This is a genomic window from Caloramator sp. (assembly GCF_020054765.1).
Taxonomy (GTDB): Bacteria; Bacillota; Clostridia; order Clostridiales; family Caloramatoraceae; genus Thermobrachium; species Thermobrachium proteoclasticum.
Map to the genome: position 1 here is coordinate 1 of NZ_JAIHAO010000013.1, position 57,671 is coordinate 57,671.

General features: G+C 30.7%; 54 protein-coding genes and 1 other annotated feature (1 of these 55 running past the window's edge). Of the genes, 38 read left to right on the top strand and 16 right to left on the bottom strand.

All coding sequences use genetic code 11. The features are described from left to right. Positions 1 to 279: 279 nt before the first annotated feature. Positions 280 to 1,008, bottom strand: coding sequence for a polysaccharide deacetylase family protein (locus JG776_RS06325; protein WP_291965751.1), 729 nt, complete (start codon positions 1,006 to 1,008; stop codon positions 280 to 282). Between the two features lie 231 nt (positions 1,009 to 1,239). On the opposite strand from JG776_RS06325, the gene JG776_RS06330 reads away from it, so the two are divergent. The 4 genes from JG776_RS06330 to JG776_RS06345 all read left to right on the top strand — a co-directional run bounded on the left by JG776_RS06330 (position 1,240) and on the right by JG776_RS06345 (position 4,441). Then, complete coding sequence (locus JG776_RS06330) at positions 1,240 to 2,244, top strand: permease (RefSeq protein ID WP_291965753.1); 1,005 nt, start codon at positions 1,240 to 1,242, stop codon at positions 2,242 to 2,244. 4 nt (positions 2,245 to 2,248) lie between these two features. Continuing rightward, positions 2,249 to 2,950, top strand: coding sequence for a TIGR03943 family protein (locus JG776_RS06335; RefSeq protein ID WP_291965755.1), 702 nt, complete (start codon positions 2,249 to 2,251; stop codon positions 2,948 to 2,950). Positions 2,951 to 3,068: 118 nt separating this feature from the next. Then, complete coding sequence (locus JG776_RS06340) at positions 3,069 to 3,629, top strand: LemA family protein (RefSeq protein WP_027308346.1); 561 nt, start codon at positions 3,069 to 3,071, stop codon at positions 3,627 to 3,629. Between the two features lie 11 nt (positions 3,630 to 3,640). After that, positions 3,641 to 4,441, top strand: a complete 801-nt coding sequence (locus JG776_RS06345; RefSeq protein WP_291965758.1) for a YgcG family protein — start codon at positions 3,641 to 3,643, stop codon at positions 4,439 to 4,441. Between the two features lie 285 nt (positions 4,442 to 4,726). On the opposite strand, the gene JG776_RS06350 is transcribed toward JG776_RS06345, so the two are convergent. From JG776_RS06350 to trpS, 6 genes are all read right to left on the bottom strand, one after another. Then, positions 4,727 to 5,773 (bottom strand): ABC transporter substrate-binding protein, encoded by a 1,047-nt coding sequence (locus JG776_RS06350; protein ID WP_291965760.1) that lies wholly within the window; start codon positions 5,771 to 5,773, stop codon positions 4,727 to 4,729. Further along, the gene (locus JG776_RS06355) at positions 5,757 to 6,557 is read right to left on the bottom strand and encodes an ABC transporter permease (RefSeq protein WP_291965762.1); all 801 of its coding nucleotides are present in this window, start codon (positions 6,555 to 6,557) and stop codon (positions 5,757 to 5,759) included. The genes JG776_RS06350 and JG776_RS06355 overlap by 17 nt, the downstream gene beginning before the upstream one ends. After that, a complete protein-coding gene (locus tag JG776_RS06360) occupies positions 6,551 to 7,375 on the bottom strand; it encodes an ABC transporter permease (RefSeq protein WP_291965764.1) in 825 nt (274 codons plus the stop codon). The genes JG776_RS06355 and JG776_RS06360 overlap by 7 nt, the downstream gene beginning before the upstream one ends. A 1-nt stretch (position 7,376) precedes the next feature. After that, positions 7,377 to 8,417, bottom strand: a complete 1,041-nt coding sequence (gene potA / locus JG776_RS06365) for a spermidine/putrescine ABC transporter ATP-binding protein (protein ID WP_291965766.1) — start codon at positions 8,415 to 8,417, stop codon at positions 7,377 to 7,379. Positions 8,418 to 8,434: 17 nt separating this feature from the next. Continuing rightward, a complete protein-coding gene (locus tag JG776_RS06370; protein ID WP_291965768.1) occupies positions 8,435 to 8,974 on the bottom strand; it encodes a cupin domain-containing protein in 540 nt (179 codons plus the stop codon). A 529-nt stretch (positions 8,975 to 9,503) separates the two neighbouring features. Next, positions 9,504 to 10,502, bottom strand: coding sequence for a tryptophan--tRNA ligase (gene trpS / locus JG776_RS06375; RefSeq protein ID WP_291965769.1), 999 nt, complete (start codon positions 10,500 to 10,502; stop codon positions 9,504 to 9,506). A 45-nt stretch (positions 10,503 to 10,547) separates the two neighbouring features. Then, positions 10,548 to 10,779, bottom strand: a binding site (T-box leader). Between the two features lie 170 nt (positions 10,780 to 10,949). On the opposite strand from trpS, the gene JG776_RS06380 reads away from it, so the two are divergent. Beyond that, positions 10,950 to 11,537 (top strand): metallophosphoesterase, encoded by a 588-nt coding sequence (locus JG776_RS06380; RefSeq protein ID WP_291965771.1) that lies wholly within the window; start codon positions 10,950 to 10,952, stop codon positions 11,535 to 11,537. A gap of 205 nt (positions 11,538 to 11,742) precedes the next feature. On the opposite strand, the gene JG776_RS06385 is transcribed toward JG776_RS06380, so the two are convergent. Then, a complete protein-coding gene (locus JG776_RS06385; protein WP_291965773.1) occupies positions 11,743 to 13,668 on the bottom strand; it encodes a BMP family ABC transporter substrate-binding protein in 1,926 nt (641 codons plus the stop codon). 133 nt (positions 13,669 to 13,801) lie between these two features. Between JG776_RS06385 and JG776_RS06390 the strand changes: the two genes are divergently transcribed. Next, a complete protein-coding gene (locus JG776_RS06390; protein WP_291965775.1) occupies positions 13,802 to 14,098 on the top strand; it encodes a hypothetical protein in 297 nt (98 codons plus the stop codon). A gap of 24 nt (positions 14,099 to 14,122) precedes the next feature. On the opposite strand, the gene JG776_RS06395 is transcribed toward JG776_RS06390, so the two are convergent. Continuing rightward, positions 14,123 to 14,245 (bottom strand): hypothetical protein, encoded by a 123-nt coding sequence (locus JG776_RS06395; RefSeq protein ID WP_291965777.1) that lies wholly within the window; start codon positions 14,243 to 14,245, stop codon positions 14,123 to 14,125. A 213-nt stretch (positions 14,246 to 14,458) separates the two neighbouring features. Between JG776_RS06395 and brnQ the strand changes: the two genes are divergently transcribed. The 4 genes from brnQ to JG776_RS06415 all read left to right on the top strand — a co-directional run bounded on the left by brnQ (position 14,459) and on the right by JG776_RS06415 (position 19,963). Continuing rightward, complete coding sequence (brnQ, locus tag JG776_RS06400) at positions 14,459 to 15,745, top strand: branched-chain amino acid transport system II carrier protein (protein ID WP_291965779.1); 1,287 nt, start codon at positions 14,459 to 14,461, stop codon at positions 15,743 to 15,745. Positions 15,746 to 15,768: 23 nt separating this feature from the next. Continuing rightward, positions 15,769 to 16,008 (top strand): hypothetical protein, encoded by a 240-nt coding sequence (locus tag JG776_RS06405; protein WP_291965781.1) that lies wholly within the window; start codon positions 15,769 to 15,771, stop codon positions 16,006 to 16,008. Positions 16,009 to 16,362: 354 nt separating this feature from the next. After that, positions 16,363 to 18,705, top strand: coding sequence for a hypothetical protein (locus JG776_RS06410; RefSeq protein WP_291965783.1), 2,343 nt, complete (start codon positions 16,363 to 16,365; stop codon positions 18,703 to 18,705). A gap of 13 nt (positions 18,706 to 18,718) precedes the next feature. Next, positions 18,719 to 19,963, top strand: coding sequence for a competence/damage-inducible protein A (locus tag JG776_RS06415; RefSeq protein WP_291965784.1), 1,245 nt, complete (start codon positions 18,719 to 18,721; stop codon positions 19,961 to 19,963). A gap of 5 nt (positions 19,964 to 19,968) precedes the next feature. On the opposite strand, the gene JG776_RS06420 is transcribed toward JG776_RS06415, so the two are convergent. After that, positions 19,969 to 20,412, bottom strand: coding sequence for a YaiI/YqxD family protein (locus tag JG776_RS06420; protein ID WP_291965787.1), 444 nt, complete (start codon positions 20,410 to 20,412; stop codon positions 19,969 to 19,971). A gap of 99 nt (positions 20,413 to 20,511) precedes the next feature. On the opposite strand from JG776_RS06420, the gene JG776_RS06425 reads away from it, so the two are divergent. The 3 genes from JG776_RS06425 to JG776_RS06435 all read left to right on the top strand — a co-directional run bounded on the left by JG776_RS06425 (position 20,512) and on the right by JG776_RS06435 (position 24,643). Then, the gene (locus JG776_RS06425) at positions 20,512 to 22,374 is read left to right on the top strand and encodes a sigma-54-dependent Fis family transcriptional regulator (RefSeq protein ID WP_291965789.1); all 1,863 of its coding nucleotides are present in this window, start codon (positions 20,512 to 20,514) and stop codon (positions 22,372 to 22,374) included. A gap of 235 nt (positions 22,375 to 22,609) precedes the next feature. Next, positions 22,610 to 24,406 (top strand): aldehyde ferredoxin oxidoreductase family protein, encoded by a 1,797-nt coding sequence (locus JG776_RS06430; RefSeq protein ID WP_291965791.1) that lies wholly within the window; start codon positions 22,610 to 22,612, stop codon positions 24,404 to 24,406. Between the two features lie 12 nt (positions 24,407 to 24,418). Then, entirely contained in the window at positions 24,419 to 24,643 is a 225-nt protein-coding gene (locus JG776_RS06435; RefSeq protein ID WP_291965793.1) for a MoaD/ThiS family protein, read from the top strand. A 17-nt stretch (positions 24,644 to 24,660) separates the two neighbouring features. On the opposite strand, the gene JG776_RS06440 is transcribed toward JG776_RS06435, so the two are convergent. Next, complete coding sequence (locus JG776_RS06440) at positions 24,661 to 25,830, bottom strand: dicarboxylate/amino acid:cation symporter (RefSeq protein ID WP_291965794.1); 1,170 nt, start codon at positions 25,828 to 25,830, stop codon at positions 24,661 to 24,663. A gap of 464 nt (positions 25,831 to 26,294) precedes the next feature. On the opposite strand from JG776_RS06440, the gene JG776_RS06445 reads away from it, so the two are divergent. The 4 genes from JG776_RS06445 to JG776_RS06460 all read left to right on the top strand — a co-directional run bounded on the left by JG776_RS06445 (position 26,295) and on the right by JG776_RS06460 (position 28,886). After that, positions 26,295 to 27,563 carry a flagellin gene (locus tag JG776_RS06445; RefSeq protein WP_291965797.1) on the top strand — a complete coding sequence of 423 codons (1,269 nt, stop codon included), beginning with the start codon at positions 26,295 to 26,297 and terminating at the stop codon, positions 27,561 to 27,563. A 67-nt stretch (positions 27,564 to 27,630) separates the two neighbouring features. Then, positions 27,631 to 27,807 carry a YjfB family protein gene (locus JG776_RS06450; protein WP_291965799.1) on the top strand — a complete coding sequence of 59 codons (177 nt, stop codon included), beginning with the start codon at positions 27,631 to 27,633 and terminating at the stop codon, positions 27,805 to 27,807. Positions 27,808 to 27,811: 4 nt separating this feature from the next. Continuing rightward, positions 27,812 to 28,033 (top strand): hypothetical protein, encoded by a 222-nt coding sequence (locus JG776_RS06455; protein WP_291965801.1) that lies wholly within the window; start codon positions 27,812 to 27,814, stop codon positions 28,031 to 28,033. 469 nt (positions 28,034 to 28,502) lie between these two features. Next, complete coding sequence (locus JG776_RS06460; protein WP_291965872.1) at positions 28,503 to 28,886, top strand: Rpn family recombination-promoting nuclease/putative transposase; 384 nt, start codon at positions 28,503 to 28,505, stop codon at positions 28,884 to 28,886. A 155-nt stretch (positions 28,887 to 29,041) separates the two neighbouring features. On the opposite strand, the gene JG776_RS06465 is transcribed toward JG776_RS06460, so the two are convergent. Further along, on the bottom strand, positions 29,042 to 30,823 hold the full coding sequence (locus JG776_RS06465; protein WP_291965803.1) for a M3 family oligoendopeptidase: 1,782 nt from the start codon (positions 30,821 to 30,823) through the stop codon (positions 29,042 to 29,044). 421 nt (positions 30,824 to 31,244) lie between these two features. Between JG776_RS06465 and JG776_RS06470 the strand changes: the two genes are divergently transcribed. The 19 genes from JG776_RS06470 (at position 31,245) to JG776_RS06560 (ending at position 50,992) form a co-directional block, all read left to right on the top strand. Then, positions 31,245 to 31,946: a coenzyme F420-0:L-glutamate ligase gene (locus tag JG776_RS06470; protein WP_291965805.1), complete on the top strand. Its 702-nt coding sequence runs from the start codon at positions 31,245 to 31,247 to the stop codon at positions 31,944 to 31,946. 497 nt (positions 31,947 to 32,443) lie between these two features. Continuing rightward, positions 32,444 to 33,103 (top strand): PAS domain-containing protein, encoded by a 660-nt coding sequence (locus JG776_RS06475; protein ID WP_291965808.1) that lies wholly within the window; start codon positions 32,444 to 32,446, stop codon positions 33,101 to 33,103. Between the two features lie 170 nt (positions 33,104 to 33,273). Beyond that, entirely contained in the window at positions 33,274 to 34,659 is a 1,386-nt protein-coding gene (locus JG776_RS06480; RefSeq protein ID WP_291965810.1) for a tryptophanase, read from the top strand. 293 nt (positions 34,660 to 34,952) lie between these two features. Continuing rightward, entirely contained in the window at positions 34,953 to 35,456 is a 504-nt protein-coding gene (locus JG776_RS06485; RefSeq protein WP_291965811.1) for a hypothetical protein, read from the top strand. 175 nt (positions 35,457 to 35,631) lie between these two features. Further along, positions 35,632 to 36,738 (top strand): metalloregulator ArsR/SmtB family transcription factor, encoded by a 1,107-nt coding sequence (locus tag JG776_RS06490; RefSeq protein ID WP_291965813.1) that lies wholly within the window; start codon positions 35,632 to 35,634, stop codon positions 36,736 to 36,738. Between the two features lie 13 nt (positions 36,739 to 36,751). After that, a complete protein-coding gene (locus JG776_RS06495) occupies positions 36,752 to 37,078 on the top strand; it encodes an MFS transporter (RefSeq protein ID WP_291965815.1) in 327 nt (108 codons plus the stop codon). Between the two features lie 58 nt (positions 37,079 to 37,136). Continuing rightward, on the top strand, positions 37,137 to 38,027 hold the full coding sequence (locus JG776_RS06500; RefSeq protein ID WP_291965874.1) for an MFS transporter: 891 nt from the start codon (positions 37,137 to 37,139) through the stop codon (positions 38,025 to 38,027). A gap of 264 nt (positions 38,028 to 38,291) precedes the next feature. Continuing rightward, on the top strand, positions 38,292 to 38,924 hold the full coding sequence (locus JG776_RS06505) for a flavodoxin family protein (protein WP_291965818.1): 633 nt from the start codon (positions 38,292 to 38,294) through the stop codon (positions 38,922 to 38,924). A gap of 137 nt (positions 38,925 to 39,061) precedes the next feature. Next, positions 39,062 to 40,414, top strand: a complete 1,353-nt coding sequence (rlmD, locus tag JG776_RS06510) for a 23S rRNA (uracil(1939)-C(5))-methyltransferase RlmD (RefSeq protein ID WP_291965820.1) — start codon at positions 39,062 to 39,064, stop codon at positions 40,412 to 40,414. A gap of 330 nt (positions 40,415 to 40,744) precedes the next feature. Next, positions 40,745 to 41,899, top strand: a complete 1,155-nt coding sequence (locus tag JG776_RS06515; RefSeq protein WP_291965822.1) for a hypothetical protein — start codon at positions 40,745 to 40,747, stop codon at positions 41,897 to 41,899. After that, the gene (locus tag JG776_RS06520; RefSeq protein WP_291965824.1) at positions 41,890 to 42,828 is read left to right on the top strand and encodes a hypothetical protein; all 939 of its coding nucleotides are present in this window, start codon (positions 41,890 to 41,892) and stop codon (positions 42,826 to 42,828) included. Before JG776_RS06515 ends, JG776_RS06520 begins: the two co-directional genes overlap by 10 nt. A 434-nt stretch (positions 42,829 to 43,262) precedes the next feature. Next, the gene (locus JG776_RS06525; RefSeq protein WP_291965825.1) at positions 43,263 to 44,201 is read left to right on the top strand and encodes a hypothetical protein; all 939 of its coding nucleotides are present in this window, start codon (positions 43,263 to 43,265) and stop codon (positions 44,199 to 44,201) included. Beyond that, the gene (locus tag JG776_RS06530; RefSeq protein ID WP_291965828.1) at positions 44,194 to 45,516 is read left to right on the top strand and encodes a hypothetical protein; all 1,323 of its coding nucleotides are present in this window, start codon (positions 44,194 to 44,196) and stop codon (positions 45,514 to 45,516) included. The genes JG776_RS06525 and JG776_RS06530 overlap by 8 nt, the downstream gene beginning before the upstream one ends. 530 nt (positions 45,517 to 46,046) lie before the next feature. Continuing rightward, positions 46,047 to 48,215, top strand: coding sequence for a BglG family transcription antiterminator (locus JG776_RS06535; protein ID WP_291965829.1), 2,169 nt, complete (start codon positions 46,047 to 46,049; stop codon positions 48,213 to 48,215). After that, on the top strand, positions 48,216 to 48,503 hold the full coding sequence (locus JG776_RS06540) for a PTS sugar transporter subunit IIB (protein ID WP_291965831.1): 288 nt from the start codon (positions 48,216 to 48,218) through the stop codon (positions 48,501 to 48,503). 31 nt (positions 48,504 to 48,534) lie between these two features. Next, positions 48,535 to 48,801 carry an HPr family phosphocarrier protein gene (locus JG776_RS06545; RefSeq protein WP_291965833.1) on the top strand — a complete coding sequence of 89 codons (267 nt, stop codon included), beginning with the start codon at positions 48,535 to 48,537 and terminating at the stop codon, positions 48,799 to 48,801. 44 nt (positions 48,802 to 48,845) lie between these two features. After that, on the top strand, positions 48,846 to 49,130 hold the full coding sequence (locus JG776_RS06550) for a PTS sugar transporter subunit IIB (protein WP_291965835.1): 285 nt from the start codon (positions 48,846 to 48,848) through the stop codon (positions 49,128 to 49,130). Between the two features lie 11 nt (positions 49,131 to 49,141). Further along, complete coding sequence (locus tag JG776_RS06555; protein WP_291965837.1) at positions 49,142 to 49,597, top strand: PTS sugar transporter subunit IIA; 456 nt, start codon at positions 49,142 to 49,144, stop codon at positions 49,595 to 49,597. A 27-nt stretch (positions 49,598 to 49,624) separates the two neighbouring features. Next, the gene (locus JG776_RS06560) at positions 49,625 to 50,992 is read left to right on the top strand and encodes a PTS transporter subunit IIC (RefSeq protein ID WP_291965839.1); all 1,368 of its coding nucleotides are present in this window, start codon (positions 49,625 to 49,627) and stop codon (positions 50,990 to 50,992) included. A gap of 65 nt (positions 50,993 to 51,057) precedes the next feature. Here the strand turns inward: JG776_RS06560 and JG776_RS06565 are convergent, their stop codons facing one another. The 4 genes from JG776_RS06565 to JG776_RS06580 form a co-directional block, all read right to left on the bottom strand. Further along, positions 51,058 to 51,939: a Cof-type HAD-IIB family hydrolase gene (locus tag JG776_RS06565; protein WP_291965840.1), complete on the bottom strand. Its 882-nt coding sequence runs from the start codon at positions 51,937 to 51,939 to the stop codon at positions 51,058 to 51,060. 13 nt (positions 51,940 to 51,952) lie between these two features. Beyond that, a complete protein-coding gene (locus JG776_RS06570; RefSeq protein WP_291965842.1) occupies positions 51,953 to 52,711 on the bottom strand; it encodes a DeoR/GlpR family DNA-binding transcription regulator in 759 nt (252 codons plus the stop codon). 522 nt (positions 52,712 to 53,233) lie between these two features. Further along, positions 53,234 to 54,145 carry a DDE-type integrase/transposase/recombinase gene (locus tag JG776_RS06575; protein ID WP_291965843.1) on the bottom strand — a complete coding sequence of 304 codons (912 nt, stop codon included), beginning with the start codon at positions 54,143 to 54,145 and terminating at the stop codon, positions 53,234 to 53,236. A 5-nt stretch (positions 54,146 to 54,150) separates the two neighbouring features. Then, positions 54,151 to 54,663 carry a hypothetical protein gene (locus JG776_RS06580; protein WP_291965845.1) on the bottom strand — a complete coding sequence of 171 codons (513 nt, stop codon included), beginning with the start codon at positions 54,661 to 54,663 and terminating at the stop codon, positions 54,151 to 54,153. Positions 54,664 to 55,232: 569 nt separating this feature from the next. On the opposite strand from JG776_RS06580, the gene JG776_RS06585 reads away from it, so the two are divergent. Continuing rightward, entirely contained in the window at positions 55,233 to 56,912 is a 1,680-nt protein-coding gene (locus JG776_RS06585; protein ID WP_291965847.1) for a hypothetical protein, read from the top strand. Between the two features lie 250 nt (positions 56,913 to 57,162). Next, on the top strand, positions 57,163 to 57,671 hold the 5' portion of the coding sequence (locus JG776_RS06590) for a hypothetical protein (protein ID WP_291965849.1). It continues 313 nt past the right edge of the window; 509 of the gene's 822 nt are visible here — the first part of the coding sequence; the start codon lies at positions 57,163 to 57,165; its stop codon lies beyond the right edge, outside the window.

The window sequence follows — 57,671 nt, forward strand, 5'->3', positions numbered from 1 at the left end:
ATATATTGATTAGCCCCATGAAGGATTTCTTGGGCATCGATTCATTTCGCTAAGCAATTCTAAGCTTTTCTTTGTTTGAAAAAGTCCTACCCTCGCGATACCATCGTCCTGATGGCCGCTCGGCTCGGCACGTCCTGTGCCGAATTACGGACTTTTCCAAAGTCGAAAAGCAAGAATTGCTATAGCTCATGAAAGAGCCTAATAAAATCCTTTCATGGGGCTTTTTCAAAATTTAGCTAACAAATAGGTTGGTCAACATAATAAAGTAACCATAAAGTTTTACCTTTTTTTATATCTAAAATAATATTCAGGTGTGTCTTCATTAATTGTTTCAAAAACATACCCCTTCTCTTTAAAATAGTCTATAATTTTTGGCAGTGCCACTACTGTGTTTTTATCTGTCTCACTGCAGTGCATAAGAAGAAAAACAGTATTCCATTTTTGGCTTGTCTTAATGGCCTCTTTATATAAAACATCTGGTGATTTACTTGGTACATATCCATCTGAAATCCTTGCATTCCAATCATATACCTTATATCCCAACTCGTGCAGCTTTTCGTGAAAATCTTCATCAAGATGTCCTGTGCTTCCACCAGGGAACCTTATTATTTTTGGTCTAACTCCAATTACACTATATACGGTATCTTCTGTTTTTTTCATCTCTTCAATAAAGGTATCCTCACTTTTATATATTTGCTTTATTTTATGTGTATAGGAATGAAGTCCTATTGAGTGTTCTTCATTATATATTCGCTTAACTATTTCAGCTCTATCTTCAACCTTATTTCCTATTAAAAAGAAGGTGGCTTTAACCTCCTTTTCCTTTAAAATATCTAATATTTGATTGGTAATTTTATAACTTGGGCCATCGTCAAAGGTAAGATAAATAGTTTTAACTGTAGAGGAATCATCTATAGCTGCTCTATAAGTTATATCTATATTAGACAAGGTATAAAGGATAAATCCTGTAAGAAGAAAGCATAAAATAGATAAAAATTTATTTTTCACATTATCAGCTCCTATTATATCTTAAATTTATTATGGGTGATTTTAATAATAAAAATGCAATGAGAATCTCACTTTTTTAGAGGCTTTAGACATATTATTAAATTTAAATCAGTTTCATTAATTCTTTTGATGTATAATTAAATATCTGCGTCTAATATAATTTAGTATGTGAATAAATGGCAACAGCAGTTATATAGCTTTTTTGCTTTAGAAATTATAAGGGGGAGAAATATGGAACATTTGAATGAATCAAGGCATAGTCTATTAAGGCTTATATTGTTTTTGCTAATTATTTTTGTATTCTTCAATCTTTTAGGAGTTAGGGTATTTACATTAGATGTAGATTATCTAAACACCTTTTCAGCTGTATTTATAAGCATAATACTTGAAGCAATACCCTTTATTCTCTTAGGTTCCTTTATTTCAGCAGTGATTCAGGTTTTTGTGTCAGATACAGTAATCAAGAAGTTGATACCTAAAAACAGAGTGGTTGCAATTTTTACAGCTTCCCTACTTGGACTTTTTATTCCTATCTGTGAATGCGGAATAATACCTGTTGTTAGAAGACTTATAAAAAAGGGAGTTCCAAGCTATGTGGCAATAACATTTATGCTTTCTTGTCCTATTATAAATCCTGTTGTAATCCTATCTACATATAATGCCTTTTATGATATGAAATATATGGTGGCACTTCGTGTAGGTTTTGGTGTTTTAATTTCTGTTTTGATAGGTCTTCTGCTTTGGTATCTTGAAGGGGATAAAAACGTATTAAACAATACCTTCGAACATAACCACTGTTCCTGTGGTCATTCCCACCATCATAGTTCAAGGCTCTATGAAATTTTAGATCACACAAGCCACGAATTTTTAGATATAGGAAAGTTTTTGATATATGGAGCATTTATTTCTTCTATAATGCAGACATCAAATGTACGCCCTGTAATAGCAAACTATTCCTCAGATAGCTTTTTATCTGTTGTTGCTATGGGTATTTTTGCCTATGTAATATCCCTCTGCTCTGAGGCAGATGCTTTTATAGCAAGGACCTTTGTACAGCAGTTTACAGTAGGCTCCCTTGTTACCTTTTTGATTCTTGGCCCTATGATAGACATTAAAAATACCTTAATACTGCTTTCATCCTTTAAAAAGAGGTTTGCCTTCGAGCTTATTCTTTTAATATTTTTACTTTGCATACTATTTGGAACATTTATAAATACATCAATGCTATTGAGGTGAGTATATGAGATTTGAGAATATATTATGGGCGGGAATTTTGTTTTTGCTTTTTTTAATATTGTCTATCTTAAATATTACAGGTAAAATATTTTATTTTCTTCATCCAAGGCTTTTTATATACAGTATCTTTGCATCGGTTATGCTTTTTATTTTATTTTTATTTGAGGTTTACAAGCTATTTAAGGAAAAACAGCATCACCACCAAAAAATAAGGATATTACCATATTTTATGTTTTTAATTTTCATTTTCGTGGCAGCAACCTATGAGTTTGAAAATGCGTCACAAAATATAGCACAAAACAAAGAGGCAAATTTTACATTTCCAATAAAAACAGTAGGGGGGAGGATTGAGGAGGATTTAATAGAGGTTAATAACAAAAACTATTTAGATGTAATGGATGAGCTCCATAAAAATTTAGATAAATATGTAGGAAGAAGTATTTTAATAGATGGCTTTGTATTTAAAGATAAAAGCTTTAACAAAAATCAGTTTGTAGTCGCAAGAATGCTCATAACCTGCTGTGCAGCGGATGCACAGATAATTGGATTAATGGTTGAGGGAGAAAATAATGTTAAGGAAAATGATTGGGTTAGAGTTAAGGGAGTTATAAAAAAGGGAGTATATAATGGAGAAATAATACCTGTTATCAAATGTAAGGGCGTGAAATTGATTGAAAAACTGAAGGAGGAATATATTTATCCATAAATTTTGATATAAAGGGTTTAAAAGGATTATTTAATTAATAAATTAACAAAAATAAAGTTTGAAATAATCAAAAAAATATGTAATACTATAACAAATACTTTTTAAGGGAGGTAATTAAATGGGCAAGATAAATGGTAAGATTATTGCAATAGCACTAGTAGTTTTAGTAGTACTTTGGGGTGTAGGGAGCTATAATGGGCTTGTAGCTTTAGATCAAAAAACAAAGGAATCCTACAGCCAAATACAAAATCAGCTACAAAGAAGAGCAGACTTAATACCAAATTTAGTTGAAACAGTAAAGGGATATGCAAAACAGGAAAGGGAAGTTATTCAGTCTGTAACAGATGCAAGAGCAAAGCTTGCAGGGGCAAGGACTCCACAGGAACAAGCTGCTGCAAATAATGAATTAAATAGTGCACTTTCAAGGCTATTAGTTGTTGTTGAAAACTATCCTAATCTAAAGTCAGATGCAAACTTTAGACAGCTTATGGATGAACTTGCTGGAACTGAAAACAGAATAGCAGTTGCAAGACGTGACTATAATGCTGCTGTTAAGGAGTATAATGTAAAAATAAAAAGGTTCCCTACAGTGATTATGGCAAGATTGTTTGGTTTCAATGAAAAACAATATTTTGAGGCAAATCCAAATGCACAAAATCCACCAGAAGTTAAGTTTTAGGGGGGAACTTTATGAAGAAAAAAATCCTCCCCTTAAGTTTGGTAATTCTATTATTTTTTAGTGTAATAGCCTTTGCTGAACCTATATTTTTAAAACCAACAGATTATAAATATTTCAATGACTTTGCAAATATAATAGACGCAGGTTCAAGGGATAAGATACTTCAAATTGGAAGTGAACTATATTCAAAGACAGGTGCTGAAGTAACAGTTGTAACAATAGATTCAACTGAGGGTTTGGGTATAGAGGAATATGCAAATGTACTTTTTAGAAGCTGGGGCATAGGACAGAAGGGAAAAGATAATGGAGTACTTCTTTTAGTTGCAGTAAAAGATAGAAAGATGAGAATTGAAGTTGGATATGGACTTGAAGGAGCACTTCCTGATGGTAAAACAGGACGAATTAGGGATGAGTATATACTTCCATATTTTAAGCAGGGAGACTACTCAAAGGGGATACTTCTTGGATATCAAGCACTATGTAGTGAAGTTGCAAGGGAATATGGTGTTCAGCTTGAGTCTTTAGATAAAAATATACCTCCTATTCGAAGTGGTAGTACATCTAAAACTGATACAAATATTATTTTTATTATAATATTTATAATAGTTCTATTAGGATTAGATGGTGTATTTTTTAGAGGAACACTTTTAAGAACTATACTTTATATACTATTTAGCTCAAATAACAGAGGAGGGCCAAGAGGTGGTTACGGAGGAGGAGGCTTTTTCGGAGGCGGAGGCTCATCTGGTGGCGGCTTTGGAGGCTTTGGGGGAGGTTCCTCGGGTGGTGGCGGCTCTTCAGGCAGCTGGTAACAAAAAGTGCCACCGACAGGTGAAATGTGACATTTTCCATAAAATATCATCTTGTAATTTAGGTTTAACGTAGTCTTCTACTTTTATAAGTGGTTAACCAATAATGTTTGACCAATAAAAAATTTAAGACAAAATCAGCTTAAAAATAATAGTGTATTCAATTTTGCTGAGAAATGAAAGATATCCTTATAGTTTTAGAGTTTAATCTCCCTAATATTAAAAGAGCATATCAAAAAAGTGACATTACCAAAAATAGGTAATGTCACTTTTCACGTGGGTGGCACTTTAGTGGGCTGCTTTAACTTCTGTCCATATTCTATCGTATTCCTTTAGCATATCCGATAAATCCTTATATACTTCACATCTCTTTAAAACTTCTTCATCAGGATATGCAGTTTTATCATTTTTAGTTTCTTCATCAAGTAGCTTATATGCCTCCTTATGTGGTGTGGAGTAGCCTATATATTCTGTATTTTTCTTTGCGATTTCAGTTTCACACATAAAGTTAATAAACATTTCAGCTTCCTTTTTGTGCTTTGAGGTCTTTGGTATTACCATACAGTCTACAAAAAGGTTGCTTCCTTCCTTTGGAACTGCAAACTCCAAATCAGGGTTTTGTTGTTTCATAAATACAGCATCTCCAGCCCAAGCTACAGCAAGTGCAGCCTCACCAGATATCATCTTATCCTTTATTTCATCCCCAACATATGCAAGTACAAGAGGCTTTTGTTTTATAAGTTCTTGTTTTGCCTGTTCTAATTTGTCCTTATCAGTTGTGTTTAATGAATATCCAAGCTTTTGAAGTGCAACGCCAATTGATTCTCTTTGGCTGTCAAGCATAAGTATTTGTTTTTTGTATTTTTCATTCCAAAGAATATTCCAGCTGTCAACAGGGTCAGATACCATCTTTTTGTTATATACTATTCCAACAACACCCCACATATAAGGAACTGAATATTCGTTGTTTGGGTCAAATTCAAGTCCCTTAAATTTTTCATCTATATACTTATAGTTTGGAACATTTGAAAAATCAATCTTTTGCAGCATATTTTCCTTTATCATTTTTGAAATCATATAGTCAGATGGAATAGCTACATCATAGGCTGTGCCTCCAGATTTTATCTTAACGTACATATCCTCATTTGTAGCGAAGGTTTCATAGTTAACCTTTATTCCATATTTATTTTCAAATTCAGATATAACAGATTCGTCAATATAATCTCCCCAGTTATATACATTAAGTGTTACCTTTTTTTCCTTAGAACAAGATGTAAATGGAAGCATAATAAGTACCATTAGAAAAACAGCTAAAAACTTATTTATTTTTTTCAATTAAACTCATCTCCTTTTCTTCTTTATTTGTTATTTTATTTATAAGAAGCAGCAGTATTAAAACAGTTAAAAAGAGCAGAGTAGATAGAGCATTTATTTCAGGCTTTATACCACGCCTTGCCATAGAATAAATAGTTATAGATAGGTTTGATACACCGCTTCCTGTTGTAAAAAAGCTAATTACAAAATCATCAACTGACAGGGTAAAAGCAAGTAGTGCACCACTTATAATCCCTGGCATAATCTCAGGTATTATTACCTTCCTTAATGCATAGGAAGGTGTTGCACCAAGATCAAGGGCAGCTTCATATATATTTGGGTTTAGCTGTTTTAGTTTAGGAAGCACAGATAAAACAACATAGGGAAGACAAAAGGTTATGTGGGATATAATCATTGTAAAGAGTCCCAATTTTAAATTTAGTGCAATAAATAAAACCATTAAAGAGATTGCAGTAACTATATCAGGATTTAAAACAGGAAGATAGGTTATATTTAAAAGTATCTTCTTTTGTCTTCTATGCATATTGTGTATTCCTATAGCAGCGAGCGTACCTAAAAATGTTGAAATTGCAGATGCAATAACTGCAACAAGCAGAGTATAGTACATAGACCGCATAATTTGTCTATCCTTAAAGAGCATAGAGTACCATTTAAATGTAAATCCTGTAAAGCTTCCTCTTGATTTTGATTCATTAAAGGAAAATACAATAAGTATTACGATGGGGGCATAAAGAAAGATGTATATAAGAGTAGTATATACTCTCTTTATAATTTTATTTACCATAGATTTACCCCCTCCTTATCCTTGTCAAATCGGTTCATAATCGCCATTGATATTAATATAATAACCATCATAACAATAGATATTGCAGAACCAAAGTTCCAGTCACCAACATTTATAAACTGCTGTTCAATTAAGTTACCTATTAAGGTAAATTGACCTCCTCCAAGTAGCCTTGAAATTGCAAAGGTTGTTACAGAAGGCATAAAAACCATTGTTATGCCAGATATTACACCTGGTAGACTAAGAGGAAGTGTAACCTTTATAAAAGTTATGATTTTATTTGCTCCAAGGTCATTTGCAGCCTCAATTAGGCTTCTATCTATTTTAATTAAAACTGTAAAGATTGGAAGAACCATAAAGGGTAAAAAGTTATATACCATACCTAATACTACAGCACTGTTTGTATACATTATATTTAAAGGACTTAAACCAATGGATGTTAAGAATTTATTTAATATACCGTTCTTTTCAAGCAATGTCATCCAAGCATAAGTTCTTAAAAGAAAATTCATCCACATAGGGATTAAAAACAAAAGAATTAGAGTATTTCTACGCTTATTATTTGTTTTTGAGATTATATACGCAATAGGATAGCCTAAAAGTAAGCATATAATAGTGCTTATTAGTGCAAGGTTTATTGAACGAAGTAAAACCTCAAGATAGATTGGCTCGAAAAATCTAACAAAATTTGAAACTGTTATTCCAGACTTTAAGCCATTTTTAAAGGTAAGGCTATATAGTAAAACAAGAAATAGTGGGAGTACAGCAAAAATTGTCATCCAAAAGAGGTAGGGGTAAGCATAATTTTTTCTCTTCATTTTACCTCACCTTTTTCATAATATGTATGTTGTCTGGCTCAACATCAAGGTAAACCTTTGTTCCCTTAGGTTCCATCTTGGTGCTGTGTATCTTAAAGGTATAATTTTCAGTGGTTACTGTCATTTCATAGTGTACTCCCTTAAATATTACGTTTTCTACATAGCCTTCGATTTTACCATTGTTTTCTCGGGAAAGTGTGATATCCTCAGGTCTAATAACTACATCAACAGGTTCGTTATTATCAAATCCTTTGTCAACACATTTAAATTTAACTCCAAATATTTCAACAAGGAAGTCCTCAAGCATAATTCCATCTATTATATTGCTCTCACCAATAAAATCAGCAACAAAGGCATTTTTGGGTTCGTTATAAATATCCTCAGGACGGCCTATCTGCTGGATAACTCCCTCATTCATAACAACGACTGTATCTGACATTGTTAAGGCTTCCTCTTGGTCGTGGGTTACAAATATAAATGTAATTCCAAGGGACTGCTGCATTTTTTTAAGCTCCGTCTGCATTTCTTTTCTAAGCTTTAAATCAAGGGCACCTAAGGGTTCATCTAATAAAAGTACATCAGGCTCATTTACAAGGGCCCTTGCAATTGCAACTCTTTGTTGTTGTCCACCACTTAGGGAGGATATCTCTCTTTTTTCAAATCCATCAAGGTTTACAAGGGAAAGCATATTTTTAACTCTCCTTTGTATTTCACCCTCACTTACCTTTTTTATTTTAAGCCCAAAGGCAATATTTTCAAAAACATTTAGGTGTGGAAAGAGTGCATACTTTTGGAATACTGTATTTACCTTTCTTTGATAGGGTGGAAGATTAGTTATATCCTTTCCCTCAAAGTATATTTTCCCACTGGTTGGGGTTTCAAACCCTCCAATTAATCTTAGGGTTGTTGTTTTACCGCACCCACTTGGCCCTAAAAGAGTGATGAATTCATTTTTTCTTACATAAAGATTCAAATTTTTAATAACAGTATTATCTTCGTAAATTTTAGTTATGTTGTTAAGTTCAAGTATTTTTTCTGACAATTTATATCCTCCCTTCATTAAAAAGTAGGTGGACTTGAAATCCATAATACCTGCGATTTTGTTTTACAATTATTTTTAATATAATGATTTGAATTTGGTTTAAAATAAAAACATTCTCCTTTTTTGAGCTTATATTTTTTGTTTCCTATAAAAAGGGTGATAGAACCGCTTAAAACATATCCAAATTCTTCACCATCGTGGGGTGTATCAACCTCTGATGAACCTCCTTCATCAAGGGTAATAATTATAGGCTCCATAATATTTTTTTGAGCATTTGGAACTATCCAGCTTATAATGTTTTTTAGCTCTTCGTTTTCCTTTTCGAAGGCGTCCTCCTTTTTAAAGACAACCTTTTCATCATTGTCGTCATTAAAAAAATCCTTGATATTTGTTCCAAGGCATTCTAATATGTCCATCAAAGTTGCAATAGAAGGGGATGTTAAATCTCTTTCAAGTTGAGAAATAAAGCCCTTTGACAGTTCGCACCTATCGGCAAGCTCCTCCTGTGTTAGGCCATTTTTAATTCTTAATTCCTTGATTTTTTCACCTATCTTCATTTTTACACCCTTTACCATTATATTAAACTTTTTGTTTACTATTACTAAACATATATAATTATATAACATAGGTAAAAAAAGTCAATATATTAAATTAGTAGAAATGTTTTAACTAATGAGCAACAGAAGTCACCTACTTTTGTAGGTAAGCGATGAATGCCGCTTAATTTGAAAAATTTAAAATGATAACAAAGCTAAACTAAAATACATAATAGTATTATTGAGTAGGTTACAGTCCTTTGAGGGGGGAGATTGCTCTAATTGGAGTATCTATTACGAAGCCTCCACCTCCATTGATATATATAATTAACTGAAAAAGGAGCTAATAAATGACTTATTAGCTCCTTTTGGCATATCATTAGGTAATATATGGATAATGTCACATTTCACCTGGGTGGGAGACTTCCGAAAAAATCAAATTATTTTTAAAAGCATACTATATATAGTATGCACAAATTATCATTTATACGCTATATATAGTGGTGACAATTTTTGAGGTATCATTTTTTCGGAGCTCTTGGTGGCACTTTTATAGTTGTATAAATCCTATTTTTCGTTGCATTTTTCTTAGTGTTTTGTTTGCTACGTAGTTTGCCTTTTCGGCACCTTTTCTATATATTGATTCAAGGTATGCTTTGTCTGAAATAAGTCTGTTTACCTCGTCTTGAATTGGTTTTAGCTCTTCAATTACAATTTCTGCAACATCCTGCTTTAGCTTTGCATAGCCCTGACCTTCATAGTCTGCTACTATATTTTCAGGCCTTCTTCCTGTGATTGCAGATATAATGTTAATTAAGTTCTTTATTCCAGGCTGTTCGTCTGTATAGTTTATAACTCCAACAGTATCTGTTACAGCCCTTGAAATCTTCTTTCTAATTATATCTGGGGAATCGTTTATTAATATATATCCATTTGGATTATCCTCTGATTTTGACATTTTCTTTTCAGGGTTTTGTAGGTCCATTATCTTTGCACCAGCCTCAGGTATATATGCTTCTGGAACCTTAAAGGTTGGGCTATATAGATTATTAAACCTAATTGCTATATCCCTTGCAAGTTCAAGGTGTTGCTTTTGATCCCTTCCAACAGGCACAAGGTCTGTGTTGTATAAAAGTATGTCGGCTGCCATAAGTACAGGGTAGTTGAAAAGTCCTGCACTAATGCTCTCACCAAGCTTTTGAGATTTATCCTTATATTGTGTCATTCTGCTAAGCTCTCCCATATAGGTAAAGCAGTTTAAAAGCCATTGTGCCTCACTGTGGGCAGGAACGTGGGATTGAATAAATAGAGTACACTTATCAGGGTCTATACCTGATGCTATGTAGGTTGCAAGTATTTGAAGTGTACGAGCCCTTAAATCCTTTGGTTCCTGTTTTACTGTGATTGCGTGAAGGTCAACAACACAGAAATATGAATCATATTCCTCCTGAAGTTTTACCCAATTTTTTATAGCACCTAAATAGTTACCTAAGGTTAATTCACCAGAGGGTTTAATTCCACTAAATAATACCTTTTTTTGCTCTTCCATAGTGATCCTCCTTTCAAATGTATAAAAATAAAAGCCCTATGCAAAGCATAGGGCGTAATATTACGCGGTACCACCTATTTCAAGAAGCAAAGGCTTCTCCTCTGAAGGATACAAACATATCCTGCTCCTTTAACGGTGAGCCTCCGTTTTAGGCTACTTAAAGTTCACCCAAATCCTCAAGGACCCATTCGGCCTATGGTAAGTTACTGCATTTCCACCCCCAGCAGCTCTCTTTAAACATCCCATATGCTTACTTGCTTCCCTTCATTGGATTTGTACTTTTTATTTTTATTATTTTATTATATGCAAAAAATAAATAGCTTACAAGTATTTTATAAAATTTTCTATATACAAATTAATAAAATATTACAAAAATTTCACATATATTAACTTTTGCAAATATTGTGGTATAATATTTTAGACTACTGATGAAATGAGGGACAAAAGGTGAAAATACTTGTTGTTTCAGATAAAGAATCAAGCTATATATGGGATCATTTTGATAAAAAAAGGTTTGAAGGGATAGACCTTATAATCTCCTGTGGTGATTTAAAGGCAGAATATCTGTCTTTTTTAGTAACTATGATAAATGCACCTTTATTTTATGTCCACGGAAATCACGATAGAAGTTATAAAACAAATCCTCCTGAGGGATGTACCTGTATAGATGATAAAATAGTTGTATTTAATGGAGTAAGGATATTGGGTATTGGTGGGAGCCCTCTATATAATGGAAAAGAATTTCAATATACAGAAAAGCAGATGGAAAAGAGGGTGCAGAGGCTCACACCAAAAATTTGGTGGTATGGAGGCTTTGATATTTTAGTAACCCATACACCTGCCTTTGGTCTTGGAGATGCACCGGATGTTGTACATACAGGGTTTAGAGTGTTTAGAAAACTGCTCGATAAGTATAAGCCTAAGTATTTTCTTCACGGACACCAGCACCTAAACTATGCAAATGGAACAAGAATAATAAACTACAACGAAACAACTATAATAAATGGATACAGATACCACATATTTGACTACTAAAAAGTGCCACCCAGGTGAAATGTGACATTACCATATTATGGAACATTTCGCCTGGGTGGGAGACCTTCGAAAAAATCAAATCGTTTTTTTAAAACATACCATTTATTGTATCTTGTACTATCTTTATATACTATATGTTGTGGTGGCGATTTTAAGGTATTATTTTTTCGGAGCTCTTGGTGGCAAATCTAAAATTAATTTGTTATTAAGTTTCTAATAGAACAACATTATCCACATACCACTTCATAGAAAGTATCTGCTCGTATGTTGCAGAGTCTCCCTTTTCAATTTGTAGCATTCCTTTGTTGTCGTATATAGGGCCTGTAAAGGGATTGTATAATCCATCTGCAATCATTCGTTTCATAAATTCAACAAGCTTTTGTGTCTCCTCTGGAACATCATTTTTAGAGTAGTAAATATCTAAAACTCCTGCATCAATTCCCCACCAGAAGTTATAGGACTTGTTTGTTCCTGCAAATATATCTGTAATGTTTTTTACCTGTTCATTTAAAACGCTCTTTAATATCCTTTCATAGAATACTCCCCATCTCCAAATAGGAGCAGCATAGTACTTTTCAGGTTTTTGAGTTTCACTATTAATTGACGTTAACATTGAATATACACCAAACATCTTTGTTACAGGATGATTTACATCTATAGTCATATTAGAGATTATATCAACGCCAAGTTCTATTAATTTTTTATCTGCATCTATAGATTTATCTCCCTTATTCCAATCTCCAGTCCAAGAAACATAAACTGAAGCATAAGGATTTACAAGCTTTGCACCAAGTGAAAAGGCATTTATAGAACTTACTACCTCGTGACTTGGGGATGTTGCAACATATCCTATTTTGTTATTTTTAGAAAGTGCACCTGCAATGAGCCCTGTTAAAAATCTTGGCTCATAGGTTCTTCCAAAATAATTATTAACCTGTGTATAGGGAGAAAACTCCGAACAGTTAAAGAACTTTATATCAGGGTATTCCAGAGCACATTTTAATGTTTCCTTATGGTATATAGGACTTGTTGTAAATATTACATCATATCCAACCTCAGCAAGGTCCTTAAATACACTATATGCACCTTCTCCAAAGGGTACATTTTCAACATATTCAGTAGAAACCTGTTCCTTTAGAACCTCTTCTATATGCTGTCTTCCAAGCTCGTGGGCATAGGTCCACCCCGATGATTCAATAGTTCCAGCATAGGCAAATAGAACCTTAAGCTTCTTTTTAGGTATAACAAATGTACTTAATGTTTGAATTAAATTTTCCTTAACCTCAAGGGGAGATGTTTGTATATTTGCATAATCAACATTTGATAAAGATTTAAGCTCTGGAATTAAAAGTCTTATCCTTTGAGTTACCTCCTCCCTTGAGGTATCAATAAAGGGAAGACCATATAGTTTAAAATATTCAAATAGAGCATCTCCTGTTGTAATAGGTATATTTCCCCCGCCTAATGATTTATATATCTCCCTAAAGGGTATATAAATATATCTTTCAAAATACTTATATCTATTTTCCTTAAATTCATCTGAATCTATACTAAGATTGTCTATGGCCTTTAACAGCCTGTTAAATCTATTCTTTTTGCTAAAATAAATTGAATTTAATCCTGTTATTTTATTAAAATTCAAAAACTCATAGTATATCTTTATATCGTGGTTGTTTTCATCGTACTTTGGAATAATTCTTGTTACATCTGCAGGTATTGAATAGGCATCAAAATACTTTAAAACACTAACCCTTTTGTTGCCCTCAACTACATAAAACCAGTTTAGATACTCATAAACCTTAATAGGATCCCTTATTCCCTCCTCAAGATGGGCAGCACATAGGTTTACCCATTTTGTCTGCATCTCTGTGTTTTCGTTTAAAAGGGGCATAAAGTTTCTTGCAAAGGACAAACTCCTAAGGTGAGAATATGTTCCAACAACCTTTTTAAGAGGTATTTCAACAAGTCCAAGATTAACTTCTGAAACAATATCTGTATTTTTAATAACACCTTCAAGGGATGGAAGATATCCAGATTCACCCTTTGAGGCATATTTATTATATTCCTTTATAGCTAAACGTCTTGCCGCAGAATAATGCTCTCTTGCTTCATTTAAAACATTGTTTTTCATCTATATCACCCTTAAAAGTCAAACTATAGTTTATATTATATTCTACAATATTAAAAAAAAATAGCAAAGAAAATATTAATTTACTTTTAAAAAATATCTTATGTGGAAAAATAAAATAAAAAGAGGTGATAGGATGGACGAAAGATGGAGGCAGGGAATGTATGTGTTCCCATTTGCACCCTTTACAAACCTATATGACATAAAACAGGAGCACGATACCTACAGGGTTTATGTAAATGGCGACTATATCGGAAACAAGACAATATTTAGCCAAGGAGAGGATATTAAAGACATTGAGGGATTTTTAAAGAGCAGAGGTTTTAAAAATATATCTTCACAAATCATAGGAAATCAGTATAATATAGAAGTTGCAGATGAATTTTTAGAAGAAGCAAAAAGAAACCTCAATGTTTATCTTAATAATAGATAAGCAGGAGATATCTCCTGCTTAAATTTATCTTCTAAAAAGATTTTTTATGGCTTCCTTTGTTCTTTCCATAAATTGTTCCTTTTTCTCAAGATAATTTTTATAGGTTTCTTCATCATAATATCTTTCATCATCTTTATAGAAGCCCATAACATCACCACCTTATTTTTATTATGTGCAGAGGGGATGTTTTTAATGTGCTATGTTAATAGATTAACAAACAGTAAATTTAATACACCATTGAATAAAAATACTATATTATTTTTCTTGCAATTATGTAATTATCACATTATAATAAAAAATATAAAAATATTATTAAAATATTTATAATATTTTTACAATTTTACCAAGGAGGTTACGAATATGAAAAAGTTTAATGATGTACTTGTAATTGGACTTGCACTGTTTGCAATGTTCTTCGGAGCAGGTAACCTAATATTCCCACCATATATTGGACTTATATCAGGAGATAAGTGGTTTGTATCTCTAATAGGTTTCCTTCTAACAGGAATAGGTCTACCTTTAATAGGAATTATAGTTATGTCAAAAAATAACGGTAAGTTTGAAAATTTTGCAGGAAAAGTTGGGACAAACTTTAGTAAAGGACTTGGAATAATAATAATGCTTGCTATAGGACCTCTTCTTGCAATACCAAGAACGGGTGCTACAACATATGAAATGGCTATAAAGCCAATCTTCCCAGGCGTAAGCCCAATAGTTGTTACAACAATATTTTTTGCAATAAATTTATATCTTGTTATAAATCCATCATCAGTAGTAGATAAGATAGGAAAAATACTAACACCAGTTCTTTTGACAATGCTGGCAATAATAATATTTAAAGGAATAACTACACCAATAGGTACTCCAGTTACAACAGGAATAGAAAATCCATTCTCAAAGTCCTTTGCAGAAGGATACCAAACAATGGATGCTCTTGCCTCAACAGTATTTGCAGGAATAGTAATTGCAAATGTAGTAGCAAAGGGATATAAGGATACAAAGGATCAAGTAAAACTTACACTACTTGCAGGTGTGATTGCAGCAGCAGGACTTCTTCTTGTATATGGAGGACTTATGTATCTTGGTGCAACAGCATCAGGAACCGTAAGTGCTGATATATCAAAGACTCAACTTACAATAATGATTACAGAGAAACTACTTGGAACATTTGGTAAGGTAGCCTTAGGTATTGCGGTTGGATTTGCCTGCCTTACAACTTCAGTTGGACTTACTGCAACAGCAGGAGAGTTCTTCTCAGGTTTAACTAACAACAAATTAAGCTACAAGCTTGTTGTAACAGTTGTTACTATCTTTAGTGCAGTTGTATCAAACTTTGGAGTTGAAAAGATAGTAAAACTTGCAGTGCCATTACTTGTTACTGTGTATCCAGTTGTTATAGTTCTAATAATACTAAATATATTTGATGAATTTATAAAGAACAAAAACTGCTATGCAGGTGCAGTATATTTAACACTAATAGTAAGTATAGTTGACGGACTTGCAGCAATAGGTGTAAACTTAAAGGGTATACAAGCAATGATAGCAAAACTTCCATTTGCAAGTGCAAGCTTTGCTTGGATTGTACCAGCTTTAGTAGGATTTATAATACCACTTTTATTTTCAAAAAAGAAACAAACAAATAACTAAAATAAATTGAGGGGTGGGGGGTCTTGCAGATACCATTACCACCTGTAATGCCTAAGTTTATGGTATTTAGGTTTATTGCAGGAATAATAATAAGGCTTATAGGACTATGGGGATACTATATTTTATTAATAGGTTTAGCTTTAATAATTTGTTTAAGGTTTTCATATAGGGCATATAAGAATGGAAGTTATGAGACAGTGTTTTTGATAGTGTGTTTTTTTCTAATAATAGTGGGAGGAATAATTGCACTGGTGAATTCATAAGGGTGTTAGAAAAAGATATATCATTATAAGCCATATGAAGGCTTTTAAGGCATTCGTTTATTTCGCTAATCAAATCTAAGCTTTTCTTTGTTTGAAAAAGTCTTACCCTCGCGATGCCGTCGTCCTGATGGCCGCTCGGCTCGGCACGTCCTGTGCCGAATTACGGACTTTTTTCAAAGTCGAAAAGCTAAGATTTGCTAAAGCTCATAAAAGAGCCCAAATACCTTCATATGGCTTTTTTCAAAATGGAACTATTTTATAGTATGTAGACACATAAGGGTGTTAGAAATATCTTTTCTAACACCCTATATTTATAGTATATTATAATTAACAGTAAATTTGGGGGTAATATATATGTTAAGACACGCCGTATATGTTGAGGAAAAAGGATTTATATATAAAGATGAAATAAATAAAGATGATTTAAATAGAATTGTAGAAATGTTTAATTTAGAAGAAAAAAATGTAGGCAATACCTACACATATTTTAAATTGGAATCTGGGGATTTTGTATTGGTTAAGTCCTTTTTAATAGATGATAAAAATGCACTTCACATAGTTTTATTTGATGAAATTAATCCACTCAATTTGATTAAAGAGAACATTTTTATAAATTTCCTTGAGGATGTAGAAAATCTTAAAAGAGAAGTGGAAGAAAACTTTAATTTTGATGATGCAGAGGAATTTTTAAAATCAAGGCAGGATAGAAGTATTAAAGACATTGTATATCTTCTACTAAAGGGAGGAAAAATCACAATAATAGATGAAGTGGAGAACCATAAAAAATGGATAGAGGCGATATATTATTGCTTCAATGAAGCCTCCTCAAAAAATATAACCTTCACAACAAACTCCTACTTTAAAGGAGATGTAAGGTTATATTTGCTTAATGAGAATATACAAAAATCATCCTATACATTTGACTTTAAAAGAGGAATAGGCCCAAAGCTTATGATAAATACACCCTATGTTAAATTTATAGACTCAGGTGTATATGCCTCAAAGAAAATATACCGAACCTATATGAACTTTATTGAGTATTTCAACTACACTTTACTTGATGAAGAGCTAAATAATAGTTATAATTTATTTCTTCTTTTAAACGTTCCTAATATAGTAAATGATGATGGTGCTATAAAGGAGGCCCTTAAATTTCTTTTAAAATACATAAAATCTGAAGAGAGACAAGCCTTTATAGAAAACTACATAAACTCCCTTGATTTGCTTTGGGATAAAGTAAATAGTGATATTGCAGAGGAATTCTATCTTTTTATGTTTAAGGATATTGAGCACAAAAAGGGAGTATATGATAGAATAGTCTCTATATTTTATAGGAGCTATTTTAATATTATAAAGGAAATTGTAGGTTTTGATAGTGCAGTTGAACTGTTTGACAGGATGTTAGAGTTAAACAAGGAAAAACCTTATTTTAAAACCTATGTACTTGATAAAACCTTCTTTAAATTTGTTGAGGATTTTGTTGACCTTGATGTAGCAAATGAAATTGCCCTTTATATTGCAGTATCCTGTGCAGTAAGTTCAGGACTTTCCTATATTCAGCTTAAAAATATAGAGGGCTTTAATAAAACCTTAACACAAGGTATAAGTGATAGGATAATAAAATATATATTAGATAAAATAGAGGGAGATATAGATTTTGCTATAGGTTTTATAATAGATGTTGAAGGATTATTAGAAGCCTCTTTAATAAGAAATAAACTATATGAAATATATAAAAGGGAAAAAAGCGAAGTTAAAAGAGGTATATATAAAAGGCTAATTGAAGCAGACAAAAAGGAACTATCCTTTGAAATTTTCAAAAGAGGTCTTGAAGAGAGTGAGGATGTAGTAAAATATTTTGAAGAATATAGAAGAGAAATTTTAGACTATTTTATGGAATATTCAAAGGAATATTTAGGAAAAATAATAAACGAGTACTTTAAAAGTTTAAACAGGCAGGATAGATTTCAGGAGGCAAAGAAGCTCCTATTTGAATATATAATAAACACATCCTACACAATAAACAAAGAGGCAGAATGCAGTATAGTACAAAATTTTGAGCTTGGAATTACCCTTGAAAACTACCTTGAAAATAAGGAACTTATTGAACAGGTAAGAGGTATAAAGGCAAGGAGAGATATTAAAACAAGAATTGATATGTCTTTTTTAGATGTAATATACCTAATAGATGATTTTAGTGGTGGAGACTTTGGTGAACTTATTGATGAAATAAAATATGTAATAAAAGAATATGATATAGAAACCAGCATAAGGCACAGAAACATAATACTATATAAAGTAGGCAAATACATAACAAACTTTGAATACCATAAAACTCTATTTGATCTTTTTTATGATGAAGAGGATATACTTGCCTACTTTGAATTTATAAAAATAAATAGAAGGGAAGAGAGCTATAAAGACATACTCTCAAGCTTTATTGTCTACTACCTATACTACATAGAACCAAAGTATAGGCTCTTAAATAGAGAGGATAAAAATACTGAAATAGAAGAGGCAATGATAAATGAACTTACAACCTTTAAAAGCAAGGATTTAGGCTATTTTGATGAAAAAATTAAAGAAACCTTTGAAAATTTACATTTAAGTATTCCTATAAAATGGAGTATAATATTAAATAATACAAAGCAAAGGATGACTTTAAAATATAAAATTTTGAACCTTTTTAAAGGGTAAATGAGGTGAGGTTATGAAGGCAGAACTTATATGTGTTGGTACAGAACTATTACTTGGAGACATTATAAACACCAATGCAGCCTTTATCGCAAGAAACTTAGCAGCACTTGGGATTGACCATATATATGAGGTGGTTGTTGGTGATAATAGGGAGAGGTTACTATCTCAACTTGAAATTACAAAACAAAGGGCAGATATTATTATCCTCTGCGGAGGACTTGGCCCAACACAGGATGATTTAACAAGAGAAACGGTTGCAGAACATTTAAATAAAAAGCTCATATATAACGAAAATGTATATAAGCATATAGAAGAGTATTTCAAAAAAATAAAAAGGCAATTAACAGAGAATAGCAAAAAACAGGCCTATGTAATAGAGGGTGCAAAGGTTTTAATGAATGAGTGGGGAACAGCACCAGGGCTTATATGTGAAGCTGAAAACAAAACCTATATACTTCTCCCAGGTCCTCCAATGGAGCTTGAACCTATGTTTGAAAAGTATGTACTTCCATATCTTAAGGAAAAGAGTAGAAATGTAATCCTTTCAAAAACAATTAAGATTATGGGAATAGGAGAGGCCCAAGCAGAGGAGATGATTATAGATTTAATAAAAAGCCAAAATCCAACTGTTGCACCCTATGCAAAAAATGGAGAGGTACACTTTAGAATAACTGCAAAGGCAAAGACAGAAGAGGAGGCAAGAGGTTTAATAGAGCCTGTATATAATAAATTAAAGGAGATTTTTGGAATAAACATATATGCAGAGGATGATGAGACTTTAGAGGAGGTTGTGGCAAAGCTTCTATTTGAAAAAAAACTTACAATTGCCGTTGCTGAATCCTGTACAGGAGGACTTGTTACAGCACAGCTTGTAAACTACCCAGGAATATCAAAGGTTCTTTTAGAGGGTGTTGTAACTTACAGTAACGATGCAAAAAAGAGCAGGTTAAATGTTAGCGAAGAAACTCTAAAACTACACGGGGCTGTTAGCTATCAGACTGCAATAGAGATGGCAGAGGGAGTTGCAAAGACAGCAAAGGCAGATGTTGGAATATCCACAACAGGAATTGCAGGCCCATCTGGAGGAACAAGTAAAAAGCCTGTTGGACTTGTTTATCTTGGGGTATATATAAAGGGATATAAAACCTTTAAGGAGCTAAGACTTACAGGAGATAGACAAAAGATAAGAGAGAGGGCAGCAAAGGAACTACTAAACTTTTTAAGAATGGAGCTAAATACAGAGATGATTGGGAAGTAGCCCAATCATCTTACAAAATTCTGTTCAATTATTCTTCTTAAACTCTTTTCAAAATTAAGGTTATGTGTATGGGTCCTTTTTTTAGGATTTGATGTTTTTCCACCACTTTCCCTAACCTTGTAATTTACATATCTTTGCATAAGAAGAGAATCTATGTTTTGATTTGTAAATATAAGGCCATTTTGATTTATGGCAAAGGTTCCCTTAGACAGAACCATTGCAGCAACACCATAATCCTGTGTTACAACAATATCGCCCTGTTTTGCTTCGTTTACAAGGGCAAAGTCGACAGAATCTCGTCCCTTTCCTACGATAATTGTTTTAGAATATCCATCATCTATTATATGGGATGTATCCATAAACATTAAAACATCCAGTTTATACTCCTTAGCAACCTTCACAATTATATCCTTCACAGGACACGCATCAGCATCAACCAAAATCCGCATAACTACCTCCAACAATTTCTGTTTAATAAAATTATATGTTTAATTGTATCAAATAATTTTATGTAAAGGTGTAAAAATAATTTAAATAGGGGGATTTTTATGAATAGGTATAAAGACTACATAAAGAGGTCCCACGACAGATGCCACCTATATAATATTGATAAGGATTTAAAATATAGTAGAATTATACTTACCCAAAATGAACTAAATGAGAGGCTAATAAAAAATAGAAAGCTTATTTTATCTGCCATTCCCTTTATGAATATGCTCTACGACTTTGTAAAGGGATATGATTTTTTTCTAATTCTAACAGATAAAGAGGGTTGTATTTTAAATATCTTAGGAGACCAAAACATACTAACAGAGGCCTTTGAGCTTAAGATGGTGCCAGGTGCCTTTATGTCTGAGGAGGCAATAGGAACAAATGCTATGGGAACAGCCTTAAAGGAAAAAAGGCCTGTTCAGGTCTCAAAGGATGAACACTTTATATATGCCTACCATAAGTGGACGTGCTCTGCAGCACCAATTAGAAACAAAGATGGTGATATAATAGGATGCCTTGACATTACAGGCTATAGCGAAAATGTCCATCCCCATACCTTAGGAATGGTTGTTGCAGCAGCCTTTGCGATAGAGAGGGTTATTGAAAATGAAGTTTATCTTGATGAAATAAATAAATCAAAAAGGTATATAGAAAGGATGTTTAATTCAATTGAGGCTGGAATTTGTGTCTGCAGTGAAGAGGGTATTATTGGATACTACAATAGTAGATTCAAGAGCCTTTTTAATATAAAAAAAGATGGTGTAGCAATGTCCGACTTAATATATGATTATGATGAAATAAAAAAGAAGCTATTAAAGGATGGGGAGCTAAAGGATTTAGAGGTTTATGTTAAGGCAGATATAAATAAGCTCTCTTTGACCTTAAGTATATATCCAAGCTACACCTCAGGTGAAAAGGAGTATGTATGCGTATTTAAAGAGATTAAAAGGGAAAGAAGGCTGATAGATAAAATATCCTCTTCAAAGGCAATATATACCTTCGATAAAATAATAGGTCAGAATGAAAATTTTAAGGCGACCGTTGAATATGCAAAAAAGATATCAGATAGCAAATCAACTATACTAATACTTGGAGAGAGCGGAACAGGTAAGGAGGTATTTGCCCAGTCCATCCACAACTATAGCAGTAGATGTGATAAGCCCTTTGTTGCTGTAAACTGTGCAGCAATCCCTTCAAACCTAATAGAATCTGAACTATTTGGTTATGAAGAGGGTGCCTTTACGGGTGCAAAAAAGGGAGGATATGAGGGTAAGTTTCAACAGGCAAATGGAGGAACGATATTCTTAGATGAAATAGGTGATATGCCCCTTGATATGCAGGTTAAGCTTCTTAGGGTTATAGAGGAAGGGGTTATAGTAAAAATAGGAGGCAATACCCCAAAATATGTAGATGTAAGGATAATAGCAGCAACCAACAGGGATTTAAAAAGGCTTGTTGGGGAGGGAAGGTTTAGAAGTGACCTATACTATAGACTTAATGTACTACCTCTATATATTATGCCCCTCAGAGACAGGAGGGATGACATACCCTATTTAATCAAATATTTTATGGATAAGTTATCAAAAAGGCTAAATAAAAAGCCTGTAATTATAGATGATAATGAAATGGAGAGGTTAATTTCCTATGACTGGCCAGGAAATATCAGGGAGCTTGAAAATTATGTTGAGTATGTAATAAACATAGGGCATATACCACAGACACTAAAGGAGGCAAGTGAAAAGGATGTAAATAGGTTTACTCCAAGAACCTTGAGTGAAGTTGAAAAGAGACACATAGAAAATACACTAAGGCATTTTGAATATAGTGTAACAAAGGCAGCAAAGGCACTTGGTATAGGCAGAAACACCCTTTATAGAAAGATAAAGGAGTATAATATAGACCTGTCTGTTCCAAAATAGAACAAAGTTCCAATAAAGAACACCTATTATATAACAAAAATGAACTATAATAGAACAGTATAATTAAATATGTTTGTTAGTGATTGTGGCAGGCATTAATTATAGCCTGCCTTTACTTATTTACTTAGTATCTTGAATACTTCTTCACTATATAACGGAGTCTTTGGCATAAATCTTGCTTTTTATAGATTAAGTTTCAAATAGTTTGAAACTTAATATGAAGGGAGGTTTTTATATGTTTGGCTACAGGGGAACAATACTTAGAGTGAACTTAACAACAGGTGAAATTAAAAAGGAACAATTAGACAAAAATCTTGCTGAAAAATTTATAGGAGGAAGAGGACTTGCCACAAAACTCTATTATGATGAAGTTGGAGCAAAGGTAGACCCCTTTGATGAGAAGAATAAGATAATAATAGCAACAGGCCCTCTAACAGGAACAATAGCCCCAACAGGTGGAAGGTATATGGTTGTAACAAAGTCCCCCTTAACAGGAACAATTGCTTGTTCAAATTCTGGTGGCTTCTTTGGTGCAGAGCTAAAAAATGCAGGTTATGATATGATTATTATAGAAGGAAGGGCACAAACCCCTGTGTATTTATGGATAGAGGATGATGTTGTTGAAATTAGGGATGCATCACATCTTTGGGGTAAGGTTGTATCTGAAACTACAGACGAACTTAAAAAAGTTTCAAAGGAAAAGTCGAGAGTTCTATGCATTGGCCCTGCTGGTGAAAAACTTTCCAAGGTTGCAGCAGTAATAAATGACTATGATAGAGCAGCAGGACGTTCTGGTGTTGGTGCTGTAATGGGCTCAAAGAATTTAAAGGCCATAGTTGCAAAGGGAACAGGAAAAGTTGAACTTAAATTTGAAGATGAATTAAAGCAGACTGTTCAGGACTGTATAAAGAAATTAAGGGATAACGGCGTTACAGGACAGGGACTTCCAACCTATGGAACTGCAGTTTTGGTTAATATAATAAACGAAAATGGTGTTTTCCCAACAAATAACTTTAAAGAGGCCTACTTTGAAAAGGCAGACAACATAAGTGGAGAGACTATGACTGATAAGTATCTTGTTAGAAAGAACCCCTGCTATCGTTGTCCAATAGCCTGTGGAAGATGGGTAAAGATTGAAGCATTAAATATGGAGGCAGGCGGTCCTGAATATGAAACCCTATGGGCCTTTGGTGCAGATTGTGGAATTGACGATATTCAGGCTATCTTTTTAGCAAACCACCTATGCAATGAATATGGACTTGATACCATCTCAACAGGTGCAACAATAGCAGCTGCAATGGAACTCTATGAAAAGGGACTAATAAAGGATGATGAGGTAGAGGGAACACCACTTAAGTTTGGTAACAAGGATGCAATAATTGAATGGACAAAAAAGATGGGACTCCGTGAAGGGTTTGGAGATAAACTTGCAGAGGGTTCCTACAGGCTATGCGAAATGTATGGTGTACCTGAACTTTCAATGTCTGTAAAGAAACAGGAACTACCCGCCTACGACCCAAGAGCAATACAGGGACACGGACTTGAATATGCAACATCAAATAGAGGTGGATGCCACGTTAGAGGATATATGATTTCACCTGAAATTTTAGGTCTTCCAGAAAAACTTGATAGACACTCCCTTGAAAACAAGGCTGAATGGGTTAAGGTATTCCAAGACCTAACAGCGGTTATAGACTCCCTTGGGCTTTGTCTATTTACCTCCTTTGCACTTGGGGCAGAAGACTATGCAAAACTTTTAGATGCAGCCTGCGGATTTAATTATGATAAAGACAGTATTCTTGAGGCAGGGGATAGGATATACAACCTTGAAAGGATGTTTAACCTTGATGCTGGAATAAATCCAAGTGAAGATACACTTCCAAAGAGACTATTAACTGAGCCTATTCCAGATGGCCCATCAAAGGGACACGTTCATAGATTACAGGAGTTACTACCAAAATACTACGAGGTTCGTGGATGGGATGAAAAAGGAATACCAACAAAGGAGAAACTTCAAAAACTTGGCCTATAAAGGATGATTTTGATGAAAGTTAGAGTAAAACTATTTGCTACCTTAAGGATTGGGAGAGATAAGGATAATATATATGAATTAAAGGATGGAACAAGGGCAATAGACGTAATTAATATGCTGAACATTAAATTAGACGATGTTAAGATTCTTCTCATAAACGGACAGGATGGAGATTTTGATGTGCAGCTTAAGGATGGGGATGTACTATCAATATTTCCACCTGTTGGTGGGGGATAAAGAAGGAGTAGGATTTCCTACTCCTTCTTTTCTCCCTTATATAAGCTGTCCACAAGAATAGCAATTGCATTATCCCCTGATACGTTACAAGCTGTACCAAAGCTGTCTTGAGTTATATAAAGTGCTATCATAAGTGCAAGCTGAGCTTCTGAGAAACCAAGCATTGATTGAAGTATTCCAAGTGCCGCCATAACTGCACCGCCAGGAACACCAGGTGCCGCAACCATAGTTACACCAAGCATAGCAACAAAACCAGCCATTTTAGAAAACTCAACAGGCATATTGTTTAGCATCATAACAGCAATTGCACAGGATGTTAATGTTATTGTACTTCCTGATAGATGTATTGTTGCACATAGTGGAACAACGAACTCTCTTATTCCCTTTGACACTCCCATATTTTCTGAACATTGTAGGTTAACAGGGATTGTAGCAGCTGATGATTGTGTACCTATTGCTGTTAGGTATCCAGGGATTTCCTTCTTAATTGTAGTAAATATATTTTTCTTTCCTACTGAACAAGCTATTGTATATTGGAAAAGTATTATTATTAGGTGTACTGCTATTACTACTAAGAATACCTTCCAGAATACACCAAGTATTCTTCCAACTTCACCTGCATATGTCATATTTGCAAATATACCCATAATGTGAACTGGTAGAAGTGGTATTATTACGTTTCTTATAGTCTTTTCCATTATTTTTTGGAATTCGCTTGCTATATTATATAGTGTCTTTTCTTTTATTGATGCAATTCCAAGTCCAAGTAAGAAGGCGAGGATAAGTGCTGTCATAACTCCCATAACAGGAGGCATATCAATCTTAAAGAATGGTGCAAGAAGCTTGTCCTCTGGGTTTCCAGCATCGCTTAAAACCTCAGCAGTGTGTATAAATAGTGGGAAGAAGGACTTTGTAACAAAGAATGCAAAGAAACCAGCAATTAGTGTTGAAATATATGCAATTGCTGTTGTAAGTCCAAGTAGCTTTCCGGCACCTTGTCCAAGGTCTGCAATACCTGCAACAACAAATCCTAATATTATTAGAGGTATACAGAAGCCAAGGAAGCTACCAAAGATAGCGTTGAAGGTAGCAAGTAGTCTTACTACTGGTGCAAAGGTAAACTTACCGATTAAAATACCAAGTATGATTGCAATAATGAGTCGTGGTACAAGTCCAAGTTTTTTCATTTTATCCCTCCTAAAATGTTAACTTTTATACATATATTTTACTGAAAATTTAAAATTAAGTCAATTTAAAAAATAAGAAAAATATATAAATATGTAGTTTTAGTGGTGAAAAAATGCAGTTTAGAGAAAATAAAACCATAATATGGTACTGATAATGTAAATAAATGCAAGACGATACAATAAAAACATCAAATTTCTAACAAATATATAAATGAAATAAACTTAATTTTATAAAAAAATAATTTCAATTTTACTCTAAAGTTTTTATAGAATGATACGAAAAAATAAATAGAAAAAAACAAACAACAAAAAATAAAAAAATTTTTAAAACCCCTAAAGTTTATAAAAACCTAAACGAAATATTAAGTAGAAAATAAAACACAAAACTTTCGGCCGAAAGGTTAGTGTTTTAAAAACACAAAAGGCAAGGATGCCAAAAAACAAGAATCAGGGAGGTATGTAAAATGATAATCAATCACAATCTTAATGCGATGAATGCACATCGTCAGTTGGGAATTAACACTTTAAACGCTGGAAAGTCAATGGAAAAGTTATCATCAGGTCTAAGAATCAACAGAGCAGGAGATGACGCAGCAGGTCTTGCTATTTCAGAAAAGATGAGAGCTCAAATAAGAGGTCTTGACCAAGCTTCAAGAAATGCACAAGATGCAATATCACTTATCCAAACAGCAGAAGGTGCATTAAATGAAACTCATTCAATTCTTCAAAGAATGAGAGAGCTTGCTGTACAATCAGCAAATGATACTAATGTTAGTGTTGACAGAAGTGCTATACAAGATGAATTAGATCAATTATCAAAAGAAATATCAAGAATAGGTGATACTACAGAGTTTAACACACAAAAACTATTAAATGGCGATTTTCAAGGGACATTTCATATAGGAGCAAATGAAGGACAAAGTTTAAGCCTTAATATTTCTGATATGAGAGCAAATAGTCTCGGAGTTGTTGGTGATGTAAAAGTTGAATTAACAGCAACTGTAACATACGGTTCTAATTCTACTGCAGATATAACAGGAACGAATGCGGACGGTACTTATACAATTGAAGGAACTAATTTAAAGAATGCTCAAGGAACAATTGTTGCTACTACAAGTGATGGTGGAAAAACTTGGATTGGAAATGGAAGTGGTCCCCTCGGAGATGATGTTATTACATTCGAACAAGAAGTAGATAGCGGAACTATTACTATTTTGAATGGAAATGTAAAAGGAGTTGCACAATTTACTAGTAAATTAGAAGCTGGAGATTATACAATTAATGTAACAAATCAACAACTTATTGACGCTGGAGGAAATGTAATTGCGACTAGTACTGACAACGTAAATTTCATAAGCACAAAAGATGGTACAACAGTTCTCTTGACTTTAGATGCAGCAGCTACTTCGAATTATACTTTATCAGTTGGTGGGTTAGATGTTTCAACTCAAACTAATGCAAATAAAGCAATAACTACAATTAGTAATGCTTTAGAAAAAGTTTCTTCTGAAAGAGCAAAACTTGGTGCTTATCAAAACAGACTTGAGCACACCATAAATAATCTTGGAACATCAAGCGAAAACTTAACAGCAGCAGAATCAAGAATTAGAGACGTAGACATGGCTAAAGAAATGATGGCATTCTCAAAGAACAACATCCTTGCTCAAGCTGCACAAGCAATGCTTGCACAAGCTAACCAACAACCACAAGGAGTTCTACAATTATTAAGATAATAAGACTAATTAGGAGTCAGGGGAGGTATCCTCTGGCTCTTTTTAACATAAGAAGGAGGTTCATTCTATGGACATAGCTGCCCTATCAATCAACCTAAACCAAGCAAAAGTAGCTCAAGAAACAAGCCTTGCAGTAATGAAGCTTGCAATGGAAACAGGTAAACAAACAGCTAATGAAACAGTAAAGATGATTGAAAAGAGTGTTGACCCAAACTTAGGAAGAATGATAGATGTAAGTGTATGAAATTATGGATGATAAAGAAGAATTAATAAAAGAGCTTCAATGGGTAAAATATAGAATACAAATTCTTGATATGATAGAGGAACGACTAATAATGATGAGGCAATTAGCTGTTGAAGCTTTTGAAAATGACTTAAGTAAAGCTGAAAGAGAAGAAATAGGAAGGCAGATTCAAAAGCTTCAGCAGGAGATAATGCTACTTGAGATGGAAAATACCAATGAGCAGTAGAAGACCTAAAAGGGTCTTTTTCTTTAGGAAGTAAATTTAAACTAAAAATATAAAATCAACTCTCTGAAAAATTTATAAAAATCTCGCTGAAAAACAATTGTTAGAATGAACTACAAATAAAAAATTCATCATTTCCAATACTTCATCAACAATTACACTAATCAAAACTCGTTGAATAATTCCAATTATGCAACTAGTTAAAGAGATGATTAAAAAGAAGTTGAAAAATAAAATTTCAAATAGATGTTTAACCAGAAGAATAATAAGGGGAAGGTAATATTAAAAAAAGCAAAAGCCTTCCCTTTTTCACATTTAAGCCAAAATGTTAAAGCTATATAAATAGTAGCATAAAATACAAAATCCTGCTAAAATAATAATAAGAATATGGGAGGTAGATACTATGAATGATGAATTTAGAAATACTGTTGAAGGTGAAACTGTTGCATAAATATATGATGAAAATTTTATAATTCCACCTAAATTTGATTTCGTGTTTAAGTATATATTTGGTGATGTTAAACATAAAAGAGCATTAATTTCATTCCTCAATGCTGCATTAAAAATTCCTAAAGAAGAACTTGAGGGGTTAGAAATTTTGAATCCAGAGCTATCTAAGGACTATAAGGAAGATAAAAAGGGGATACTGGATGTAAGAGTAAAAACTAAAGATGGAAAAGAAATAGACATTGAAGTTCAAATACTACAAAGTAAGTTTATGCCTGAGAGAACTTTATTTTACTGGGGTAAGATGTACACTCAGCAAATAGAATCAGGTCAGGATTACACAAAGCTTAAAAAATGCATTACTATAAATATAGCTGCTATATATAGTATACTTTTGAAAATGATTTGATTTTTTCGGAGGTCTCCCACCCAGGTGAAATGTGACATTTTCCAAAAGTTGTTACTACTTTTTATAGATAATCATAAAAGACATAAAGTTCCACTATTAGTTAGTGGAACTTTAAAATTATGGTGTATTTAAAATTGTATTATGAAAAATATGGATTATTCACATTTCACCTGGGTGGCACTTATAAAGCTATCTATTTCTTCTTTTATAACCTCAAGGGAGCTTCTCCAAAAATCTACTGAATGCAAATCAAATCCCATCTCTTTTCCAAGGGTATATAAATCGTTTTTACCTGTTAATGATAATAGCTTTTTGTAGTCATCTGCAAACTCACTTCCACGCTTTTTATATTCTGCAATAAGACCTCTAACAAATAGTTCTCCAAAAGCGTATGGGAAGTTGTAGTAGTTTGCATCTGCATAATAGTAGTGAGGCTTGTTTACCCACATATATGGATGCATATATTTTTCATCTAATGCATCTCCATAGGCCTTCTTTTGTGCATCAAGCATAATTTCCTTAAATTCCTCAACAGAAAGTGAATGGTCTTCACGTCTCTTAAATACCTCATCCTCAAATAAGAATCTTGAATAAATATCAACTATAGTCTGAGTTGAACTTTGTAGAGAGTTTTCAAGTATTGAAATCCTCTCCTCCCTATTTGCTATCTTAAGTGCAGCGTCTATTATAAGTGTTTCGCAGAAGATTGATGCTGTTTCTGCGATAGGCATAGGGTAGTTTGAATTTAAGAAGGTTTCATCTATTAGGCAGTTTCCGTGGTATGCGTGTCCAAGTTCGTGGGCTATTGTTGTTACATTAGAGAAGCTTCCATCAAAGTTTGCAAGAATTCTACTCTCCTTAATTGGATGTAGGTTATAGCAAAAGGCTCCCCCTCTTTTTCCTTCCCTTGGCTCTGCATCTATCCAATTTTCCTCAAAGGCTCTATCTGCAAAATCAGCAAGCTCACTACTAAAGCTTTTAAAGTTCTCAACTATGAACTTTCTTGCCTCATCGTATGTAAACTTCATATCAACCTTACCAATTGGGGCAAATAAATCATAGAAGGGGAGCTTACCAGATTTGTGGCCTAAAAGTTCTGCCTTTTTCTTTAGATAATTCCTAAAGTAAGGAAGATATTCTCTTATTGCCTCAAGCATTGCATCTAAAGTTTCCTTGTCCATTCTGCTGTTTTGCAGCGTCATATGTAGAGGAGATTCATAACCCCTTAATTTAGATAGAGTAATAACCTCCCCCTTAATTCCGTTTAATGCAGCGGCAGAGGAGTTTTCTATCTTTTGGTAGGACTTTAATTCTGCAAAGTAGGCAGTTTTTCTGACATACTCTTCTTCAGAATATGCCATATTTCTAACAACAGGAAGAGGAAGCTTCTTTTCTTCACCTTCAAGTGATATTTCAACTGTGTGGGTTGAGGTTAAAAATTCCTGAAGTTTTGCCCAGGCACTTGAACCTGTGTTTTTCATCTTAGAAATAACTATTTCCTGCTCATCAGAGAGCATATGTTCTGCATCTTTAATTGATTCCTTTAAAATAAACTCGTGTTCCTTTATAAATTCGGAGGAGTTTATAATTTCCTCAACGTTTTCTAATTTAGATAGCCATTTTTTAAAGGCTACATCAAATTCAGTGGTTTCAGATATGGTTTTTTCTATCTTTTCAAGATACATAAGTGCCTTATTGTTTTTTGCATCAACACTTAAGGAAAGTTCAGAATAGGCAGCAATTTTGTAAATTAAGCTTGATAACTCATTGATCCTGCTTAAAAAGAATTGAATTTTTTCCTCTGCATTTTCCTGTGAATTAAAGTTTTCTCTGCTCCAAGTTTTTAATTTTTCAATTAAACTTAAAACTTTACTGTTGTCCTCTAAAAACTCCCTGCTATCAAAGGAGGTATAAAGATTATCAAGGGACCAACGCATAAAATCACCTCTTTTACTAAATATTAACATATACATTATATATTATTTTTAGTAAAATTACCATATAATATATTGATTTATTAATTTTTCAAACAAAATTGATTTAAAAGGCCCCTTAACTTTATTAAATGGTTGTTGAATGTTGCTTGACTTGTAAATACATAAAATATAAAATGATTATATGGTAAAGCTAAGATTAGTTGTGTAATCGGTATTTTGAAGGATTGGACAGCCCTTTGGGCGTGGGAGTTTATATTAATTTTAGAATTAACCATTAGGTCACAACTTCTTAAATTTGGAGACATTTTACCTATTTAAAATTACTACAAGAAAAATATACCATTCATTTACAAAAAGGTAATATTTTTATGTAATATGGGTATAATTTTGAATAAAAAAGATAGGAAGCGGAGGAGAAAGGATGGATTTTGCAGCAAATGAAAATAAGGAATTGATAAGACAGGTTGAAGAGGAAAAATATGCAAGAATACCAATAAAGACAAGGCTAATAATGGTTGGCGACCCAATTGAGGATATCGTGTATGAATATACAAAGGATGTTCTTCAAGAGGGAGATATAGTGTTCATATCAGAAAAGAGTGTAGCAATATCTCAAGGAAGAGCATATAAAATGTCTGAAATTAAACCATCAAGACTTGCAAAGTTTTTATCTAAATTCGTTTATAAATCACCACACGGTATAGGTCTTGGAATACCAGAAACAATGCACTTTGCAATAAAGGAATGTGGAGTAATAAGAATATTATTTGCAGCCTTCTGTGCAGCAATATTTACAAAGCTATTTAAAATAAAGGGAGTTTTCTACAAAATTGCTGGCCCAAAGGCAGCTTCAATAGATGGCCCAACATCAGGAACAATACCACCATTCAATCAATATGTTGTATTAGGTCCAAAGGACCCAGATGAAGCAGCAAAGAAAATTTCTGAAAGAATTGGTGCTAAGGTTTGTATTGTTGATATAAATGATTTAGGTGGAAATGTGCTTGGAGTATCCCATAAGGATATTGATAAGAATAAAATTGTTAAAATACTAAAGGATAATCCATTAGGACAAGGACATCAATCAACTCCAATAGGAATAATAAGAAAGATAAATGAATAATAAATTTTGTTTATAATTAATAATAGGCATAAATCAAATAAGCAGGTACAGCATACAAACTGTGAAGGATATAAAAATGTAATTCCTTCACAGTTTTTTTAATGAAATTTTATTAGTATTGCTGAAAAGTTTATTTGTGATTAGCTAAATGAAGTAATTCTCAGTCGTTCCATTGTCTAAGTAAATTTAAGCTCTTCTTTGGTTGAAAAGTCTTATCTTCCTTATGCCATAATTTTTAAGAACCACTTGTCTTAAATCCTGTGACTTATTAAGTACTTTTTTACGTCTAAAGACTATATATTCCATATCTATAGAGATATTCCTTTTAATTCCTTTAGAGAGAGCATTATAAAAAAATGATATACTTTATGAACAGCAAAATTTAACAGAAAAAATATTTAAAATATATTGAAAATTAATAAAATTGTGTATATAATAATATCAAGAGATAAAAAATTATTATCATAATAAAAAATTATTTTAAAGAAGGGACAGCTATGGAGGATAGAGATATACTAAATACCTTTATTCCTATTGTTGATTTTTTAGGAGAGGTTTATGGTTCAAACTGTGAAGTTGCACTGTATGACTTAACCGAAAATAAAAATGAAATATGTGCAATAAGTAACAGTTCATTAACTGGTCGTAGGGTTGGAGATCCTCTAACTAAAACACTAAATAAATTAATAGAAGAAGAGCAGTATAAATATAAGGACTTTATAACAAGGTTTCCATCAAAAACAAAGGATGGTAAAATCTCAAGAACATCGGTATTGTTTATTAAAAATAAAGAGGGTAGATTAATAGGTCTTCTTACATTGAGTTTTAACCTTGACGGCCTTATAAATTCTGCAAACTTTTTAAACAAGTTTTTGTCAGAATTAACTGGAGGTCCAGAGAGAAACCTTGCTGAAGAAAAAGGGCCAATCTCGGAGGACTTTAGTACACCAATTGAGGATTATGTAATGTCTATAATTCAAAAAACAATAGATGAGATAAACATTTCCCCAGAGAGAATGTCAACTGATGAAAAAATAGAAATAGTTCAGAAGTTAAATAACAAAGGTGTATTCCTGCTAAAAGGAGCAGTTACTGAGGTTGCAAAAAAGCTAAAAATATCAGAGCCTACAATTTACAGATATATAAAGAAGGATTAAGGTTAATTATATCCATTTTAAATAATTTGCATATCGTATTATAACATTTTTAAAAGTTTATATTGTACTAATTAAATAATGTACAAAACAGAGATTTATGCAGTTGTAACTTTTAATGTCTCTTAGCTAAAGCTTAATATAAAAATAAAAAATTTTTATGGGGTGATAAAATGGCAGTAAAGAGAAAACCAGAACCATTTAAAATTAAAATGGTAGAACCACTAAAGACCACCACAAGAGAACACAGAGAAAGGGCATTAAAGGAGGCAGGGTATAACCCATTCCTATTAAGGTCAGAGGATGTTTACATTGACCTTTTAACAGATAGTGGTACAGGTGCAATGAGCGACTATCAATGGGCAGGTATAATGCTTGGTGATGAGGCCTATGCAGGAAGTAAAAACTACTACAATCTTGTTGATGCAGTAAAGGACATCATAGGATATCCATATGTAATACCAACACACCAAGGAAGAGGGGCAGAACAGGTTTTATTCCCATCACTTATAAAGAAAAAGGGACAATACGTTCTTGGAAATATGCACTTTGATACAACAAAGGCCCACATAGAATTAAGTGGCGGTAGGGCAGTAAACTTTGTAACAGACAAGGCCTTTAAAACAGATGAATACTATGATTGGAAGGGAAACTTTGATTTAGATAAGTTAGAGGACTTCATAAAGGAACACGGAAGAGAAGAAATAGCCTTCATACTTATTACAGTAACTTGTAACAGTTCAGGTGGACAACCTGTATCAATGGAAAATATAAGAGGGGTTAGAGAGATTGCAGATAGATATGGAATAAGAGTATTTATGGATGCTGCAAGATTTGCAGAAAATGCGTATTTCATAAAGAAAAGAGAAAAGGGATACCAAGATAAATCGATTGTTGAAATAGTTCACGAAATGTTTTCCTATACAGAAGGATTTACAATGAGTGCAAAGAAGGACGCAATAGTAAACATCGGTGGAGTGCTTGGAATAAAGGAAGATGTTGAACTTTTCAACGAATGTAGGGCAAGAACAGTTCCAATGGAAGGATTCATAACATACGGAGGACTTGCAGGAAGAGATATGGAGGCCCTTGCAAGGGGATTAAGAGAAGGAGTAGACTTTGATTACCTTGACTACAGAATATCACAGGTTGAATACCTTGGGGATAGATTAAGAGAGGGTGGAATACCAATTCAATATCCAACTGGTGGACACGCGGTGTTTGTTGATGCTAAAAAGCTTCTTCCTCATATTCCATATTATCAATTCCCTGCACAAGTTTTAGTTAATGAACTATACTTAGAATCAGGTATTAGAGCTGTGGAAATTGGTTCATTTTTATTAGGACGTGACCCTGAAACTGGAGAGCAGCTTGAGTCACCACTTGAGCTTGTAAGACTTACAATTCCAAGAAGAGTTTATACAAACGACCATATGGATGTTGTAGCAGATGCATTTATCTCAATTAAAGATAAGGCTCCATACTTAAAGGGATTAGAATTTGTATATGAACCAAAGGTGCTAAGACACTTCACAGCAAGATTAAAGCCAGTTGAGTAAAAAGACAGTATTTTGATGTAGCCTATTGTTTGGTGGACTTGCATTCTTTGTCGCAAATGCAATAAAATCAGAAAAACATAAGATGGCTAAGTAAAGAATTAAAGGGACGGGTTAGGATAATTAACCTGCCCCTTTTTAATTTAATCTCTCTTTAATGTTTTATAAATATATAAATTGATACTATAAAAATCTAAATAGAAAAATATTCATTAAAAATTATTCAAAAACATAGAAAATAATAGAAAATTATGCTATAATTATCAAAATAATTTATTTGGGATTGGAGTGTTAGTTTGAAAAATGTAAAACTTTACAACATTATTTTACCACTGTGGATGCTTATGTTTTTACCACCGCTTATAATTATATCACTGGTGGGCAACTTTGTAATCGATTCACTTGTTGTTATTGGATGCTTTTATGCCTTTAAGGTTGCAGAAACAGGTTTTAATTTAAAGGAATTTTATAAAAAGCATATACTTAAAGTTTGGGGATTTGGATTTCTATCAGATTTTATAGGAGCTTTTGTGATTTTTTTAGTTAATATGTTTGATGGAATATTCAATTTAAATTGGAGATTTGTTGGAAGTGTAAATTTTAACCCATTTGAAAGTGTACTTGCTGTAATTGTAGTATTAATAAGCATAGCAGTTGCTGGATTTTTTATATACTTTTTCAATTACAGATTTGTGTTTAATAAAATTGAGGACAGGGCCCTAAGGCATAAGATATCATTAACATTAGCAATAATCACAATGCCGTGGACATTCCTTATACCTTCAAAAATAATATATTAATGGCATATATATCACTTATAACATATTGTAGATTAATCCAGGTAGGTATTTAATATAATACCTACCTTTTTGATTGCTTGAAATTATTAAATTTAAATCATATGGTTTACATTTAGAAATATATTGAATATAATTATATTAGATAATTATCTAATATAATTATAGAGGTGACTTTATGAAAAAGTTAGATGAAAATATAATAAAAAATACTAAATTTATATTTAATCCTTGTCTTGAATTTACAATGGCCTTTACGACTATATCTAAACTAAATGAGCTAAAAAATTTGGCTGAGGATTTAAACTATAACGTACCTGAGGAAAATTTAAAATTATATGATGAAATGTATAATGCAATGTCAAGATATATGAGGTCAGAAATTGAATATTTCAACAAAATATGTATGATAGGAGGAATACTTGCTGCCTACTCTGCAGATTTTGAAGATGTAGAGAATGTAAAATCACTACTTGATGTAATAGACAAATCCGATGAAACACTTTTTTTAAATTATTTAGGAGGAATGTATATTAATGCTCACGAATCAACAAACCACGAAGGATGGGATGAGGTTAAAAATGATATAAAAAAAATGCAGGAATATATTGAGGGTGTAAAGGTTGAGGATGACGAAATAAAGGAATCAGTAGTAGAACTTTTTAAAAATCCAGATGAAACAAAAAAGAGAATTAGCTTTTTATTTAGAAGCTTTTATGAAAAGATATATATTAAATATGAAAAGAAGGTAGAAGAGATTTGTTTAGGGGGAATTGATAAGTATAAAAAGATATTTTTAGATAATCCAAAGGACTTTATGGAAAAATATCTCTTAGATTTCTTTAAAACAGAATATGAAGATTGGCAGTATAAAATAAATTTTCATATAAGCCTTTTTAAAGAGCTTTATTTCTGGATTATAAATATGCACGATTACAAACAAAAAGCAGGATGGGTAGTGCTTGGAATAAACACAGATAAAATTGTTGAAAAAAAGAGGCAAAATGAGCAGGTGGACAATTTCTTAAAGGCCCTATCAGATCCAAGAAGGGTAAAAATAATAAAGCTTTTGGCAAAAAAGCCCCACTATGGATATGAAATTGCATCAATATTAGAACTTACACCTGCAACTGTTAACCACCATATGAATTTTCTATTTGATGCAGATATAATTGGATTTAATAAAATAGACAATAAAGTATATTTTACTCTAAAGAAGGATAAAGTAAGGGAGCTTTTAAGACTAACGGAAGAAATACTTCTTGGTGATAGTACAATATTATAATGGGGGGATATGTATGAATAGAGAAATAGAACTAAATGGTGAGAAAAAATTAGGTAGTATATTTTTAAATAAAAGCTTTATGCTTCTTTTCTTAGGAAAGTTGGTTTCGCAGCTTGGTGATGTAATATATAATATGGCAATTGGTTGGTATATACTTACTATAACAAAATCTGCTGTACAAATGTCCTTCTATATGGCCTTTGGTACAATTATATACGTTGTAATGAGTCCCTTTGGCGGAGTTATTGCAGATAGATACAACAGAAAAAATCTTATGGTTTGGATGGATATAATAAGGGGTATATCTGTTGCTATTATTGGTATTTTAATGTTTTTTTAAAATAGAATCCATTTTACTTCTATATTTATCATCCTTTATATTAAGTATATGTGGTGCAATATTTGTACCAGCTTCAAATTCACTTGTTCCAAGTATAGTTGAGGATGAACATCTAACAAAGGCAAATTCATTAACAAGCTCCGTAAATAGTCTATCTAATATATTTGGGTTAGTTGCAGGCGGTGCATTATATGCATTATTGGGTATAAAATTTATATTCATATTTAATGCAGTATCCTATATATTAAGTGGAATATCGGAAATGTTTATAGAATACAAGAATAAAATTAATATAGATAGAGGGGAAGAAAAGCATTTTATAAGAGAGCTACTTGATACATTTAAGTATATCAAAAATCAAAGACCTGTTTTTATTGTTATGATGGCGGCAACACTTATTAATTTTATATTAGTGCCAGTATTTGCTGTTTATCTACCATATATTTTTAATCAGATAGCTAAAACATCAGCATTAGAATATTCCTATGTTGGTGCTGCAGAATCAGTAGGTTTTCTTTTAGGTGCTGCAATAATTTCAAGTATACCTCAAAGGGACAAGATAAATGGCTATTTAAAAATTGGTATGATTGTTTATTGTTTATTAATCTTTGTAGCCTATTTAGTTGTTAATAGTTTTATAAAGGGATATATAGTAGCTAAAGTATTGGTTACAATATTTGTTATAACAGCCCTAATGCTTGGTGTGTTTAGCTCAATAATGAACATACCCTTTGGTGTATTCATACAAAGAAAAATTCCAAATGAACTCTTAGGAAGGGTATCTGCAATGCTCAATACCTTATCTATGGCGGCTATGCCTCTTGGTATGCTTTTTGGAGGAGCACTTGCTGATATTATACCAATGAACCTACTACTATTAGCTACATCTATTGTATTGGCAGGTTTAACTGTAAGCTTATTCTTTATAAAGGAAGTAAATTCCATATAAGTGCCACCCAGGTGAAATGTGACATTAACCAAATTTTAGTAATACAAATCGGTTTTTTATAAACATAAACCAAGAAGCTTCGTGAATTAAAAGATGAAGGAGTATTAAAAAACTACTACCAAAATGTATTAAAATGATGTATAGTAATATAGTAGCCTATAGAATAAAATAAAACATAAAATAAAGGGCTAAGTTTGAATTTAAAACTTGCCCTTTGACCTTTTATAGAGGATAATATAGAATAAAAATTTGGAGGTTGTTAAAATGAAGGTTGTTGCGTTTAATGGGAGTCCAAGAAAAGAAGGAAATACATATCAAGCAATAAGTATAGTTAAAGAAGAATTACAAAGGGAAGGAATAGATGTAGAAATAGTTCACGTTGGGGATAAATTGATAAGGGGATGTATTGCCTGCGGTATGTGCTATAAAAACAAGAATGAAAGATGCATAATAGACGACGAAGTAAATGAATGGATTCAAAAGATGAAGGAGGCAGATGGAATAATATTAGGTTCGCCTGTATATTTTTCATCAATAGCAGGAACAATGAAGGCATTTTTAGATAGAGCCTTTTATGTTGCCTCTGCAAATGGAAACTTCTTAAGGCATAAAGTAGGGGCTTCTGTTGTTGCAGTAAGGCGTTCTGGTGGAGTTTCTACCTTCAACCAATTAAACAATTACATAAACTATGCAGAAATGCTAATGCCTTCAACTAACTATTGGAACGTAATCCACGGTGCAAAAGCAGGGGAAGCTTTGCAGGATGAAGAAGGTGTACAAATAATGAGGGTACTTGGCAAGAATATGGCATACCTATTAAAACTTATACAAAATGGGAAGGATAATATAGAGAAACCAGAAAGGGAAAAGAAGGTATACACAAACTTCATAAGATAATTGATAGGTAATAAGTGGATATATAAAATTTCCTATTATATAGTGAGTATGTAATACAAGAACTTATTTTTTGTAGGGTTTAAGCATAATAAAACGTATATGGTATATATGCAAAACGCGAAAGAAGGAGGAATTAAATGAAAAAGGGCCAAGAAATAGTAGTAGAAATTGTTGAAACAGAGTTTCCGGGCTATGGAGTAGGCTACTATGAGGATACAAAGGTTTTGATAAAGGGTGCTCTGATAGGTGAAAAGGTTTTGGCAAGGATTACAAAAAAGAAAACGAAGGTTGAGGCTAAAATAGTAGAGGTTCTTGAGGAAGTAGATTATAAAATAGAAGCACCTTGTCCTGTTTTTGGTATATGTGGTGGATGTACTCACCAATTTATAGATTATACTAAACAGCTTCAACTAAAGGAGGAGCAGGTACTAAAGCTATTTAAAGAAGCAGGCATTGAAGGCTTTGAATATAGGGGAATAGTTGAAAGTCCAAATGCTTATGAATACAGAAACAAAATGGAGTTTACCTTTGGAGATTATGAAAAGGGTGGAGAACTTACATTAGGGCTTCATACTCCTGTTAAAAGAAATGCAGTAGTATCAACTACAACTTGTCTTTTAGTAGATAGGGATTTTAGAACTATCGTTAAATCTACACTTGAATATTTTAAATCTAAGGAAGTCCCACATTATAATGTGCTTAGCCACCAAGGTTACCTAAGACATCTTGTTGTAAGGAAGGCAAAAAAGACCGGAGAGATATTAGTAAATCTTGTTACAACATCACAGCTTGACTTTAATTTAAGTGAGTATGTTGAAGTTTTAAAAAATAATATATATGATGGAATTCTTACAGGTATAATTCATACTGTAAATGATAGCCTATCAGATGCAGTAAAGCCAGATAAGGTAGAAGTTTTATACGGCAGAGATTATATAGTTGAGGAACTTTTAGGACTAAAATTTAAAATTTCTCCATTTTCCTTTTTCCAAACTAATACCTTAGGTGCAGAAAGGTTGTATTCTACTGTTAGAGAATTTATGAGTAGCTCTAAGGATAAAGTTGTTTTCGACCTTTACTGTGGAACTGGAACAATAGGACAAATTGCTGCCCAAAATGCTAAAAAGGTTATTGGTGTTGAGCTTATAGAAGAGGCTGTTGAAGCAGCAAACAATAATGCAAAGTATAATGGGTTAGATAACTGTACTTTTATTGCAGGGGATGTAAAGGAAGTAATTAAAAATATAGACGAAAATCCTGATATTATAATTCTTGATCCTCCAAGGCCAGGTGTTACACCAGAGGCATTAAAGAACGTTATTAATTTTAAACCAAAGGAGATAATCTACGTTTCCTGCAATCCAAAGACATTAGTTGAAAATTTAAAGCAGCTAAAGGAAAGTGGATATGATGTTAAGGCATTAAAGATAGTAGATATGTTCCCACAAACTCCACACGTAGAAAGCGTTGTGTTTGTTGAGAGGGGATAATTAAATTAAAGGATAGGGGCAATTTACTCCTATTTTTTATGTATTTGCTATATGTTTCTGTAGGCAGAGAAAAGGTATTTTAAGAGATGTATGTAAAATAATAGAATTAAATAAAATATAAAGAAGGAATTTGTGATAAAAAGTAGAATACTATACATTATAAAAAGATAAATTAAAATTCTTTATTTTAAAATCAAATATGGAAATATCAAATTTTATTGAGAAATGGTTAGTCTAAATCTTCTAATACTTTAGAACTTAAACAATATATTTAGCTATTGAAGGCTATTTAGGGTTTTTATTAAATTATTTTTAATTATTGGAGGAATTATGAAAGTATTAAATATATGGGATTGGAAGTATAAACTTTTACTATCTGAATCAACTTTTGAAAGGGTAAAGTTTTTTATAAATGATTTGGAAATTGAAGAACAAAAGATATATAAATCAATTATGGATTATTATAATTCATTTTATTCATTTGATGTTTTTCTTAATTTAATATTAGAAAGTAATGAAGAAAGCAAAAGATTAATACAAACAGCTAGTAAGAAAATTGATAAAGCTTTAAGAGTTCCTGAAATATTAAGAGGATATTATATGGAGAAAATAAACACTTCTTTTATAGAAGACGAAGGAATTAAAAAGTATCTAAATGATATGTTAATAGAAATTATAGATGATCAGAAAAGTTGTGTAAATACAAGTGAAATACAATATTTAATATTTGGTAAATATTATAAGGAAATAAAAAAAGTTTTATTAGAGAGTACAGTTATATCGGAAAAAAGTAAACAAATAATTAAGGTAGATGATATGAAAAATTATGCAGAACAATTAATAGATAATATTAAGAATAATGATGAGATTATTTCTAAATTTGGTATATGTATAATTAAAGATTATAATATTAATGTTATAAAGGGGAATGGGTTTGCTGAATGGTGGGATAAAGATTTAACTGGTGAAGAGAAAGATTTGCTTGTTTTATATGATAATAAGGATGTTTTAAATAAAGATGATTTTGAATATACAATTTATCATGAAATATATCCAGGACATGGACAATTTTATAATTTTGTAAGGATTAATTCAAATATAATTCCAAGATTTGATCATGGAGCTATGAGCCTGATTGAAGGATGGGCAACATACTGTGAATGGAACGTAACTAATACTTTATATTCAAATTCATTGAGAGAAAGAGGAAAAGAGTTTTTACGGATATCATTAATTGAAAATAAAAATTGTAAAGATAAAATTAATTATATTTATGAAAATAAAATAAAAAGGGGATATACAATAGAACAGGCAATTAATTCAGTGCTATATTTTTCACAGTATCCAGGTTTCATTGAATCATATTATTTAGGGGCATTATGTCTTGAAGAAATGATTAGAAACAAGGTGTTTAATAAGCCTGTAGATTTTTTAGAATATTTAAAGGGAAAAACTTGGGGGGAGTTATTTGCATTATGGGTGTAACAGCATACTTAATTAATGGTTTTAACATAGGTGAGGAAATTTGTAACGTAAAAAGTTCTATCATTAGAAATGATCTTACATCAATACCAGATATAATCAAATTCACAATTGATGAATATAAAGATACAAAAATATTTAGAAACTCTATTAATAATTGTGTTAGCATTCAAAAATATGGAGAATTTAACACATATAAGGATGCATATACATTTTTCTATAATGATTATGAAAAGATATACAATAATTTATATTCGGAATGCATAAATATTATAAATAAACAATACAAAATGAATTTACAGGATACAGATTGGAATACTTTGTTATGTGTAGATGACAAATTGGAATTGCCACTTATTATAGAGAAACAAAATGTAATAGTTGTTAATAATTTGGATATTGAAAATAATGTTAATATAAGAGCTATCATTGATTCTTGTTTAATATATCAAAGTGTATCGAGGATATTAAATTTTGCTAAAAATTTAATATTTGCAGATGAACTAACGAAATTTCAACAATTTCAGATTGCGTATTATTCCCAAGAATTAACTAAAGTTAAGAATCCAGATATGTTTTTAACAAATAGAAAGGAAATTGAAGTGTATAAAAAGATTTATAATGAATGGGAGTTAGGAACTCAAATTGAAAATGCGATAGAAATACTTAATCAATCCATATCTAATTATTCATTTTTATGGGAATATAGAAATTCTAAAACACAGAAAGCTTCAAATCTTATGTTAACATTATTTACGATTATTGTAGGATATCCATCTTTGAAAGATGTTATTGAAGAATTTTTACCAAGTGGACTAATATACTTAAAGATTATTTTTATAATTTTAATAATATCCTTTATATTTAAGTTGATGTGGCTGCAAATTGATAATTTTCAAGAAATGATAGACTTTAAAAAAAGAAAAAGATAGAGATTTTAATATAGTTTTTTAAATTATTTATTTTTATAGTATCATATGTATATTTGCCGAGTATTTTACATCACCTTATTATGATTTCTATTAAATACAAAGTAGATAAATAATAATACTAAATTATTTACTTATTAATTATGATTATCGTTATTTAACTTATATTTGTTTGAAAAAATTTAGTTATTTAGTGAAAAATAATTATTAAATGACGGTAGTCCAAAGCTATCCGTCTTAATTTTTATCAATATAGATTTATGAAGAAGCAAATTTCTTATTAATATTACTTTTTGTAATAATATTATTGTTTTGATCTAAATATTGTTTTTTAACCATTACAATTATAGTATGGAATTTTAGGTTAATATGTTAAAATAGTTACATAAAGTTCAATGATTCTTAAAAATATTTTATAAAAAGGAGGGAGGCGAGATATGTTTAATTCAATTTACTTATATATAGGTGATATTCTTTATTTAATAGAGGATAAATCACCTATATATTTTGTTTTAAAAAAAATGATTGAAGATGGTGTATTGTTAGATAAAGTTAACAATATAGTACCTTATGATATTTTGCTTACACAAGAAGAATATTTAAACAGATTAATTAGTTATATAGAGAAAGATATAGCTAATAAAGGTGCCTTAATAAAGAAAATAGTTGAGACTTGGATAAATAACTATGGCTTAACATTTGAAGAATATTTTTCTGATGGATTTAATGAAGAAAAAATAAATAAATACATTAGAGAACAATCAAAGGATTTTCTTTGGTTTGGGTGTATATTAAGTGGCAATTATAGATATTTAGCTGATTTTTTAAGTAGAAGTAATTATATTTATATTGAAGATAAAAGTGAAAATAAAGATAAAAAAGATGAAGATATAAAGGAAGAACTTAAGAAAATAAAATATGAAAATGAAAGATTGAAAAATGAACTTATTGAAAGGAAAAAAACTAATGATACTTTATTAAATAAGTTAAATGACATCACTTTAAAATTGAAAAGACTTGAAGAAGAAAATAAAAAGATTTACGATGAAAATAATTATTTAAAGGCTAAACTTTTATTAATAAATAAGAAAATAGCTTTAATAATAGATGATAAAAATATTACTGGAAAAATAGAAAAAATAAAAGAAGAGTACTATCTAAAAGAAATAAAATTATACTCTTCCAATCAATTATCTCCCAATATTGATGATATCAATTCAGATTTTATAATATTTTGTTCAGAGAGGGCACAACATGATGTATATAAAAAGATAAAGAGTAAAAGTAACAATATTTTTCATATCAAACATAATAATATAAACATAATTTTTGATAATTTTATAAAATTTTTGGGGAGGAATATAAAGAATGATTAGCTACAAATATGTCATACAAAAAGTACGAACAAACAAACAAAATGCAAATTTAGAAAAACATTTAAACAATTTAAATAACATAAATGTTTCATTAATTGATTACGAACTTGAAAAATTATCAATTGAGATGTTATCTTATATTAATTTAGATCCACTTAAAAATTTTAAAAACAATATATATGATTTAAGAAAAAATGAACTATATAATTTGCTGTATTCAAAAATAGAAGAAATTCTACTAAAAGATAAAAGACTTGAAAAAGAGACCATTTTAGATTACATAAAAGAAGTTTTACATCCTTATTATAAAAACAGATTTAGAAGGTCTTTTTCAAGAGAAATAAGTTTTTTACCTTTAAATCTACGTTTATATTTATATTATAATTTACTAAAACTTGAGGATGATGTTGAAACAAAGTGGCATTTAATGGATAGAATTCAAATCACTCTTGCAAAAATGGGGCAAAAACAGTTATCTCAATTACCTATTTTACTAAATGCATTAATAAATATAGAAAATGGCAGAACATATGAAAATGATTATATAGCAAGCCATGATTTTATAAAGACAGCCAAAGAAAACAGAGAAGCGATTGTAAGAAAACATGGATTTAAGCCCAATGATATAATAGATGAATTAAGATTAACGATTTCTAATTTTATTGCAGTTAATAATATACATGATAGAGTAGTCGCAATGTATATTTTAGATATATTAAAATATTATTACCATGATATTCCTGACATAGACAAGCATATAGAAAATTTGAAGAATTATATAAAAACAGAGGATATAAACTTAATACAAGATATTGCAACTTTAGGTAGAAAAATTGATATTAATTATACAGCTTATGTAAATAATAACAATAAAATAGAAGCAAAAAATGATGAATTAATTAGTAAGATTAATGAACAGTTATTAAAACAATATGTAGCATATAATAGCTTTAAAATTTTTAGAGCAAAAGAAATTAAAGATATAGAACATGTAAAATTAATAATGTGTCAACTTAAAAATTATGCTAAAAACTATGTGGATATATATCCTCCAGGAAGCGATGAATATGAAGTAGGATGTGAAATTATACAAGAACAATTTTTGGAGATTGATGAATTCTTAGAAAGTGAAAAATTATTAAACAATGATTTTGAAAAAGTTGATTATAATTCATATAATGAAAAGGAATTTTCTATTGCAATGTTTAATTTTGGGCAGAGATTATATAATACATATTGGGCATATATAGATAATAGAATTTCACTGGATGAATTAATTAAATTATTGTGTAAAGCAGATAGTGAGAAAAAATAAGTGATATGGCTACCATATCACTTATAATTTGCCTTAAGATTTTTTTATTTAAATAATCCATATTAATTCTATTTCAATTATTTTATCTTCTCAATAATTACCAAATGGTAACGCTTAGGTGGATTCAGCATTAGTTTCTTCAAGGTGTCTGTATATAAAATTTGCAAACACATCTTCATTATTAGCAAATGTCACAAAGTGGCATATCCGATTTATTTTACGTTTGGAATTTTCCATAGTAACTCTAATATCAGCCTTTTTAAATATAAATACTACATTTTAATTATTAATAAATCTTAGAAATGAAATAAGGGGATAGAGTAGCTTTAAATTACTTTAATTGACTTTTTTTATTTTAAAATAATATTTTATTGCCACAATCAAATTGAAAAAAATTATATTTTTTAATGTATTGAATTTAAGAAATTATAAATGTACAATAAAATTACAGTAAATATTAAGAATATTTAACAATATACTACTTTTGCCACAAATTTAATGTGGCAATATAAAAACAATGGAGGGGTTAAATGGTATCAATTACAGATAGGTGTAAAGCAATAATTAGTTATCTTTTGAATCAAGAAGATGCAGTTACAATAGATAATATTGCTGAACACTTTAATATTAGCCCAAGGACAACAAGGTATGATTTAGATTTGATTGAAGAATGGCTTTTGCAGAATGAAATTAAATTAATTAGAAAGTCTAGAAAGGGTGTATGGATAGAAAATAAAGATAGGGCAAAATTGATTTTACAAAAGTATATAGATGAGAAATTGTATATAAAAAATTTTTTTCTTTCTTCTGATGAAAGGAAAAAGATGATTTTGAATATTTTGTTTAGGCAAAAAGAGCCAATAACTATAGGAGAATTAGCAGACAAATTACTGGTTAGTAAGTCAACTATAATTAAAGATCTAACTGATATAGAAAAATGGTTAAATGAAAAGAAGATTAGTATTGTAAGAAAACCTAATAGTGGTATAAAAATATCAGCTTCAGAAGCAGATTTTAGAAGAGCATTATTAGATTACCTATATGTAAATTTTGATAAAAATACTTTATTAGATTTTTTATTACTGAATAAAAAAGAAAAAATAAGTAAATTTCAATTTTTAGTAGATTATCAAATCAAAGAAATTTTTAATGAGATAGAACCATTAGAGATTGAAAATATAATATGTCAAATTGAAAAAAGATTAGATATAAAATTTGTTGATACTGATTTTGCAGGGCTTTTAATACATTTTACAATTGCACTTAAGAGATTAAAAGCTGGAGAAAAAATAGAAATGCCAGAAGAGCAGCTCAAAAAATTAAAGGAAACAAATGAATTTAAAATAATAAAAACTGTACTTAAAGAGTTTGAAAAAATATATTCAATAGAAATACCAGATTCAGAAATAGGATACATAACTATTCATGTTTTAGGAGCACGTTTTAGAGAAAATTTTATTGTAAACAATAACATTTTAAAAAATGATGAGGTTGAATTAGAGAATAAAATAAATGAGTTTATAAAAATAATTAGTTATAGAACAGGACTTAATTTATGCGATGATAGTGAATTAATAAGAGGATTATTTATACATATAAAACCGGCAATAGAGAGAATGAAATATGGTCTTAAAAGTAAAAATCCATTTGTTGATGAAATAAAGAGTAATTATTATGAAATTTTTCAGATTTGTAAACAAGAACTTAATATATTTGAAACCTACTATAATATTTCATTTGATGAAGATGAGATTTCTTATATAACAATGCATGTTGCATCTTCAATAGAAAGAAACAATAAACCTAAGAAAATAGATAATTTAAAAGTAATAGTTGTATGTAGTTCAGGTATAGGGACAGCTCAAATGCTTTCCAGTAGAATTAATAAAGAGTTTGGGTTTATAGATATAGTTGAACAATGTTCTGTAATGGAACTTAACGAAGAAAAACTTAAAAACGTTGATTTTATAGTTTCCACAATTCCTATTAATTTTAAAGTTAATAGACCTGTAATTCAGGTCAGCCCTTTATTAAATCCTAACGACATAATAAAGATAAAGGGCAGTCTAAACTATGTGACATCTATTTCTAAAGATATAGAACATCAAATAAGCAAAATAATCAATATAATTGAAAAAAACTGCATTATAAATAACAGATATAACCTAATAAAAGATTTAGAGAACTTTTTTAATAAAAATGAAGATATAGTTTCACATAAACAAAAAAATGGTGTTTTAGATTATTTGAATAATGATCTGATTATGTGTAATGTGGATGCTATCGATTTCAGCGATGCAATATTTAAGGTAGCATTGCCTTTAATAAATAAAAATTTTGTTAAACCAAGATATATAGAAAAATTAATAGAGCTGTCCAAATTAGTACCATCAAATTTTTATTTAGGACAAGGATTTGCAATGCCTCATACTAAATCAGAGGGAGATGTATTAAAGACTTGTATGAGTCTTGGGATTTTAAAAAATCCAGTGATGTTAGGTAATAATAAGATAGATGTAATTTTAATTTTAGGAGTGAATGACTCTGTATTATATAAACAAGCTATTGAAGATATTGTAAATTTACTACAAATAGATGATTTTAATTATATGATAAGAAAATGTGTTAACCCAGATGAAGTTATCAATTTAATATTAAATTCATTAAATAAATTTTATATTAGTAAAGGGGGTGAATAGGTGATAAGTATTATAACGGTTTGTGCATCAGGAATTGTGTCAAGTTTGATACTTAAAATGAATGCAGAAAGTATTTTGAAAAAATATGGTTATGATGCATCTATTAAAAATTTAGATTTTAAAGATGTTGATGAATTTGTTGCAGATATTTTAATTACTACTAAAGATGTATACAATCAGATTGAAAAGAAAAGTGTACAGGAAGTAATAATATTAGAAAATATTACAGAAAAAAAAGAGTTAGAAGAAAAATTAATTCCTGTATATAGAAATTTATTAAGAAATTAAATCAATTTGTCATAAGTTAGGGGCGATGAAGATGGTGTCAAAGGAAGTAGTTGTATTAAATTCAACGGGTATGCATGCAAGACCTGCTTCTATTTTTGTAAAAACGGCAGCAAAATTTAAATCAGAAATAAAGGTTGAAAAGGAAGGAAAAGAGGCTTTAGCAAAATCTATAATGGGAGTTTTAAGTTTAGGTATAAGTAAAGGAACAAAAATCCTAATAAAGGTAAATGGAGAAGATGAACAAGAGGCACTAAATGCTTTGGTAGAACTTGTTGAATCAAAATTTGGTGAAGAATGATATAAAATTTTATAAAAATATGCAGTTACAATGGAGGGGTAAAAATGAAAAAAATATTAGTTGTATGTGGAGCAGGAGTAGCTACGTCAACAGTAGCAATTAATAAATTAAAAGAGGAGTTGGAAAAAAGAGGGCTATTAAACAAAGTAACAATAGCTCAAGCAACAATAACACAACTACCTGATATGGCGGATAATTTTGACTTAATAGTTACAACATCTAATTTTACTCAAAATATAAACAAGCCAGTAGTAAAGGGTCTTTCCTTTATAACAAATGTTGGCAAAGAAAAAACAGTTGATGAAATTATTAAAATTTTACAACTCTAAGGGGGATACTGATGGGTCTAATAATTGATAAAGACTTGATATTTATAGACATAAGTTTTAAAGATTACAAAGAGGCATTATGTTATTTATCCGAAGAATTACAGAAGAAAGGATATGTAAAAGAAAGTTTTAAAAATGCAGTGTTGAAAAGAGAAGAAACATTTCCAACGGGTTTAGCTTTTGAGGGTTATGGAATTGCTATACCACATGCTGATGCAGAATATGTAAATAAATCAACACTTGCATTTGCAGTATTAAAAGATGAAATAAAATTTAGAAGAATGGAAGATGAAAAAGAAAGTGTAAACGTAAAAATTATATGTATGATAGTTTTAAAAGAAAAACAAAATCAAGCTATTTTTCTATCAAAATTATTAGATACTTTTAGTGATAGTAATTACATAAATAGACTTAAGAACGGTACTAAAGAGGAAATTTCAAATCTTTTATTAGAATTAAACAACTAAATTTAAAAATTAAAGGGGGATAAAATAATGAGTATTATAAATTATATTATGGATATGGGACCAAGCGTTATGATGCCAATAATATTTTCTATATTTGCATTATTGTTAGGTGTAAAGTTTGGAAAAGCCATTAAGTCTGGGTTGTTAGTAGGTATCGGATTTATAGGTTTAAGCTTAGTTATTGGACTTTTAACAGATAATCTTGGACCAGCAGCTCAACAGATGGTTAAGAATTTTGGACTACAATTAAACGTAATAGATGTAGGTTGGCCAGCAGCTGCAGCTATAGCATTTGGTTCTAAAGTTGGTGCATTAATGATACCTATAGGATTATTAGTTAATATAATAATGCTTTTAACAAAAACAACACAAACAGTTAATATTGACATTTGGAACTATTGGCATTTTGCATTTACAGGATCAATAATTGCAGTTTTAACTGGCAGTGTAGGATGGGGAATATTTGCAGCAGTTATTAATATGATAATTATAATGATAATAGGCGATCTTACTGCAAAAGGAGTAGAAGAAGAATTAGGACTTGAAGGAATATCAATTCCTCATGGATTCTCAGCAGGTTTTGTTCCTATTGCAATTATAGTAAATAAAATATTAGACTATATACCAGGTATTAACAATGTAGAAATTGATGCAGAAACATTACAGAAAAAATTTGGTGTATTTGGAGAACCAGTATTTTTAGGTACTATAATAGGTGCAATACTTGGAATTATAGCAAAATATGATTTAAAACAAATACTAACACTTGCAGTTACAATGGGTGCTGTTCTTGTTTTAATACCAAAGATGGCAGCTCTTCTTATGGAAGGACTAATGCCAGTATCAGAAGCTGTACAAAGCCTAATAGAAAGAAAATTTAAGAGTAATTCAAAATTATACATTGGACTTGATTCGGCAGTAAGTATAGGACATCCAACAACCCTTGTTGTATCACTACTTCTTGTACCAATTACTTTACTATTATCAGTAATAATACCAGGAAATGCATTTTTACCATTTGCATCTTTGGCAGGACTACCATTTATGTTTGTGTTAATAGTACCTGTAACTAAGGGAAATGTTTTGAGAACTTTAATAGTTGGAATCTTTATTATAATTTTTGGCCTACTATTTGCGACTAACTTAGCTCCATTATTTACAACAGCAGCAAAACAAGTTAATTTTGCAATGCCAGGTGAATCAACATTAGTTTCATCAATTGATTATGCGGCTAGTCCAATTCCTTGGGTGATTACAAAGTTAATTGAGCTTAGATATGTAGGTGCAACAATTATAACTTTATTTACTCTTTGGTTTATGTACTTAAATAGAAGAAGAATTATTAAAGAAGCTAACGCAGAAGCACTTAATAAAACTCATTCAACTCAAATGTAATAAATAAAAATAAGTGATATGGCAGCCATATCACTTATTTTTATTCCCCCATAACGCCCAAATGGTCACGCTGGGGTAGATTCAGCATTAGCTTTTTCAAGGTGTCTGTAGATAAAATTTGCAACACCATCTTCATTATTTGTTAATGTAACAAATCGACACATTCTTTTTACTTCATTTTCTGCATTTCCCATTGCAACGCTAATGCCAGCCTTTTTAAACATAGACACATCATTAAAATTATCTCCAAAGGCAATTACATCATCAAGGCTTATATTCAAATGCTTTGCAAGATACTCAAGGGCATTACCCTTTGATGCATCCTTTGAAACCAATTCAAAGTTATATTTATGGGATATAACAGAGGATAGTCCTTTAAAATTTTTAACATATTCCCTACCATAGTTTAATTTGTTTTCATCAAAGGACATAGAAGAAATACAGCAGAATTCTAAGTCTGAATCTAAGAGCTCATCTATGTCGTTAAAATATTTAATTCCATATTGTGAAAAAATTAAATTCATAGTGATATCGATATATTCTTTAGTTATTTTAGGGTTGTTGCTTTTGGCTAACTTATAATCTTCCTTTATAGTATTTTTAAAATCATAATGTAAATATACATTTTTATCCGTCAGTAGCTGTAAAAAGAAGTTATTGTCTATTAACCAATGAATAGCAGCCTTTAGCTCATCCTTTGGTATACTCCAGCTTTTTATTTTTTTACCCTCTATGGTGTGGACTGTTGAGCCATTTCCAGAAATTATATGTGCCTCAATATCAGCCTTTTTTAATATATTTAATACATCTGTGTATATCCTGCCAGTCGCAATTGCAACTTCATATCCGTTTTCCTTTGCAGTCCTTAGAGCCTTTACATTCTCTTTACTTATTTCGTGTTTAGAATTAAGCAAAGTACCGTCTAAATCAGAAACAATAAGCTTCAATTAAATCCCTCCATTATTTTGCTATAATAAGATTTACTCCATTTTCCTTAAGGGTTTTTATAAAACCTTCATTTGGACTTTTATCGGTAATTATAATATCAATTTCAGATAAACTACATACCCTAAAGGCAGCAGTGTTACTAAACTTAGTGTGGTCAGCTAAAACAATAGTCTCCTTTGACTGCTTTATGATACTTTGCATAACAGCAGCATCCTCATCATCAGCAACAAATATTCCATTCTTTGTTATTGAAAGTGCACCTAAGAAGGCTTTATCTGCAAAATAGTTTGATAGCATATTAATAGTGTTGTGGCCGTATAAAAACCTGTGTTCTTGGTTTAGCTTTCCACCTAATAAAATGGTATTTACATTAACTTTAGCAGACAAAACATCTGCAACGTTGATAGAATTTGTTATAACATTGCAATTAATATCCTCCATAAGTTCTGCACAGGCCTGAACTGTTGTAGAAGTATCTAATATAACTGTATCTCCCTCTTTAATTAGGGAAGCTGCAGTCTTTGCAATTTTATGCTTTTCTTCAACGTCAAAGTGTAGTCTTTCTTTGTATGGTTTTATTCTTTCGTGGGCAAGAGGGAGAATTGCTCCCCCGTGTGTTCTCACAATAAGTCCCTTTTTCTCAAGATTAACTAAATCCCGCCTTGCAGTATCACGTGACACGTTATATAGCTTGCATATTTCCTCAACACTAATACGTTTATTTACCTGAAGATATTCTAATATATGCTGCATTCTTTCTTCCTGAAACATAAACCACCTCAGTAAGTATTTTACAATATAATTTTAATGCAATATAAGTAAAATGTCAATTAAATATAAGTAATTGTAATTAAATATAAGTGTTTTTATAACTATTATACATATCAATTTTAATTTATTTAAAATAAGATAGTTTTACAGGAAACATTTTGAAATAAAACTGTTAATTAATATAAGTTTGTTTCTCTATTGTCTGCTGATAAATATTTTCTAATTTAACTTGTTTAAATTAATAAAAAATCATCATAAAAATCATTAATCATTACTGAATAAAATATACTGTACTAAAAGTGTAACACAGCTTTTTAGTAAAACGTTTTAATAAAAATTTAAAGTTTTGAATTAAACATATAATTGTTAATCTTAAGCCCTTTTGGGTTTATGATAAAAATTTTATTTAATAAAAGGTAGTGTAAAAAGTTTATGAAAAACTACTTAAAAAAATTAAGAAATTAAAATTCAATTGCAGTTGCCCTTGACAAACATTCGCCAAATGGCTGTTTTATATAAGTCTTAGGCGATAGCCTGAGATATACAATAATTTTGAGATAGTTCAATGAGCTTACACCATCTATCAGGCATTGTTGGTAATTTCTCAAGTTCTTTAAGTACTACAGGAGTTTTACCTTCTAATGCTGAATGTGGTCTTAAAAAATTAAAATAAGCTACAAACATTGTGACAAAAGCTATTGAACCGTCAGGACTTCCAAAGCCTGTCGTAGGTTTGTAATTACCTTTAAATGTTCTATTTAAACGTTCGATTATTTGTTTTAATGGTCTATATTCTGCTGAAACTTCATCTTCATTAGTTAGACCTATAACTTGTATAATATCAAAATTTATACCATGGCTTGCAAAAAAGTGTTGTGCAAGAAGATATATAGGGTTTCCATCAGTTATAAGTTTTAAGTTTTCTGGTATTTGTTTTAGTTTAGACAAAACATCATCTATAGCTTTTACTGCAGTTTTTGTATCCCTGTTTGGTGATACTCTGTAAGAAAGAATTATTTTCTTAACTGCATCAAAGAAAAAGAAAATATAATTCCATTTACCATTAACTTTAATATAGGTTTCGTCACCGCAAAAGGAATTAGATAATTCGTATTCATAATTATCTATAAAAGGCTTTACTATTACTGATACTGAATTAACGTAGTTAAGAATTGTTTGATGAGATATTTTTATACCATGTACATCATAAAGTAAAGCTGCTGTCTTTCTTGAAGATAGACCATAGTTAACGTAGTATGTTAACACTAATCCTAATGTGTATGAAGATGTCATTATCTTTGGTAGAGAAACTTTGGAAGTAACAGGGCTTTCTTTTGATAGAGGTACAAAATCAAATGTAAATTCTCTAAAAATGTATCTAACTTTATATTTATGTGGGTTTTTCTTAAAATCTTCCTGTTCTTCTTTGCTCATTGAACTTAATTTGCTTTTATAGTAGCTACATTCATCATTTTTACATTTGTAAACATAGAAATCCTTACGGTGCTTGATTTTTTTAAGTACTTTACCACAATGTGGACATCTAAGTATGACATCCTTTTGATAACGATTTTTATCATGAAAAGTTGTAGAACATACTTTACAAAGGTATTGACCTCTACCGCCATTATTGTCATATAAATATATGTGCGGAGCACCCATTTAGGGCATACAATATCTTTGGGTATAGTATTTTTAACTTTACGTTGCTTAACAGGTTTAAGTTCTTTACCATAAGTGTTTTTATATTCGTTTAAAAGCTGTTTATAGTATAGCTTTTCGAAACGCTCAAAAATAGGAAGTGCATCTACTTGTAATTTTTGATAGTCCTCTTTAATTGCTATATCTTTAGATGGGTCTTTTAGAAAGTTTTTACCTAAAAGCAATGTAAGAAGATATTTTATAATTTTAGTAAGAAATATTATGTATTCAATGAGTACAAAATTAATCATGGTAATAACTTGCCTCCTTTTTAAAAGTTATGTTTTTGTTTGTGGTAATTCAAAAATATATTAACTTTAGTGGGGTGGCAAGTTATTTATATAAAAATTAAGTAAAATTAATGGGTTGCTGTCTTAGATATATAAAAATATTTGACAGTACCTAAAAATACAGGAGGGGTTAGAGATATCTAACCCCTATAATTTTTATATTTGTTTATATAAGTTTAGTTAATAATTTTGAACTATACAGTTTAAAATAAAACAAAAATAAAAAGTAGAAGCAACTAAAAAGAGGAATAGAAGAGAGAGTTTAATTAAGGGAAATATGTATTAAGAATGTTATGTAGAAAAATGTTGAAAAATATATATTTAAATATTTTATATTAATGGTATAATAGTGTAATATAGTCATTAATTTTTAAAAATAATTAACATAACAAAGGGGGAATGTAACAATTATATAAAATTAAATTTTAAAATAAGTATTTAGATTGATTTTATTTGTGAAATTAATTTTTTATAACTTTAATGGTGCATTGTTTAAAAGAACTAATTAGATTGTGTGAGGTGACAGTATTTTGGATACAAAAAAAATACATTATAAAAAAAATAATATATATGGACTTTTAATGATTATTCTAATTATATTATTTTTGCCAGGTTGTAGTTCAAAAAGTACAAAAATAGATAATAATTATTTTATTACAGTTAAATATAAAGATCATTCTAATGCCAATGCAGAAGTTATAAATGCAGTTAATAATAAAAAAGATGAAATAAAAATTGGACGATATTTGTCTGATAATACTATAGAATATATTCCAGAAATTGATACAATACTATTTGTAGATTCAAATGGTAAACTTTTTGCTAAGAAACCACAATCTGAAGCAGTAGAAATTAAAAAAAATATTATTTATTTTAGAGTATTGGGTATATATAACAATTTTTTACTTTTAGCTGATTGTGCATTAGATACTGCTGTTGCAGATATTTATTTAATAAATATGGATAATTGGGAAGCAGAAAAATTAATATCAAATGCATTGTTAAATTTAAAATATTCTAAAGATTTTTCAGTTATTGTTTATGATGATTGGCAAAATCTAAAAATATATAAAAAAGGAGAAGATATCAAAAAAATTACAAATAGTTTATCTTATGAATACGGTTTTAATTTGTCCTCTAATGGTAAACTATTGATATATTGCGATGATAAAGGTACATATATTTATAATATTGAAAAGGATGAAAAAGAAAAAATTTCAAGCAAAAAATATGAAAATGCAACATTTATAAATGAGGATACTTTATTATTTGTTATGGAAAATGAACTTTATGAAATGAAAGTTGGTAAGGAACCAGAAAAGATTATATCTAATGTTAACTATTATAAATACTCTTCTAAAGGTATTTATTTCACAGATGAAGATAAAAACTTATATTTTCTAAAAGATAAACAAAAAAACAAAATTGCTTCCGAAGTTAAAGAATACTTTGTTAATGAAGATGGTAGTATGATTTTATTCATTAATAATGAAGACATTTTATATAGGGTGGAAAACCTTGGTGATAAACAAAAAATTAGTTCTGATTTAGAAAAGTATAGTTTTAATGGTGAAAGATTTGTTGGATTAAACAAAGATAATGAATTGTATGTTATAGAAAAAGGTAAGGATGCAGTAAAAGTCGATACTGACGTAAATAATTTTGAATTACCTACAAATACAAATAATGTTGCATATGTAAAAGAAAATTCAGAAATATATCTATTTAAGGATATTAAAGATAAGCCACAGAAAGTTATCGATAATGTAAATGATTTTAATTATATAAAATATGGTGAATCTATTTTATATGAAAAACAATTAGAATTAAATGATATTAAAGGAATTTGGGAATTTAATATTGATATGCAAAACATAGATCCAAAATTTGCATCATCATTTATTAAAATTAATGGAGATACCCTCGAACTTTATGCATTTGGTAAAATTTTGTTCAAAGCCAGTGTGTTACTTGATGCATATAATTCAGAGGAGGGCAAAATAATATTTATTAGTAGACAAGAATATGACTTTTATGATTTACCTTACCGATACTATTATGCTGCTTTAGATTTAATAGATTATTTTAGCAATGGAATTGAGATAAAATTTGACGGTAAAAGTATAGAGGATGATAATTATAATGCTTATGAGAGGGTAGAACAGAATTATTTCGAAAATAAAATAAATAGCCAGAACTATAATAATTAATATAATAACAGTAATAGATTAAGTGAAAAAATATAAAAGATGTCAATCAAATAATTATGGTTGACATCTTTTTTTAATAAGTATATTCAAGGCATATTATTTATTTAATACAATACGCAATTGTTAAAAATAAAATTAAAAGCGTTTGTTAATTTGTATTTGAAAAAATTTGTATTATAATATGAATTGGATATAATACAAAAAAGTTATAATCCATAAGGATGCCATTTAAAAGAGTGAGGTATCAAAGATGATATACATATCAACTGCAATGTACATAGAGGCACAGGAAATAATAAAAAGATTAGGTTTAAAAAGAGATAACAGCATAAATAAATTTGAAGTTTTTAAAAATGATGAAGTTACATTAATAATAACAGGTGTTGGCAAAGTAAAGTCTGCAGTCGCCTTAACTTATCTTTTATCAAGGCAGGAAATTACCCAAAATGACCTTTACATAAACTTTGGCATATGTGGTACAAAAGATAAACAAGTTCCACAGGGAGAAGTGTTTTTATGCAGCAAAATAACCGATAACGATACCAAGTTTACCTATTATTCCGACCTACTTATTAAACACCCATTTAAAGAGGCGAGCATTGAAACCTTTTCAAATTTAGTTTTTAAAGGGGAGTCTGATGAACTTTTAGTTGATATGGAGGCCTCTTCTTTATATCAGGCAGCATCGGTATTTTTTAAGCCTCACCAAATATTCTTTATAAAAGTTGTTTCTGATTATTTAGATGTAGAAAATATAGA

Excerpts from the sequence above, each read along its gene's own strand:
- JG776_RS06330 (WP_291965753.1), top strand. The coding sequence starts at position 1,240 with ATGGAACATTTGAATGAATCAAGGCATAGTCTATTAAGGCTTATATTG.
- JG776_RS06335 (WP_291965755.1), top strand. The coding sequence starts at position 2,249 with ATGAGATTTGAGAATATATTATGGGCGGGAATTTTGTTTTTGCTTTTT.
- JG776_RS06340 (WP_027308346.1), top strand. The coding sequence starts at position 3,069 with ATGGGCAAGATAAATGGTAAGATTATTGCAATAGCACTAGTAGTTTTA.
- JG776_RS06345 (WP_291965758.1), top strand. The coding sequence starts at position 3,641 with ATGAAGAAAAAAATCCTCCCCTTAAGTTTGGTAATTCTATTATTTTTT.
- JG776_RS06355 (WP_291965762.1), bottom strand. The coding sequence starts at position 6,557 with ATGGTAAATAAAATTATAAAGAGAGTATATACTACTCTTATATACATC.
- JG776_RS06360 (WP_291965764.1), bottom strand. The coding sequence starts at position 7,375 with ATGAAGAGAAAAAATTATGCTTACCCCTACCTCTTTTGGATGACAATT.
- JG776_RS06370 (WP_291965768.1), bottom strand. The coding sequence starts at position 8,974 with ATGAAGATAGGTGAAAAAATCAAGGAATTAAGAATTAAAAATGGCCTA.
- trpS (WP_291965769.1), bottom strand. The coding sequence starts at position 10,502 with ATGGAAGAGCAAAAAAAGGTATTATTTAGTGGAATTAAACCCTCTGGT.
- JG776_RS06385 (WP_291965773.1), bottom strand. The coding sequence starts at position 13,668 with ATGAAAAACAATGTTTTAAATGAAGCAAGAGAGCATTATTCTGCGGCA.
- JG776_RS06390 (WP_291965775.1), top strand. The coding sequence starts at position 13,802 with ATGGACGAAAGATGGAGGCAGGGAATGTATGTGTTCCCATTTGCACCC.
- JG776_RS06395 (WP_291965777.1), bottom strand. The coding sequence starts at position 14,245 with ATGGGCTTCTATAAAGATGATGAAAGATATTATGATGAAGAAACCTAT.
- brnQ (WP_291965779.1), top strand. The coding sequence starts at position 14,459 with ATGAAAAAGTTTAATGATGTACTTGTAATTGGACTTGCACTGTTTGCA.
- JG776_RS06410 (WP_291965783.1), top strand. The coding sequence starts at position 16,363 with ATGTTAAGACACGCCGTATATGTTGAGGAAAAAGGATTTATATATAAA.
- JG776_RS06415 (WP_291965784.1), top strand. The coding sequence starts at position 18,719 with ATGAAGGCAGAACTTATATGTGTTGGTACAGAACTATTACTTGGAGAC.
- JG776_RS06420 (WP_291965787.1), bottom strand. The coding sequence starts at position 20,412 with ATGCGGATTTTGGTTGATGCTGATGCGTGTCCTGTGAAGGATATAATT.
- JG776_RS06425 (WP_291965789.1), top strand. The coding sequence starts at position 20,512 with ATGAATAGGTATAAAGACTACATAAAGAGGTCCCACGACAGATGCCAC.
- JG776_RS06430 (WP_291965791.1), top strand. The coding sequence starts at position 22,610 with ATGTTTGGCTACAGGGGAACAATACTTAGAGTGAACTTAACAACAGGT.
- JG776_RS06435 (WP_291965793.1), top strand. The coding sequence starts at position 24,419 with ATGAAAGTTAGAGTAAAACTATTTGCTACCTTAAGGATTGGGAGAGAT.
- JG776_RS06440 (WP_291965794.1), bottom strand. The coding sequence starts at position 25,830 with ATGAAAAAACTTGGACTTGTACCACGACTCATTATTGCAATCATACTT.
- JG776_RS06445 (WP_291965797.1), top strand. The coding sequence starts at position 26,295 with ATGATAATCAATCACAATCTTAATGCGATGAATGCACATCGTCAGTTG.
- JG776_RS06450 (WP_291965799.1), top strand. The coding sequence starts at position 27,631 with ATGGACATAGCTGCCCTATCAATCAACCTAAACCAAGCAAAAGTAGCT.
- JG776_RS06455 (WP_291965801.1), top strand. The coding sequence starts at position 27,812 with ATGGATGATAAAGAAGAATTAATAAAAGAGCTTCAATGGGTAAAATAT.
- JG776_RS06465 (WP_291965803.1), bottom strand. The coding sequence starts at position 30,823 with ATGCGTTGGTCCCTTGATAATCTTTATACCTCCTTTGATAGCAGGGAG.
- JG776_RS06470 (WP_291965805.1), top strand. The coding sequence starts at position 31,245 with ATGGATTTTGCAGCAAATGAAAATAAGGAATTGATAAGACAGGTTGAA.
- JG776_RS06475 (WP_291965808.1), top strand. The coding sequence starts at position 32,444 with ATGGAGGATAGAGATATACTAAATACCTTTATTCCTATTGTTGATTTT.
- JG776_RS06480 (WP_291965810.1), top strand. The coding sequence starts at position 33,274 with ATGGCAGTAAAGAGAAAACCAGAACCATTTAAAATTAAAATGGTAGAA.
- JG776_RS06490 (WP_291965813.1), top strand. The coding sequence starts at position 35,632 with ATGAAAAAGTTAGATGAAAATATAATAAAAAATACTAAATTTATATTT.
- JG776_RS06495 (WP_291965815.1), top strand. The coding sequence starts at position 36,752 with ATGAATAGAGAAATAGAACTAAATGGTGAGAAAAAATTAGGTAGTATA.
- JG776_RS06505 (WP_291965818.1), top strand. The coding sequence starts at position 38,292 with ATGAAGGTTGTTGCGTTTAATGGGAGTCCAAGAAAAGAAGGAAATACA.
- rlmD (WP_291965820.1), top strand. The coding sequence starts at position 39,062 with ATGAAAAAGGGCCAAGAAATAGTAGTAGAAATTGTTGAAACAGAGTTT.
- JG776_RS06515 (WP_291965822.1), top strand. The coding sequence starts at position 40,745 with ATGAAAGTATTAAATATATGGGATTGGAAGTATAAACTTTTACTATCT.
- JG776_RS06520 (WP_291965824.1), top strand. The coding sequence starts at position 41,890 with ATGGGTGTAACAGCATACTTAATTAATGGTTTTAACATAGGTGAGGAA.
- JG776_RS06525 (WP_291965825.1), top strand. The coding sequence starts at position 43,263 with ATGTTTAATTCAATTTACTTATATATAGGTGATATTCTTTATTTAATA.
- JG776_RS06530 (WP_291965828.1), top strand. The coding sequence starts at position 44,194 with ATGATTAGCTACAAATATGTCATACAAAAAGTACGAACAAACAAACAA.
- JG776_RS06535 (WP_291965829.1), top strand. The coding sequence starts at position 46,047 with ATGGTATCAATTACAGATAGGTGTAAAGCAATAATTAGTTATCTTTTG.
- JG776_RS06545 (WP_291965833.1), top strand. The coding sequence starts at position 48,535 with ATGGTGTCAAAGGAAGTAGTTGTATTAAATTCAACGGGTATGCATGCA.
- JG776_RS06550 (WP_291965835.1), top strand. The coding sequence starts at position 48,846 with ATGAAAAAAATATTAGTTGTATGTGGAGCAGGAGTAGCTACGTCAACA.
- JG776_RS06555 (WP_291965837.1), top strand. The coding sequence starts at position 49,142 with ATGGGTCTAATAATTGATAAAGACTTGATATTTATAGACATAAGTTTT.
- JG776_RS06560 (WP_291965839.1), top strand. The coding sequence starts at position 49,625 with ATGAGTATTATAAATTATATTATGGATATGGGACCAAGCGTTATGATG.
- JG776_RS06570 (WP_291965842.1), bottom strand. The coding sequence starts at position 52,711 with ATGTTTCAGGAAGAAAGAATGCAGCATATATTAGAATATCTTCAGGTA.
- JG776_RS06575 (WP_291965843.1), bottom strand. The coding sequence starts at position 54,145 with ATGAGCAAAGAAGAACAGGAAGATTTTAAGAAAAACCCACATAAATAT.
- JG776_RS06580 (WP_291965845.1), bottom strand. The coding sequence starts at position 54,663 with ATGATTAATTTTGTACTCATTGAATACATAATATTTCTTACTAAAATT.